Consider the following 57,671-nt stretch of genomic DNA (forward strand, 5'->3'; position numbering starts at 1 on the left):
CAAAATAAACAACAAAGCTCTGAAAGTAATAGTATTTATGATTTTACAAAACCAGAAACAGACCATATTCATTCGCTCCAAGATTTAATAGAGAAACTAAAAAGGTCTAGCGATTTTGTTAATTACCATACATCTGACGATGAAACGATGCCTTATTGGATTTCTTATTATCGTCCTTCACTTGATGGTGAGAAATTGCAAAAGTATTTAATGCCTATCCTTTTGGAACGACCTAATGCTTCACTAGAAGAGCTGAAAGAACATATTCCAATGAGCGGCATTACAATTACAAACGATTTACAAAAGATTGAGGACATGGTTTTAAAAGGTCATGCAATTATTCAATTAAATCAGCAAGATCAAAAGTGTATGCTCGCGAATATTGCGATTGATAATTATCGTGCACCAACTCCTCCATTAAATGAATCAACTGTTATCGGTCCTCAAGAGGGATTCGTAGAGGATGTTGATACAAATATTAATTTAGTTCGAAAACGCCTTCCCGTTTTAGATTTACAAACAAAAGAGATGATTATCGGCGAATTTTCAAAAACAAAAGTTGTCATGATGTATTTAGACAACCTCGCTGAAAAAGAGAATGTAGATTTTCTCGAGGAATCATTACGCGCTCTTGAGTATGATCAAATTAATGATAGTGCTTATATACAAGAATTAATGGGGGAAAAGTCGATTTTCCCTCTCTATATCAATACAGAACGCACTGATAGAGTTACAAAAGCACTTATTGATGGGAAAATTGCTATTTTTGTTGATGGTTCTCCAAGTGTTTTACTAACACCTGTATCATATTTCGATTTTTTCATTTCACCAGAAGACTATAACGTCTCTTGGTTATACGCTACATTTTCAAGAATTTTACGTCTAATCGCTGTTTTATTCTCAATTTGCGCGACACCATTATATGTTGCCACTTTAAACTATCACTATGAATTAATTCCTAGTGATTTATTAGAAACGTTAATTTTATCAAGGGCACAAGTACCGTTTCCACCTTTAATTGAAGCGCTATTCTTAGAACTTGCCATTGATTTATTAAGAGAAGCTGGTGCGAGATTACCGATGAAAGTTGGTCAAACACTTGGTATTGTAGGCGGTATCGTAATCGGACAAGCATCTGTACAAGCTGGTTTAACGAGTAATATTTTATTAATTATCGTTGCCTTATCAGCACTTGCATCCTTTATTACACCTATTTATAAAATGGGTAACGCGGTTCGGTTACTCCGTTTCCCATTTCTCATATTTGCAGAAATAGGAGGACTTCTCGGGATTTCTCTTGGATTCATCTTTTTATTTACCCATTTATTTAGACTTACTTCTTTACGTAAACCGTACGCGTTGTTTTATCCGACAAGACAACAATCTGTTAAAGACTCTTGGATTCGTTTTCCATTAACAATGATTGATACAAGAGATATACAAGCAAGGCCACAACATGTAAAAAAATCTGCAAAAGGGATTTCAACAAAACATAGATCCGATTTTGACGATTAAGAAATGAGGTGCATTGATGAGTAAAGTTCAAGAAAAATATCAAATATCTCCTATCTTTGTTTTCTTCTTAATTCACAGTGCACAGTTTGGTGCCGGAGTTCTCGGATTCGCTCGCATTATTGCAAAAGCCGCTGGATATGACGGCTGGATGGGAGTTCTAATTATAGGAGTTTGTGTCCATATTCTTATATGGATGATGTACTTTTTATTAAAAGAAACAAACGGAAACTTAGTTGATTTACATCGACAAACATTTGGAAAATGGCTAGGAAACGGCATTAGCCTCATCTTTATGGCTTATTTTTTCGCCGTCAGTATTTCAGTCATTCGAACATACGTTGAAATTATTCAAGTATGGATGTTTCCTACCGCTTCAACTTGGATGTTAACTCTCTTTTTATGCTTAGTTAGCTACTACATTATTTCTTCTGGATTTCGTGTCATTACTGGTATTTGCGTCATTTCAGTTGGCGGTACATTAGGATATTTATTTCTTAGCCTTTTCGTTTTGAAATACTCACATTGGGATAATCTACTACCTGTGTTCACACATTCTTTTTCAGATATTTTACAAGCTGCCCATCTTGCAGTTTATAGTATGACAGGGTTTGAGGTCTATCTCATGGTATATCCATTTGTAAAAAACCCTAAACAATCTCATAAATTTGCTCAATACGGGGCACTATTTTCAAACCTCTTATTTTTATTTAGTACCCTTTTAGCCTTTGTGTTTTTTAGTGAGAAGCAATTGTTAAAAACGATATGGTCACAACTTTCCATGACTCAAGTAATTCAATTACCATTCATAGAAAGGCTAGAATATATTGCGATTTCAGCTTATGCACTCGTTATTATTACGAGTTTTATCCTTCCGTTATGGGCAGCAACAAGGGGAATCCATGAAATATTTCGTGTAAAACAAAGAGGTGTACTACTTGCCTTATTGCTTATCACCCTCATTGTTTCACAATTGTTATCAAACAGACATGCTATTAATAACTTTATTAGCTATTCAGCGGAAGTTAGTTTTGGGCTTATCTATGTATACATCCCTATCCTATTTATTATTGTGTGGGTGAAAAGAAAATGGAAAAAATCAAAAGCAAATTAATACTTATTTCTTGTATAACACTCTTCAGTTTAACTGGATGTTTACAAAAAAATATTGTCGATGATGTACAGCTTATTCAAGGAACTGTTTTTGATGTAGCAAAAGATAATAAAGTAAAAGTGACGTTTGTTTGCCCTATTCAGCAAAAAGGAAATAAGGTTCAAATTTTTGAAGGAACAGCAAATGCGGTAAAACAAGTAAAAGCAAATACATCTTTAGAGTCTTCTCAACCATTTGCTAGCGGACAAATGCGGGTTGCTCTATTTACTACAAAACTTGCTAAAAAAGGAATGTCTACTTCATTTGACACATTAATTCGAGATGTAAATATAGGAAACGCTTTATATGTTTCTTTATTAGAGGGAAGTGGTACTGAACTTTTAAAAGGGAAATATACAACAGCATCCAACGTTGCAATCTATATAAAAAAATTGCTAGAACATAACATGGAAACCGGCCCTTTACCAAAGGATAACCTGCATTTAGGAGCATTCCGTTATTATCAAGAAGGCCAAGATTACTACATTCCGATTCTAAAAAAACATGCCGATAAAATAAAAATCATCGGAATTGGTCTTTTTAAAAAGGATAAATATGTCGGTAAAATCGCTGAAAAAGATATGTTCCTATTTAAAGGACTGTTAGAGAAACATAAATTAGATTCGCATGAATTTAAAGCTGATTCTGGTTACGTAGTGGTTAATAATATTCGCTCCGTTCCAACTTACGATATAAAAATTAAAAACGGGAAACCTTCTTTTTTCATTCACGTTCACCTTGATGCCCGTATTCAAGAATTATCGAAACAAATTAACTTAGAAAACGAAAAAAACACAAGCAATATTGAAAAATCCATCCAAAAACAATTGGATACACAAGGTAACAAACTAATTAAACAGTTTAAATCTTTAGGTGTCGACCCTCTTGGGCTAGGAGCAAAATATAAACAGCATTATCGTCCATTCAAATTAGAAGAGTGGCGACGGATGTACAAAGATGTACCAATAAACTTAAAATACACTATGAATATTACAAATTCTGGTGTAATTGAATGAGAAATGATTGAACTCCTCTCTCCAGCATGATACAACGGAGAGAGGAGTTTTTTATTACCAAATAGAGAGAGAAGATATTTACGGGGGAGCTTATGTCAAAAAAATTAATAAAGCCTATTTTAAATGGTATTTTATTTCTCAGCGTCTTTTTATTTGCTCATACATACTTAAAAAATGTTTCCTTCACACGTTATTTACTCGTCGTTATACCAATGCTACTCGTTGGTATGTTTGGCATCGATCTTATTCTATCCATGTTAATAAAAAAAGAAGAATAACTAGCGAACATCTTATTTCTATAAGATGTTCTTTTCATTTCATAATCACCTTATGTTACAATGAAATTCGGCACAAAACGAGAAAGGATGAAACAACATGACAAACGAAAAAGGTTTAGATAAAGGGTACGAACTTGTTGCGAAAATGCATGAAGTATTCGGGCATCCTGTGACAAATACCCCAACAAAATTAACAGATGAGCGCGCAAAAATTCGTGCTAGCTTTATGCAAGAAGAACTAGAAGAATTTCTAGAAGCAACAACTGTTGAAGACCAATATGATGCACTTATTGACCTTATTTACTTTGCATTCGGAACGTTTGCAGAAATGGGCGTACGTCCAGATAAAGGATTTGAAATTGTAAACAACGCTAACATGGCAAAACTATTCCCTGATGGGAAACCTCGCTTCCGTGAAGGCGACGGCAAAATTCTAAAACCTGAAGGATGGCAAGCACCAGAACCACAACTTCGTGCTGAAATCGAACGCCAACGTCAAGAAGTATTGGCAAACGCTAGTAAATAATACAAGAGGAACTGCTAGGAATATTCTTAGCAGTTTTTTTATACTCTTATTCACAAATCATGAACTTCATATTTTACTACTCCATATCACATTCCAAAATATAAATATATTTTCCCTCAAAATAAAAAATCCCCTTGCGCACAAGAGAATTTTTCATGTAATTCATTAATGTCCCACATGTCCAGCATGCCCCGCTGCTCCTGCTGTTGCAGCCGCCGCCCCAGCTGCTGTTCCGGCACCCATTCCACTAGCCCATGGCTGCTGTTGTTGCTGATATTGTTGTTGACCTTGATGGTGTTGCTGGCCTTGGTGGTGTTGCTGGCCTTGATGGTGTTGCTGACCTTGGTGGTGTTGCTGGCCTTGGTGGTGTTGCTGGCCTTGGTGATGGTGTTGACCTTGATGATGGTGTTGACCTTGGTGTGTTTGATACAAAACCGCCTGCGGATGAAGCTGGTGATGGCCGTGATGATGTACTTGTTGTTGGTGGTGATGACCTTGGTGATGATGACCGTGATGATGATGACCTTGGTGATGGTGACCGTGATGATGATGACCGTGATGATGGTGACCGTGATGATGATGACCGTGAACACCTTGAGGGAAACCGCCGACACCACCAGCTACAACACCGATTCCAGGTACAGGAAATCCTGTCTGTACGCCTCCAACGAAAGGTGGAAACATAGTCGGCATACCTACAGGAACGCCCCCTTGTGCGCCTCCTACTAATGTTGGAATTCCTGTTTGTGCTCCAGCTACTGATGTTGGGAATCCTGTTTGTACTCCCGCTACTGACGACGGAAATCCTGTTTGTACTCCAGCTACCGACGACGGAAATCCTCCAGCTGTTCCTCCCATCCAACTTGGCATTCCACCATACCCGTGATGTCCATCTCCTCCCATGAACATCATTTGTCCATAACTATCCGATCCACCTCCGAAGAAGCCATGTGGTGCATTATTGTCCATCCCTTTCATTCCTTTCACCTCTTCTTCTCAATTTAGCCTACCTTTTTTATCATATTTCTTATAGAAGAATAGGTGTTTGTCTTTGTGGGAATTTCACATCTTTTTCTTCATTCATAATAAAAAAGCTCAGAGCGTAAAGGCTCTGAGCTTTTCATTCATTAGTTTGCAACAACGTTAACAAGTTTTCCAGGAACTACAATTACTTTACGAACTGTTTTCCCTTCAATTTGGTCTTGAATTGCTTCAAGTGCAAGTTGTTCCATTTCTTCTTTTGATGCGTCTTTACTCATTGTTAGTTTTGCGCGAACTTTACCCATAACTTGAACAACGATTTCAACTTCATCTTCTACAAGTTTAGACTCATCAAATGTTGGCCAGCTTGCATATGTGATTGTTTCATTGTATCCAAGTTTGCTCCATAGTTCTTCCCCGATGTGAGGCGCTACTGGTGCAATCATTTTCACGAAACCTTCTACATATTCTTTCGGAAGTGTTTCAGCTTTGTATGCATCGTTGATGAATACCATCATTTGAGAAATCGCTGTGTTGAAGCGAAGCTCTGCATAGTCTTCTGTTACTTTCTTCACTGTTTGGTGGTACGCTTTTTCAAGCTCTTTATTTGGTGCATCAGTAATTTTCTCACTTAATTCACCGTTATCTTGAACGAATAGGCGCCATACGCGGTCTAGGAAACGACGAGCTCCGTCAAGACCATTTTCAGACCAAGCGATTGAAGCATCTAACGGTCCCATGAACATTTCGTATAGACGAAGTGTATCTGCACCGTGGCTTGCTACGATATCATCAGGGTTTACAACGTTACCTTTTGATTTACTCATTTTCTCGTTGTTTTCACCTAGAATCATACCTTGGTTGAATAATTGTTGGAACGGCTCTTTCGTTGGAACTACACCGATATCATATAATACTTTATGCCAGAAACGAGCGTATAGTAAGTGAAGTACAGCGTGTTCTGCACCACCGATATAAATATCAACTGGAAGCCATTGTTTTACTTTTTCAGGATCTACAAGTGCTTCGCTGTTATTTGGATCGATGTAACGTAGGTAGTACCAACAGCTACCAGCCCATTGTGGCATTGTGTTCGTTTCACGACGACCTTTTTTACCAGTTTCAGGATCTACAACATTTACCCACTCGTCAATGTTAGCTAGTGGTGATTCACCTGTACCTGAAGGACGGATGTTTTCTGTTTTCGGAAGAACTAGTGGTAATTCTTCTTCTTTCACAGCTGTCATTGTGCCATCTTCCCAATGGATTACTGGAATTGGCTCACCCCAGTAACGTTGACGGCTAAATAGCCAATCACGTAGACGGTACGTTACTTTTTGATTTCCTGCGCTCGTTACTTCAAGCCATTCAATCATTTTTACGATTGCTTCTTCTTTATTTAATCCATCAAGGAATGCTGAGTTTACGTGAGCACCATCACCTGTGTATGCTTCTTTCGTAATGTCTCCGCCTTTTACAACTTCCTTCATTGGAAGATTGAATGTTGATGCGAATTCATAGTCACGCTCATCGTGAGCTGGAACCGCCATTACAGCACCCGTTCCGTAAGTTGCAAGAACATAGTCAGCGATCCAAATTGGTAATTTCTCACCGTTTACCGGGTTAACTGCGTAAGCACCAGTAAATACACCAGTTTTCTCTTTTGCAAGTTCTGTACGCTCTAGGTCACTCTTCATTTTTACAGCGTTAATGTAAGCTTCTACAGCTTCTTTTTGTTCTGCTGTTGTAATGTCTGCAACAAGCGCATGCTCTGGAGCAAGTACACAGTAGCTTGCACCAAATAGTGTATCAGGGCGCGTTGTGAAAACTGTGAACTTCTCATCTGTACCGTCGATGTTGAAGTGTACTTCTGCACCTTCAGAACGACCGATCCAGTTACGTTGCATATCTTTTAAGCTTTCTGGCCAATCAAGCTCATCTAGATCTTCTAATAGACGATCTCCGTAAGCTGTAATTTTTAACATCCACTGTCTCATCGGACGACGCTCAACTGGATGTCCACCGCGCTCACTTTTACCGTCAATGATTTCTTCGTTTGCAAGTACTGTACCAAGTGCTGGGCACCAGTTTACAGGTACTTCATCAACGTAAGCTAAGCCTTTTTCAAATAGTTTTAGGAAGATCCATTGTGTCCACTTGTAGTAGTTTGGATCTGTTGTATTTACTTCACGGTCCCAATCGTAAGAGAAACCTAATGATTTAATTTGATTACGGAATGTATTAATATTGTGCTCTGTAAATTCTGCTGGGCTGTTCCCAGTATCCAGTGCGTATTGCTCTGCTGGAAGACCGAATGCATCCCATCCCATTGGATGAAGAACGTTATATCCTTGCATACGCTTCATACGAGATAAAATATCTGTCGCTGTATAACCTTCTGGATGTCCTACGTGTAAACCTGCACCTGATGGATATGGGAACATATCTAGTGCATAAAATTTTGGTTTTTCTGTCTCATCTGGCGTACGGAATGTTTTATTCTCTTCCCAATACCCTTGCCACTTTTTCTCAATTTCTTGATGATTAAAGCTCATGAGATACCCTCCTTGAAATTCTATTTATTTTCACCGCCCAAAATACAAAAAACCTCTCATCCCTGGAAAGGGACGAGAGGTTATAGATTCCCGCGGTACCACCCTAAATTAATGTAAAAAATACATTCGCTTAGATCCGTAACGTGGATTAACGGCAATTGCTACTACTAGTTTCACAACTGCAACTCAAAGGCGAGTTCATAACGAAACGTGGATTGACTTGCACCGACCGTCAACTCTCTAAACCAGCTTCTATTACTACTACTCCTTCTCACTGTTATTACAAATATGAGTTAATGGGAACTACCCTCCGCCTCGTATCTCTTAAGAGCTTACTTGAAGCAGGGCTTCTCGGTTAATCGTTACTCTTAATAACTAACGAATTCGTCTTAGGACAGCCGAGCTATCTCCCTTGTTCCAAAGGTTGTTTTATTTAAATATATTCTAAAACATGTTACATGTTCCGTCAAACTAAACTGCAATTTTTTCTTCAACTGTTTCTTCTACTTTAACTCGTTTATCATAAATGCTCGTTGCAATAAGCGCTACTACAAGCATTACCATGATTGCTATAAACAATACTTCCATATTGTATAAATCAACAATTGCTCCACCAACGACCGGGCCGAACATTTTCCCTACAGTCGCCGCGCTATTTACGACCCCTTGATAAAAACCTAACTTATCTTTTGGCGCAAGTATATTGGCAATGGTCGGAACTGCTGGCCAAACAAATAATTCACCAATCGTTAATGTTACCATTGCAACGAGGAACATCGTAAATTGCTGCGCTTGACTTAACACAACGAATGACGCCGCAAAAATAATGATTCCAATCATAATTTGTTGTTTTAAAGAACGCTTCATCCAGCGAATGAGCATACTAACTAATGGCTGCGCACAAACAATCATCGCTCCATTTATCGTCCATAATAAACTATAGTGACGAAGGCTAATATTTAACTCCTGCATATGTGTCGCAATCGCCCCTTGCCACTGTACATATGTAACCCAGCATAAAGCATATGCTACACACACAATAAGAAGTGCTTTGAATCCTGGTGTAAGTGACCAGCCTTTTTCCGTTTCAGCTTCTTTTTGCGCTCCTGGCTCTTTTTTGTCTTCCATACCACGGAATCCAATAAAAGCAATCAAGAAGAAAACAAAGTATAAAATAAAGTTCGCTAAGAAAATATAATCAAAACGATACGATGCAACTAATCCACCACACGCTGTTCCGATCGCAATACCAACGTTTTGTCCAACATACATCGCATTAAATGCTCGTCTTCCGCCCTCTGGCCAAACCGTACCAACCATCGCATACATCGATGGGAAGACCATTCCAGAACCGAATCCGATTAACGCTAGCCACACAACGTATAAAGGCCAACCATGGAAGAACACGAGACCTAAAATTGATACGAGTGTAATAACAATCCCTACTAAAGTTGATTTATAACCGCCCCATTTATCAAATAAAACACCGCCGAGCAAGTTTCCGATTACACCAGTAAGCGAGTTGATCATTAATACCATTCCGGCCACAGATAAAGATTTTCCTAGGTGATCATGCAAATAAATTGTATTAAAAGGCCATAAAAAAGAAGCACCCGTGACATTAATAATCATCCCAGCTACTAATAGCCATACTTTCCTTGGCATAGTCTCCCCTCCTATTCTATTTTTTTCGTTCATCTATAACAGTAAAATTGTAGTCGTTTTTAAATGGGAAGGCAACTGATTAATAGTTGATGAAATTCAGATAATAGATGTTGGTAAATGAAATTACATTGATTGCCGCTTGAAATATATCAGCGATTTTTGAAATATATCGACCGCAACTCAAAATATATCAGCGATTATTAAAATATATCGACTTACCGACAAAAAACGACATCAGTAACAATATATAAATAAATAGAGAATTCTCCGCGTGATACGGCCAAGGAAGGAAATAACTTCTCCGCTTTCAATAAATCTTAAATCGATAAGCCCTAAATCTGGGGCATGGGGCCCTACTAGCATACCGAGTATAATGAGAAACGGAATAAATTTGTCTCGCTTCAGAATCGCGAAGAGAAATGCTTGAAATACTCTCATCATGATCCGCGTCAAAATGATACATTTCTCTTCTTCCATCATCATGAATAACGATAACCATTTTTTCATTACCTTTTGTAATTACTTCAAACTTACAACCAATGCCCGGAAGTTCACTTTCTCTAATATTCATATTTTCCGCCTCCTAAAGTTTTTAGTTACGGCTTTTATAAATCTACATCAATCTCTGTTTTAAACTCTTCATCTTTTGAGATCCCCAAATACTTCAACGTCTCTGAAGGTGTCGCGTGATGAAAATGTTTTTGCAATAACGCAATCGCTACACCTCTTTTGTACGCGTGAAATCCAAATGTTTTTCTCATTGAGTTCGTTCCAATTTTTCCAGGGATTCCAACAGCTTCCGCAGCACTGTGAATCACACGATACGCTTGTTGGCGCGTAATTGCATTTGTCGTTTTATTAGATTGAAATACGTAGTTTTCTCTTTTCATATCAAAAGATTGTACATACTCTATAAGCGCTTCTTTTACTTTTGCATTTAAGTAAATATCTTGTTTAAACTTTTCATCTTTCACAGGAAGAGAATAAAACTCTTTAACAGTTCCATCTTCATGTAATACATCTTCAAATTTCATGCTCAGCAGTTCTGTAATTTTTAATCCCGTATTAATCCCAATAACGAATAAAAGATAATCTCGCTGCGAATGCTCTTTCAAATATTTTTTCATAGCCTCAATTTGGCTTATATCTTTTAACGCCTCTACAACTTCCATGCACGTATTCTCCTCATCTTATGAACGGTAATTTTCTCATCATGTTGTCCATTTTACCTTATCACGTTACTGAATTTCCATGTATTCTCCATTATTTTCACGCGGTATGCCTATTGATTATAATCATTTTCAATGCGGAAACTTACTTCTATACAAATATGGGTAAAAATAATAAAAACCGAGCAGTTTCGCTCGGCTTTTAAATTAATCTTCTTTCGGAAGAACAATTCCCTTATACAATTGAACTGTAATGAAGTAATAAATCGAGTAAATGATTACGAAAATAACAATCGGTAACCAAATACGGAAGTACGGATCGATTAAAATAAACCCGAAAATATTCATACCAACTAATACGTGAGCAATACCCACAATCCCCGGGAATAAGAATACTAAGAATAACTCTTTATAAATAGATTTTGTTAATAATTCACGGCGTACACCAATTTTACGAAGCATTTGATAACGTGTAATATCTTTTGATGCACCAGAAAGAATTTTAAACATAAGACAGCTTGCCATCATCGCTAAGAAAGCAATTCCAAGGAAGAAGCCCATAAACACTGTTCCGCTCGCAACGCCGTATAACATGTCGTAAGTTTGATATTTACTATCTAATCTTTCAGCTTTTACATTTTTATATTTAACTAGCTGCAACTCGTCAAGTTTTTTCCATTCTTTTGTGTGCGCTTCAAAATCATCTGTTTTTCCAGTAAATACGATTCCTTCTTTACCATTTACAGTATCATATAGTTTTTGATCTACAATTTTAATTGCATGATCTTCATATACGTAGAATGGCTGGATTGTTCGGAAAGCCTCATCCCATTCTTCTGGAAGTGCTTTAGCGTTCGCATCTTTTTCATTCATTTCTCGAGAAACTGCACCTACTGGCAGATCCGCTGAAACTTTCTTTGTATTCACTAAATCCTTCATCGACTTCATATTTGACATATCTTTTATTAAAGGACGATTTTTCTCTAAATCCTCTTTTACATAGTAAACGTATTTATCATCGACTTTGTAACGATATTCATTTTTTTCTTTAAATGTAATACCATCTAAAATTTTCTTTTCTTCAGCTGTAAGATTATGAACTACTGAATCATATGTTACTAAACCGTCAGCCATTTTTATAACGTTATTTTTAAATGCCATACCACCTGAAATTGCACCCGCTCCAAGAGCAACTAACATCGCTACTGTCGCAAGCACCTTTGTTAGGCTATTAATACGGAAGTTTAATTGTGCAAATGTAAAGGCATTAAGCCCTTTTTCGCTTCGTTTTTTATTACTTTTTAACTTTTTAATAAAGACTGGAAGAAGTGATCCAAATAGCATATAAGTACCAGCTGTTGTTGTAATTAATGCAATAAGGATTCCCATTTCTCTTAGTTTTTCCATGTAAACCATTGATGCATAGCCAATTCCTAATAAAATAACAGCAAGGAAAGCAACTACACCTGTCATTTTTCCTTTTACTGTAACACGCTCTGTTTGTGCATCTGCATGTACAAGTTGCAGTACAGAAATGCGAGATAATTTAATACTATTCATAATTGCTGATAGTACAAATAGTGCAAAGAAGAAGATGCAAGTAACAGTCATAGACGGAAGATAAAATGCTTTATAGCCTTCTCCAGCAAATTCAAGTTGCTTCATTAATAACTGTCCGATACCTTCTGCAAGTCCTACACCAACTGCAAGTCCAATCACAAGAGATGCAGCACCTAATACAATTGTCTCAATAAACATAAGTAATGTAACTTTATGCTTTTTTGCTCCTAACATCATATACATACCAAACTCTTTTTGACGAAGAGATAATAAGAAAGAGTTCGCATATAAAATATAGAAGAACGTTATGATAGCTAATAAAAATGAACCTGCTTGGAATACAAATCCAATTGATTGAATAACTGAGTTAGATTCGATAAACGCTTTATTCAGCGCTAACGTTTGAAACATATAAAAAATTGAGATAGACATGACAAGACCGACAAGTAAGACGATATAATCTTTCAGCTTACTTTTTAGTCCTGACATGGAAAGTTTGAATAACATATCCTAGACCTCCTTTCTTACGCTTTTTGTGTACCTAAATCTGCAAGTACGTCTAAAATTTCTTTATAAAATTCTTCACGTGTACCACCGCGGTGAATTTCTTTATATAGCTCACCATCTTGAATGAATAAAATACGCTGACAGTAACTTGCACTGTACGGATCATGCGTGACCATCATAATAGACACACCTTGATCTTTGTTTAAGTTTGTCATCGCATCAAGTAAACTCGTTGCATTTTTAGAATCAAGAGCTCCTGTTGGCTCGTCTCCTAAAATAATTGCTGGCTCATGCACTAACGCACGCGCTGCTGCTGAACGCTGTTTCTGTCCACCAGATACTTCAGATGGATATTTTTGAAGAATTGCCGAAATGCCTAACATATCTGCTACTTTTTCTACTTTCGGTCCAATATTTCGTGACGAAACACCTTGAAGAGATAGTGGAAGTGCAATGTTTTCGTAAATAGATAAGTTCTCTAATAAGTTAAAGTCTTGGAAGATGAATCCTAACTTTTGTGAGCGGAAATCTGAAAGCTCACCTTGCTTCATTTTTGTAATATCCGTACCCGCAATCTCAACAACGCCGCCTGTCGCTTTATCAAGCGTTGAAATTACATTTAATAGTGTCGTTTTACCAGAACCAGATGGTCCCATAATTCCAACAAACTCACCCTCTTGAATTGAGAATGATACACCTTTTAACGCATGTGATTGATTCTCACCTTTTTTACCGTACACTTTTTGAACGTTTTTTACGTCTACAACTGGTTTCGTCATATATATCCTCCTACGCTTGTTTTTCCATTACCTATTTTGCGCCTTTTGGAGATGAACTGCTATTTGTTAACATTACATTTACCTTACAGTTTTGTAATGTCAAAAGGATGAGTGTGTAATGTTCATTGGTAAATGAAATTTTTATCGGCGATTTTTCAAATATATCGACCACAACTCCAAATATATCGGCGATTTTCAAATTATATCGACCACAACTCCAAATATATCGGCGATTCGACAAGGAATATCGATTTGCCGACAAAGAATGACAATAAAAATAGGCTGCTCCACAAAAGGAACAGCCCACTTCTCTCTTTATTTCTTTAAAGGTGTTACCGTCCAATACGTAATAACACGCCAAATCCATTCTAGTGGACCCATTTTAAAGATTTTCATCCAAATTACGCTAAAAATAATTTGGATTACATAAATTGCAATACATACGTATAACGTCTGCATGTAAGTTAAATTCCCTGCAAAATTAAATACACTTCCTGCGATTAATATCATTACAGTTTGTCCGATATAATTTGTTAACGCCATACGACCGTAATATTTCAGTGGCGCTAATACTGTTTGAACTGGTTTTAATTGAAGTAATAAAATTAATGCTCCAACATAGAAAGCTGAAATGATTGGTCCAACTGTAACGCCAATTTTTAAAAACTGACTTGCGGCATCCATTGTCCCATCCTCATTCATAAGTATCATGTTCACAAATGGATTAGCAGGAACGTGCCCATATTGATACCATACAGCTATGACACTTAAAACAAACATAATACCTGTAAAAATAGCGACTTGCTTTATTTTCGCTGAAAGATTTTCAAACACTTTATACTGTCCTGCAGCAAGCCCTAATAAAATTAGACCTAGCGGTAAAAATTCTTTAGCTCCCATTACACTGAAAGTAATTGTCAAAATAAGCCCTAGTACTAGGTTCACTTCTTTTTTCGCTTTATAAAACGGTAAAACGATCAATCCGCAAATTGCATATAACGCTAATGCCTCTCCAGGTTGAAACATTTGATGGATATAGCCAAAAATAAATAATGCCACTATGCGGCGTAAAAATAAAACATACCCATTTTTACCCTTTGCAATCGCTCTAGAGATAAAGATATAAAATCCTACTCCAAATAAGAATGAGAAGATTGAGAAGAAACGACCTTCTACAAATAAGTATAAAAACCTTTGATAGCTAGCATCCACTGTATTAGGATCTGGAATTTTAATGTTAAGTAGTGCAAGAATATTTACTAAAATAATCCCCAGTAATGCGAAGCCACGAATGTAATCTAACTCATCAATTCGTTTGTTTGTAATAGTGTTCCCCATAAAGCAACTCCTTGTCTAAAATTTAATCCTTCCCTACTCTATCGGAGAAAGCGGCTCACAACTATCGACAAACCTTACAGGAATCTTACATTATTGTAATATAACAAAATAAAACCAGGTCATATTGCGACCTGGTCTACTCTGATTGCTTCGATCTTTGAGGTTGTCCCTTTTTACTGTTACGCTGTTTCACTTGAACAACTGGATCAAGCTCATTCGAAAACTCAGCGTTATGTCCGTTTTGCGTTTTTTGCTCTGGGTTATTTTGATCTGAACGTTTCGCCATTACATTCACTCCTTATTAGTGCGGTGTAATAATCATTTGATGTTGCAATTGGCGAATTGCCATACGTGCTCTATTTAACTGCTCACGTTGCTCATCATTTGCATGTTGTTGCATTGTTTGTAAATCGTTATATGCTTGTTCTAATTGTAACTGCGCATCTGAATACTCCATCGTATTGTAATGCTCTTGTCTCATGCCAAGATTTAATTGTTCTTTCGCATATTCCACCGCTTGTTCCGCTTGTGTAATATACGATTCAAGTGATTGACGCTCTGCCATAATTGTCCCTCCTTGCTTCAATTCCCCTTTAGTGTGTCCCTTCCATCTGAACCTTATGAGTATGTTATAATGTATTTTGTTTCATTTTGACTCGGCTTAGGAGGGAAAATAATGAAGGTTCAAAACCCTTTTCCATATACAAACGACAATAAACGTTATCACACATGGAATTACCATTTACGAAATGAATTTGGTGAAAAAATCTTTAAAGTTTCATTAGATGCTGGCTTCGATTGTCCGAACCGTGACGGTACAGTTGCTTATGGCGGTTGTACATTTTGCAGTGCCGCTGGATCTGGTGACTTCGCTGGCAATCGCCGCGATGATGTTATAACGCAATATCATGAAATGAAAGAAAAAATGCGCTCAAAGTGGAAAGACGGGAAATGTATCGCTTATTTCCAAGCTTACACAAATACACACGCACCACTTGAAGTGCTAAAAGAAAAATTCGAACCGCTTCTAGCAGAAAAAGACGTTGTCGGTCTTTCTATCGCAACTCGTCCAGATTGCTTACCGGACGATGTCATTGAATATTTAGCGGACTTAAATAAACGCACGTACCTTTGGGTTGAACTCGGATTACAAACTGTTCATGAACGAACTGCAAACCTGATTAACCGCGCTCACGATTATCCGTCTTATGTGGAAGGTGTAAATAAATTACGTAAGCACGGTATTCGAGTTTGCTCTCATATTATTAACGGTCTTCCACTTGAAGATTACGACATGATGATGGAAACAGCTCGTGAAGTAGCGAAGCTTGACGTACAAGGAATTAAAATTCATTTACTTCATTTATTAAAAGGAACGCCAATGGTGAAGCAATATGAAAAAGGACAACTCGAGTTCCTTTCTCTTGAGGATTACGTAAGTCTCGTTGTTGACCAACTTGAAATTATTCCAGAAGACGTAATTGTGCACCGCATCACAGGTGACGGTCCACCTGATTTAATGATCGGTCCAATGTGGAGCTTAAATAAATGGGAAGTATTAAATTCCATCGATGCAGAATTTGTACGCCGCGGAAGCTGGCAAGGAAAATATGCAAATGAGGAGAAACAAAAATGAAATTAGAACGTGTATTACCGTTTGCTCGCTCACTGTTGCAAACGGCAGTAAAAGAAGGCGATTACGCTGTAGATGCAACACTTGGAAATGGTCATGACACTTGCTTCCTAGCTGAAATCGTTGGAGATAACGGAAAAGTATTTGGATTTGATATTCAAAAAGAGGCGATTGAAAGCTCTACTGTCCGCCTAAAAGAAAAAGAACTTTTCGAACGTACTGTTTTAGTTCACGATAGTCACGACACGCTTTTATCTGTACTACCAGAAGATGCAAAAGGAAAAGTAACAGGCGCCATTTTCAACTTAGGTTACCTTCCTGGCGGAGACAAACATATCGTTACAAAACCGAACTCAACAATCTCAGCGATTGAACAATTATTAGAAGTAATGGCACCTGAAGGTATCATCGTCCTTGTTATTTACCACGGACACCCAGAAGGCCAAGTAGAACGCGACGCTGTTCTCAAATTTGCAGAAGAGCTAGACCAAAAACAAGCTCATGTACTACGATACGGCTTCATTAACCAGCAAAATAACCCACCATTTATCGTGGCGATTGAGAAGCGATAATATATCGACGATTCAACACAACATATTGACTTATCGACAAAGCATAACAAACAGACGTGCAATCATTGCACGTCTGTTTGTTATTCTCCTATATAATGGATGTATACAATATTAAAGGAGATGAAACAATGATCGGAATACTAGCAGGAATGGGGCCAAAATCAACTGGACCATTCGTTGATACAGTTGTAGCAAAATGCCAAACAATATACGGAGCAAAGCATGATATGGACTTTCCTCATATGATGATTTATTCTTGCCCAACACCGTTTTATATGGATCACCCTATTGATCACGAAGCGATGAAAAAAGCGATTATTGAAGGAGCACAAAAACTTGAAAGTACTGGCGTTAACTTTATCGCTATGCCGTGTAATACGGCACATCTTTATTTTGAAGAATTACAGCATTCTCTTTCCATTCCTATTTTGAATATAGTCGATGAAACGTTACAAACAATTCCTGAAAATATAAAAAGAGTCGCTCTTCTCGCAACAGAAGCAACTGTTCAAGCAGGGATTTACCAAGATGGCATTGCAAAGCGTAATATAGAATACATTCATCATGAAAAATGGCAAGAAATGATTAATCAAATTATTACTTGGATTAAATCTGGAGAGATTGAAGAAGCCCGCAAATTATGGAGTACGCTCGTTTTACAATTGAGAGATGAAGTAGATACTGCTATTATCGCATGTACCGATTTGAATGTGGTAGCGAGTGAGGATTTTGTTGATTCTGCTCAATGTCTTGCTGAAGCGGTTGTTAGAATGTATGTATCAAATACAAAGAGGTCTTCATAAGCATAAAATTTTTAACTTTCTTCACAATTCTTTCAAAATATCCACACTTAATCTCGCTATATTAAATGAGTAATCTATTCATATAGGGAAGGTTAGGGGAACTGAAAGTATGAAACAAAATCGTTCGCTTCATTACATTTTTTGGCGTTGGCATTTTTATGCTGGGCTCTTTATTACGCCGCTTCTTATTACGTTGTCACTGAGCGGAATTGGGTATTTATTTCGGGAAGAGGTTGAAGATTTCATCTATAAAGATTTATATTTTGGGAAGAGCGCCCAAACAGAATCTATTTCGATGGCTGATTCGCTTTTATTAACAGAGAAAAAATATCCACATTACAGTGTGGCGAAAATTAGTGAATTTAATGGGGATTATAATACACGACTTACCATTGCAAATGAATATACTGGACAACAAAAATATGTGTATTTAGATAGCAATAATCAAATTGTCGGAGATCAAAACGCAAGTGAAACATTTGCTAATATAATGCGGGAATTACATAGTTCCCTTTTAGTTGGTGGTACTGTCGTCAACTATATTGTAGAACTTGCAGCGTGCTGGACAATCTTTTTAATTGTGACTGGGTTGTATATGAGTATACGCCAATTCAAAAACACACCATCATCCAATAAGCGAGAAAAAGCAAAACGACGTCATTCTATTATCGGTATTATATTTACAATTCCTCTCGTTCTGCTAGTCGCATCTGGATTGCCATGGTCAGGATTTATGGGAAACCAAATTTATAAAATCGCATCGTCAAATGAATCAATCGGATATCCAAAATTGTATATGGCACCACCTGAATCAAAGGTAAAAGAATTACCGTGGGCAACAAGAAAGGAAGCTCCTCCTGAATCGAATTCAAATGAGCCAAAAGCACTTTCTGTCGATGAATTACAAAAAGGAATTGAAATAAAGAAGCCTTATGTTATCTCTCTACCAACTGATCCGAAAGGTGTATTCACTGTTTCAAAATCGAGCGGTTCTGGTATTACAGGTATGCATGTCGCACCGAATGAAGAAATAACAGCTTACTTTGATCAGTATAGCGGAGAACTCATTTCCAAAACGGACTATCGTGATTATGGATTATTTGCACAATGGTTCACTTACGGTATCCCGCTTCATGAAGGGCATTTATTCGGATGGCCAAATAAAATAGTATGCTTACTAACGACATTATCTTTATTACTTCTCATTTATTACGGAATAAAAATGTGGTTAGCAAGAAAGCCGAAAGGAAAATTAGCAGCACCTCCAAAGCAAAGAGATAAGAAAAGCGTACTCGTTTTCTTTATCATGATGGTTATACTAGGCGCTGTCATGCCTTTATTTGGACTGTCTATTTTAGTTATTTTCGCGATTGAACTTCTTATATATGTATTTTCAAAAATACGATCTTAATAAAAAAGCATTTGTACTACCGTGTACAAATGCTTTTTATTTACTATTTTCTTTTTTTCTACCACTTATTAAAAAGACAATATCTACGGTAATAATCAATGCAATGATAACTTGAGCTACATAATCCATCGTTGTAGGACCGCCGGCTTTATTCATCATCATATACATTCCAGTTACAAATGAAATGGAAAGTAGCACGAGTAATGTTACTTCAATATGGTCATATAGCTTTTGAAACAATCGCTTCATTTCCGCCACTACCTTTACCATATTATAACAAAAACCACTCTATAAGAGTGGTTTTCTTCATCACTGCGCCATTTTCTTTCGGTACATCTTCCCGTTCCAGTAGAAGAATCGTGAAGTGAGACCTCCGTATTTTACGATTCGCCGTGCCATTTTGTGCATATTCTTTTGTGCTGATACTTTTTGATCTGATAAATAAATGCCAAGTAATCCTCGGCTTATGAGACGATGAAACTTCGCATGAGGCAAATCACCAATGCTCTTCTCTGCTTCTTCTACAAAATGTTTCATGCGATCTAATATAGCTTGCTCGTTTTCATAATAACTACAGAAATTCAAATCCCCGCCGGCGCGGTCTTCTTCTTGATCGATGAAATAATCAAGTAAAATGTGAAGTCCTTGTACGTAAGGGAAATATCCTTGTCTAATTTTCGCAATATCTTCATCATGTAATTCATCATGGAATGCATATGCTACAAGACAGAAGATTCCAAGCGTAGAACCGGCACATGCTGAAAATTCAAACCAACTCATCTCAGGTAAGTTTTCTTTATGTGCTTCAAACCATGTTTGTAAGCGTGGTTCCCTTTCTTCTAACTTCACGTGTTTATGAATTTGCAAATCACAGTAATAACAAGCAAGTTCATGAAGAACAGGAGCGATTTTGTCATAATGCTTCGTTTTCTTTAAAACATCTTGGCACGTTTCAACAAGTTCATCTAAATAACCACCATCATCTTGATCATCACGGTAACGATAATAATTACCGCCACCTTCTACTTCAGGTGATAATGCCATTAACATCGATTCATGCAGCGCGGCAAAATCATTTGGGTCAAGTGATGTACTGCGATCACATAAATTATCTAAATAGTCGCTAATCGTTTGATACGCTACGATAAAACGAATACATTCCTCTCGGTGCTCATTCGCTAACAAGGCTAAAATGCCACCGCCCTCGCAATGAAACGTTTTATGCTCAATACTTGCGATTGCCTGACTATGAAGCTCATCATTCGGAATATGGTAGGCACGCTCTTTCCACATCGCTAGCTCATGGTGTACAACCGGAAACACATCACGGTATACTTTCGCCATGAGCGTTATGGGATTACTCGGTACGTTCACTTCTTCCTTCATCTCCTCTATTCAATGTACAAATAATTTACTTATTTGTTTCTATTATGTTATGGATACGTATTTCAGTAAATGCCTGAATATAATTCAAAATTTCATCACGCTCATATTCATTTAATAACTCATGATAACAATTCGGCCATTCTTTATATGCCTTATCACTTATTTTAACATTATCAAACCAGGTGCGGACACGTGTTTTATCTACAAGTTTATCCTCACATGCTTGCATTAGCAAGAGTGGAACATCTGGAAAATCGCCTATTTTTTTATGAGCAATTTCAATAGACTTAATTAATTCACTATACCAACGTACTGACACTTTGCGCAAGAACAACGAATCATTCTCCATCGCATCTCTCACTTCATGATTGCGTGTTGACATTTCCACCGTAAGATTCGTTGCAAATTGCAATTTTGGAGCAACGATGTTTAATATTTTTGACGCAGCTCGAAGCGGAGTAGCAGGTGAAGCTAATACACCTAAACATGGCGAACTTAAAACAATACCATCTATATCCTCTCTCTTCGTTTCTTGCATCATACGAATAACGATAAGGCCACCCATACTATGACCGAATAGAAAAATGGGTAATCGATACTTTCTTGCTTCTTTCACCCATACTTTAACTTCCTCTATATATTCATCAAATGAAGCAATATGTCCTCTATTTCTTGAGGTCGTTCCATGTGACGGAAGGTCCCCCATCACGACATGATAGCCGATATGATTCCACATTTCCGCGACTGCTTCGTAACGTCCGTGATACTCCATAGCGCCGTGCACAATAACGAATACAGCTTTCGCTTCCTCTGCTTCATAATTCCACATACGGACCTCCTCCATTTCACTCTTTTTCATAATTTGATACACTTAAACTAGTCTCTAGGAAAGGAAGGCTTTACATGATATATCCTTACAAAGAAAAAAATCCGAAAATTTCGAGTAGTGCTTTTATCGCTGACTACGTAACCATTACAGGTGATGTGACAATTGGTGAGGAAGCAAGTATTTGGTTTAATACAGTCATCCGAGGTGATGTATCACCAACAATCATCGGAGACCGGGTAAATGTACAAGACCAATGTACACTTCATCAAAGCCCACAGTATCCTCTTATTTTAGAAGATAACGTTACAGTTGGGCATCAAGTTATTTTACATAGCTGTCATATTAAAAAAGATGCTTTAATTGGAATGGGCTCTATTATATTAGATGGTGCTGAAATTGGCGAAGGAGCCTTTATCGGTGCTGGGAGCCTCGTTTCACAAGGAAAGAAAATCCCGCCAAACACATTAGCTTTCGGTCGTCCAGCGAAAGTCGTTCGTGAATTAACAGAAGAAGACCGTAAAGACATGGAGCGTATTCGCACACAATATGTTGAAAAAGGTCAATATTATAAATCACTGCAAAAATGATTTTATCGCTGCCATAATACTGGCAGCTTTTTTTATAAAATCTAACTTTTTCTTTACAAAACATTATTACTCCCTCAACAAAATCTTATTAAAATAAAAGCTAATATCTCCATATATATGTAAACGAGGGAGGAGAATTTTCATGAAGGCCAGTGGACTGTATAAAATAGAATGTTACATTTTCAAAGGAATTAACCGATACTTTGATCAAAAAACGTTAAATATCTTTTTCAGCAATATTACTCACATCGGTGGTGCTACTTTCTCCATTTCGCTTACACTTTTCTTTTTAATTTTCACAAAAGGAACTTTGCACCAAGCTGCAATTGCAACTGCTATTTCGTTAGCAATTAGCCATGTCCCTGTGCAAATATTAAAAAGATGGTATCCACGAAAACGTCCTTATTTAACAATTCAAGATGCGAAATATCCAGTCCATCCATTGAAAGATCACTCTTTCCCGTCTGGTCATACAACGGCTGTTTTCTCGGTCTTCATTCCTTTTATTTGCTATAATCCAAGCTTACTTGTTTTTCTATTACCGCTAGCACTATGCATCGGTATTTCTCGTATTTATTTAGGACTTCATTATCCGTCAGATGTATTCGTCGGTATGTGCCTCGGCACTTGCTCTGGCATTGTCTCTTATTATCAATTCATCCCACTTTTCACATAAAGGAGCGATATGATGAGAGTCGCCATATTTACCGATACTTTTACACCACAAGTGAACGGGGTTGCGAAAACGTTAGAGCGGTTAACACGATATTTTCAGAAAGAAAATATCGCCTACTCTGTTTTCGCCCCTCAGCATACGGCTGAAGATAATTTCGTAGCGAATGTGAACAAAATGAGAAGTATCCCGTTAACAATATTATATCCAGAATGTCGCTTTTCTTTTCCTACTCCGCGCATTAAGCGGGAACTTCTTGCCTTTAAACCTGATATGATTCACATTGCCACACCTTTCAACATGGGACTTTGTGGGTTATATTACGCAAAAAAGTTGAACATCCCGGTTGTCGGTTCTTATCATACTGATTTTGACGCCTATTTACGCTATTACAAAATCGAATTTCTCTCCAATATGCTTTGGAACTATTTAAAATGGTTTCATAGTCATATGCAAAAAAATTTCGTTCCATCCTCTGAAACATTACATCAATTAAAAAATAAAGGCTTTCAGGCTCTCTCTATATGGGGACGCGGGGTAGATTGCACAATCTTTCATCCATCTTACAATACAGACCTATTCCGAAAAAAATATAATATTACAGCGAAGTACGTTCTTTCCTACGTTGGAAGAATTGCTCCTGAAAAAGATATCGACACTCTTCAAACACTTATTCAAACGACAAACAAAGAACGTGACGATATTCATTGGCTCATCGCTGGAGATGGTCCTCTAGCACCAAATTTACGTGAAGCTGTTCCGCAAACAAATGTAACCTTTACTGGCTATTTACAAGGTGAGGATTTAGCTGAATCCTATGCTTCTTCTGATCTAATGGTATTTCCATCATCTACTGAGACCTTTGGAAATGTTGTACTTGAATCCCTTGCATGTGGCACACCTGTCATTGGTGCAAATAGTGGCGGGGTTAAAAATATTATTAAAGATGGAAAAACGGGAGTTCTATGTGAACCTAAAAATGAAGACTCATTTTTATCATCTATTTATAACTTGTTAAATAATGAAGAAACACGTAAACAAATGAGCCAAGATGCTCAATCCTATGCCGCTACACAAAGCTGGGATGAAATTTTCAATGATTTACTCATGCATTATGATGATGCGATTCAAAGTCGAAAAACGGAAATGCTAGCTTAAACTCAGCTTATGTATCATCAATTCACAATATAAAAAGAGGCCACCTTTCGAAGTGTGACCTCTTTTTACATTGCGTTTTTATTTAGCGGTTCATTTGGTACATAAATATAATAAATAAAATTTGAACTTATTTTTCTTTACCTTTTGTTTGGTTCGCATTAAACGTCCAGTTCAATTTCAATGTATCTCCTTGGAATACGTTTTGATCTTCTCCATTATCTTCAAATATGAATTTCACATAGAAACTGTCATCCTTGCCCGGAGCAAGTCCGTTTCCTTCCCAGTTTACGACACCTTTTTCTACAAGATCAGGAAAGCTGCCATCAGCAGTGGCCTTTTTCAATTCAGACAAAGTAGTTTCCCATACAGGAACTGTATTTTTGTCTATGTTCCATAAAAACTCTACTTTGACATGATCACCGAAATCAGCATTTCCATTATCACCTTTTGCATCTATTACAGTGTAATCAGTAAGAAGATGAACGTCCTTAATTTTCAAAGTACCGCTGTTGATTAAGTGGAAATCACGTTCTATTTGATCACCTGGTTTGATTTTGTCAACATCGATGATAACTTGTGGATCAATGCTCAAATCTAACGTACCAGCCGCAAACGTGTTTTCTGATACTTCTTTATCACTAAAGTACGCAAACGTTCCGCCTCCGATTAAAGATAAACCAAGAGCTGCAGATACAACACCCATACCAATTTTTTTCTTAAGACTCATTTTAATAATCCCCCTATTTTTATAATATTTAAACCACTCAAAAGCTGATAAGCCCATATGAAGTAAAAACGAATTATTTCCTTATTTGATGCCTTTTAGATAGCCACTAAGTTCTTAATAAAGAACTTAGTGTTTTATTTAAGAGCGACTATCGATATTTGCAGAAGATGAAATTCCCCCCTCTTTTATCAACAACCACTCCTAGGTCACCCTATTTTATTTCTTCGGTTCTAGACCGATCTGACGTAAGAAATCTGCCAGGCCTTTTTTACCGATTGTTTCTTTTGGTTTAACTACTTCTGGGACGCCGACTTCTTTTTGCAAGAAGTTTTTCTCAATGAAGCGGACATCTGTCTCATCTACGACACCGTCTTGGTTGATGTCTTGTGGCAAGATAGATGCATCCTTCTTGCCGTATGCTTCAACTACACTTTGCATATCGCGAATGTCAATCAATCTATCACCATTCACGTCCCCTGCACGACCTTTTAGGGAAGCAAAGTTAAAGTTTTGCCCACGCTGTTCACCGTTTACAAAATATCCAGGAATAAAATTCCTCATTGCTTTAAAATGTCCCGGAACCTCGGCAACAACTGTGAATACTTCATCAGAAGCCGGGAGACCCACTATACGGTATTCTCCTTTTTTATCAATGGTTCCCTTATATTTTTTACCGCTTGGAGACAGCGCATATACTTGGGCACCAATTTTTGTATAGTCTCCCTTTTTCAAATAACCGCCTTCTGTCAAAAAGGCTTCCGGTCCAATATAGCCTGACACACTTGAATGCTTCGTAATGATATTAACATTTTCCGTGTTGTAAAAAGGAATAGCAGTAGCTGCTGTTTGTCCCGCTTTCATATAAGACGCTTTCTTTACATCCATAAAGATATCGCCGAAATACCATTCATCATGTTCTACTTTGAACGTGACATCAAGGAAAGGCATATCTCCGTCCATACCGCTGAATGCATTTCCTTTCATAGATGCGCCAACATTCACCGTGCTAAAGTAATCTCCTTCCGTCACTACAGGCTCTTGCAGTGATACTTCCAAGCCCTTTTCCTTTGCATACTCGTTTGCCGCATTGTTCAGCTTCACATTTTCAAACTTGAACAAATCTTTGGTGAACTCTACCTGGAATTCCCCAGATACAAGCTGCTTTACATTATTCAAGCTCAGTGTCATTGTTACAGGATCGCCGACTTTTACATCTTTCTTATCGTAACTAGAAGTCGTATACTCTGTACCTTCTTTCATGAAGATATAGTTTTGTCTACCAACTGCCGTTGCGATATCAAACGTAGTCAACTTCAAACTTAAAGGTTTTGTTGCAATGTCGCTTTCCTCAATACCGAATTTCACATCTCCGTTTGCTTGTATCGGGAAGAATCCACCTATAAATCCAGACTCTAAATAGTAAGCCATTGTATTGGAAGATTGATCATAGTTTAAGCCTTTCGATTGTAATACATCTATTGTGGAATCTTTAGCTGTTCCATGGAGCCATACCGCTTTTTGTCCATCCTCTACTGTAAACATGGAGTCGTTAATCTCGATTATACCTGGTTTTTTATCCATGTTTACTTCTGGTGCTGTATTATCCACGATCATCGGTTTGCCTACCACATATGATTTTCCTTCCTCATCATGCCCGATCATTTCAATTGTATAGTCTCCTTCTGGAAGTTTTACAGGGACATCTCCGATTGGCTTGGAAGGATCATTTGTAAATGGATAGACATAGCTATTGAATACTATTCCAGCATAATCTATATCTGTCATCATATTGCTGGCGTCTATCGTTCCAGTCAATCCTACAGCTTTCCCCGATTTGCTGTCTTTGACAACGATATCGATTGTTTCCATTGGGCTATTCAACTTCATGAGTCCAAAGATGAATGGCCTCATGTATTGCCAGAAAGGCGTATTATTTGTTACTGATGGTCGTTCCGTTTCCATATAGGCAAATCCCTTTTCCGTCACCATGACGGCGAACGGAATTTGATACGTTTCGGCCGGATTGTTCGCATTCGTTACATGAATATATCCTTCGTATCTGCCTGCCGCGGCGCTAGAAGGAACCGTGATTTTCGGCTGTAGCTCCTGTGATTTTCCACTTGCTACTGTAAGAGATGCCGGCACCTCAACTTGTACACCGTTCTTCACCGCATCTTGAATACCTGTACGTTCGCCGTGATACTCTACTTCTACTTTAAATGATTTTTCTTCTTTGCCGTTGTTTTGGACATTTACTTTTTTGCTCGCTTCAATCGGTTTATCCCCTTGCCTAACATATCTGCCAAACACGATAGAACCTGTTTGTTCATCAATTTCGACAACATTTCCATTCTCGACATTTTGTGTTTTGTCTAATACTTTAATGGATGTGTCCGTATGAACGGCTTCATACGCATCAATGCGCCCAGCACCCGCCTCGTATACGGAATAGTCCCCATTCAAATCATCAGATGTATTCATAAGAGCCGCTTTTACATCAAATGGTGTATATTCCGGATGCTCCTGCAGGATCAATGCTACTGTACCCGCTACGTGAGGAGTAGCCATAGAAGTACCAGACAAGCGTACATATGCATTGCTGTAATTTACGCCGTCCTGTGGATCATTAATATATTCCGGTGCAGTAGAGAAGACCGACACACCCGGAGCGACTACATCTGGCTTAATATCGTAGTTTCCTTCTACCGGTCCACGTGAACTAAAATCAGCTAAGTGATCGCCTTCCGTTTTTGTATTGCTCAGCGTTTCGAATTTGAAAGATACTTCACCTAGTCCTTTTAACCGTTCGCCATCCGCTTTTGACAGGCGGAAAGATGGAAGAAGACCTACCCCCTCACCTAAGTAGGCAGATATTTGTCCGTCTACATTGTTATACACGATAGCAGCCTTCGCTCCGGCTTTTTTGGCGTTTTTGATTTTTTCATCAAACGTTATTTCCCCGCGCTGAATCAACGCAATTTTTCCATTGAGGTCTTTTCCAGTAAAATCTGCTTCTTTACCAAGTCCTGCAAATACAACCGGTAAGGATTGTCCTTCGAAATCTTCTAACTTATCAGGAAAATCTTTACCTAATAGCTGCATACCTTCAAACTTTTCATTCGCAGCACTCCCGCTGAATGTAGGAATAGACATGGCAGCATCACTTGCTCCTACTGAAATACCAAGAGCCGCCGTTCCAGGGGAACCAAGTGTTTTTTCGTTTGGCCCGGCGTTACCTGCAGCAACAACTGTTACCACACCTGAAAGCATGGCGTTATTTACTGCGACAGAAGTAGCGTATAGCGGATTGTTCGTCTGCGCACCTAGCGACATGTTGATAACGTCCATACCATCTGCAATCGCTTTATCGATTCCAGCAAGAATTCCTTCTGTAGATCCTGCTCCCCAAGGGCCTAGTACTCTGTAAGCATATAAATCTACTTCAGGTGCTACACCTTTCACAGCATAATCCGCGTTATTTTTCTTTTGAGCTGCAATCGTCCCCGCTACATGTGTACCATGATTTGTGTAATACGTATAGCCAGGATATTCTGGCTTACCAGCTTTTATCCAATCCTCGTATGTTGTTTCCATCGGATCTGCATCGTTATCAACAAAATCATATCCGCCTTTATAGGCACCTTTTAAGTCAGGATGATTGTAGTCAACACCTGTATCAAGAACGCCGACTTTAACCCCTTTACCCATAATATTTTCTGCATGAAGCTTGTCCACACCAATTTGCGGGATGCTGTCTGCCATTTTCGGATTGATTGTTTCCTTCGTTTCTACCGGCGGTTCCACTTTTACCTCGTAATCTTTATAAACACGTTTTACGACTCCAGATTGGATCAGCTCTTGCACTGCAACACCAGGTAGAGTCATCGCTACACCGTTGATTGCATTCTTATATTCGCGTGTGATTTCCACTTTTTGCGTATCATAAGTGCCAGCGTCCTTCTTCGATTTTAAAGATTCGACATGTTGCTTAAACACTTTATGTTCTTCATCCACTTTTGCTTGCGCAGTAGTAGCAGCGATTTTCTTTCCTTTCGCCGCTTGTTTCATCACTTCAATTTTCGCTGGAGCTTGATTAAATTCCACGATAACTTTGACTAGTTCAGGACTACTAGCATCAATATCAGGAGAAATTGTAAAGTTAGGGTTTACATCTAATTGCTCTAAAGCCTTTCTTTGATCTGCCGACAGGTTCGTCAAGATTTTCTCCACATTATCAACTGGATTCAGTTCAACCGGACTTTCTGCCAATACGTTATATGGAATACCTTGTGACAATAGCATGCCTACAGCTAACGTTCCTATAAGAAGCTTCCCTTTTTTTCTTCTCTTCATAGCTCATCCTCTTTTCCTCATATAATTGTTTTACAAACAATCTGTGAAGCTAGTAACTAAGATGCCATTCTGAAAATCAAACAAAAGAAGTAATCTTTAAAGCTATTGATCTCACTTTTTGTAAAGATATAGCGGATAAAATCTATCATTAGATTAAGTGAGGAATCATTAGTGGGGAATGAAGAAAGGCCCCACTAATGGAAGTTTCACTGCATTACTTTGATTTTGGCGCCAAACCGATCTGACGTAAGAAATCTGCCAGTCCTTTTTTACCAATTGTTTCTTTCGGTTTAACTACTTCTGGGACACCGACTTCTTTTTGCAAGAAGTTTTTCTCAATGAAGCGGACATCTGTCTCGTCTACGACACCGTCTTGGTTGAGATCTTGTGGCAAGATAGATGCATCTTTCTTGCCGTATGCTTCAACTACACTTTGCATATCGCGAATGTCAATCAATCTATCACCATTCACGTCCCCTGCAAGATTTTTAGCACGTACTCCAACATATTGCCCGCGCACCTCACCGTTTACAGGATATCCAGGAATGAATTTCTTCATCGCTTTCAGATGTCCCGGAACATCGAAAACAACTGTGTGTACTTCAGTAGAAGCTGGGATACCATTAATCGTATATACCCCTTTACTATCAATCGTTCCTTTATATTTTTTGCCGCTTGGAGACATCGCATATACTTGGGCACCGATTTTTGTATAATCACCTTTTGACAAACTACCGTCATTTTTCAAAAATGCTTCCGGTCCGATATAACCATACGCTCTCGAATGCGTTGGAATGACGTTAAAGCTTTCCGTACCGAAATAAGGAATGGTCGTAGCTACTGTTTGTCCCGCTTTCATATAAGACGCCTGTTTTACATTCAACTGGTAATCACTCACAACAATATCGTAATATTCATTTACTACTTTGAACGTGACATCAAGGAAAGGCAGATCTCCATCCATACCACTAAATGCATTCCCTTCCATAGATGCGCCAACTTTCACCTTATTATTGTAAGTTCCTTCTGTCACCACAGGTTCTTGCAGCGATACTTCCAAGCCTTTTTCCTTCGCGTACTCGTTTGCCGCATTGTTCAGTTTCACATTCTCAAACTTGAACAAATCTTTGCTGAATTCGACTTGGAATTCTCCAGATACAAGCTGCTTTACATTATTGAGGCTCAGTGTCATCGTAACTGTATCGTCAACTTTTACATCCTTCTTATCGTAACTAGAAGTCGTATATTCCGTACCTTCTTTCGCAAAAACATATTTTTGTGTATCAACTGCCGTTGCAATATCAAACGTAGTCAACTTCAATTGTAACGGTTTTGTTGCAATATCACTTTCTTCAATTCCGAATTTTACATCTCCATTCGGTTGAATCGGAAAATACCCATCATCTATGAACATAGGGTTTACAGCGTAAGCCATGCTGTTGGAAGACTGATCATAGTTTAAACCTTTCGATTTCAATACATCTACTGTGGAATCTTTAGCTGTTCCATGCAGCCATACCGCTTTTTGTCCATCCTCTACTGTAAACATGGAATCATTAACCTCAATTACACCCGGTTTTTTATCCATGTTCACTTCTGGTGCTGTATTGTCCACAATAAGCGGATTGTCTACAACATATGATTTCCCTTCCTCATCATACCCAATCGTTTCCAGTATATAATCGCCTGCTGGAAGCTTCACAGGAAGATCGCTAATCGGCTTGGAAGGATCATTTGTAAATGGATAGACAGTACCGCCGAATGCTCCCATAAGATAAGTTTCTACGTCTGTCAGTAATTTACTAGTATTCGCTGTTCCTACAAAACCTACAGCTTTCCCTGTTTTACTATCCTTAACAAGCACATCGATTGTTTGCATTGAGCTATTCATCTTCATTATTCCGTGAACCACAGGAGGGGCTAAATATAGCCAGAAAGGTGTATTATTTGTTACGGCTGGTGAAGTCGTTTTTAAATATTCAAATCCCTTTTCCGTCACCATGACAGCGAACGGGATTTGATATGTTTCAGCCGGATTGTTCGCATTCGTTACATGAATATATCCTTCATATCTGCCTTTCGCTGCGCTAGCAGGAATCGTAATTTTCGGCTGTAGTTCCTGTGACTGTCCGCTTGCCACTGTAAGAGACGCCGGCACCTCAACTTGTATACCGTTCTTTACTGCATCTTGAATGCCTGTACGCTCACCGTGATACTCCACTTCTACTTTAAAGGATTTTTCGTCTTTACTATTGTTCTGGACAACTACCTTTTTGCTTGCTTCAATTGGTTTATCATCTTGCTTAACATGTCTGCCAAACACGATGGAACCTGTTTGTTCGTCAATATCGACAACCTTGCCGTTCTCGACATTTTGTGTTTTGTCTAATACTTTAATGGATGTGTCCGTATGGACGGCTTGATACGCATCGATGCGCCCAGCACCCACTTCATATACGGAATTCTTGCCATTCAAATCATCAGATGTATTCATAAGAGCCGCTTTTACATCGAAAGGAGTGTATTCTGGATGCTGCTGCAGTATCAATGCTACTGTACCCGCTACGTGAGGAGTAGCCATAGAAGTACCAGACAAGCGTACATATGCATTGCCGTAATTTATGCCGTCCTGCGGATCGTTAATGTATTCCGGTGCAGTAGAGAAAACAGACACACCCGGAGCGACTACATCTGGCTTAATGTCATAATTTCCGTTTACCGGTCCGCGTGAGCTGAAATCAGCTAAGTGATCACCTTCCGTTTTTGTATTGCTCAATGTTTCGAATTTGAAAGATACTTCACCTAGTGCCTTTAACCGTTCACCATCTGCTTTTGACAGGCGGAAGGATGGAATAAGACCTACTCCTTCACCTAAGTAGGCAGATATTTGTCCGTCAGCATTGTTATACACGATAACCGCTTTTGCTCCAGCTTTTTTAGCATTTTTAATTTTTTCATCAAACGTAATTTCCCCGCGCTGAATCAGCGCAATTTTTCCGTTTAAATCTTTACCTGTAAAATCAGCTTCTTTACCAAGTCCTGCAAATACAATCGGGAAGGATTGTCCCCCAAGATCTTCTAACTTATCAGGAAAATCTTTACCTAATAGCTGCATATTTTCAAATTTTTCATTAGATGCACTCCCGCTGAATGTAGGAATAGACATGGCAGCATCACTTGCCCCTACTGAAATACCAAGAGCCGCCGTTCCAGGAGAACCGAGTGTTTTTTCGTTTGGTCCAGCGTTACCTGCGGCAACAACTGTCACCACACCTGAAAGCATGGCGTTATTTACTGCGACAGAAGTAGCATATAGCGGATCATTTTTCTGCGCACCTAGTGACATGTTGATGACATCCATACCATCCGCAATTGCTTTATCCATCCCAGCAAGGATTCCCGCTGTATTTCCTCCGCCCCATGGTCCTAGTACTCTGTAAGCATATAAATCTACATCAGGTGCCACACCTTTTACAGCGTAATCTGCATTGTTTTTCTTTTGAGCTGCAATCGTTCCTGCTACATGTGTACCATGGTTTGTATAGTACACTAAGCCTGGATATTGTGGCTTACCAGCTTTTATCCAATCCTCGTACGTCGTTTCCATCGGATCTGCATCGTTATCTACAAAATCATATCCGCCTTTATAAGCACCTTTTAAATCTGGATGATTATAGTCAACACCTGTATCAAGAACGCCGACTTTAATCCCTTTACCTGTAATGTTTTCTGCATGGAGCTTGTCCACACCAATTTGCGGAATACTGTCTGCCATTTTCGGATCAATTGTTCCTTTCGTTTCTACCGGAGGTTCCACCTTTACCTCATAGTCTTTAAAAACACGGTTTACTACTCCAGATTGGACCAACTCCTGCACAGCCACACCAGGTAAAGTCATCGCTACACCGTTGATTGCATTTTTATATTCGCGTGTGATTTCCATTTTTTTCGTATCGTAAGTGCCAACATCTTTCTTCGATTTTAAAGATTCGACATGTTGTTTGAACACTTTATGCTCTTCATCCACTTTTGCTTGCGCAGTAGTAGCAGCGATTTTCTTCCCTTTCGCCGCTTGTTTCATCACTTCAATTTTCGCCGGAGCTTGATTGAATTCCACGATAACGTTAACTAATTTAGAACTATTCGTATCAATATCAGGTGAAATCGTAAAGTTAGGATTTGCATCCAATTGCTCTAAAGCCTTTCTTTGTTCTGCCGATAAGCCCTTCAGGACTTTCTCCACATTATCAACTGGCTTCAGTTCAGCCGGACTTTCTGCCAATACGTTATACGGAATACCTTGTGACAATAGCATACCTACAGCTAACGTTCCTATAAGAAGCTTCCCTTTTTTTCTTCTCTTCATAGCTCATCCTCTTTTCTTCATATAATTGTTTTACAAACAATCCGTGAAACTAGTAAACTAAGATGCCATTCTGAAAATCAAACAAAAGAAGTAACCTTTAAAGCTATTGATCTTACTTTGTATAAAAATATAGTAGATAAAATCTATCATTAGATTAAGTGAGAAATCATTAGTGAGGGATGAAGAAAATCCCCCACTAATAGAAGTTTCACTCTATTACTTTGATTTCGGTTCTAAACCAATCTGACGCAGGAAGTCTGCCAGACTTTTTTTACCGATTGTTTCTTTCGGCTTAACCACTTCTGGAACATCGACTTCTTTTTGCAAGAAGTTTTTCTCAATGAAGCGGACATCTGTCTCATCTACGACACCGTCTTGATTGAGATCTTGCGGCAAGATGGATGCATCCTTTTTACCGTATACATCAACTACACTTTGCATATCTCGAATATCAATCAATCTGTCACCATTCACATCTCCTGCAAGACCTTTAGTGCCTAATCTGAAATATTGCCCGCGCACCTCACCGTTTACAGAATATCCAGGAATAAATTTATTCATCGCTTTCAGATGTCCCGGAACATCGACAACAACTGTGTGTGCTTCAGTAGAAGCTGGGATACCATTAATCGTATATGCCCCTTTACTATCAATTGTTCCCTTATATTTTTTACCTTTTGGGGACAGCACATATACTTCGGCACCTATTTTTGTATAATCTCCTGATTTCAAAGAACCGCTTGCTGTCAAGAATGCTTCTGGCTTGATAGGACCCAGCACTCTCGAATGCGTTGGAATGATGTTAAAGCTCTCCGTATTTAAATAAGAAATGGCAGTAGCAGCTGTTTGTCCCGCTTTCATATAAGACGCCTGTGGTACATTAAATTTGGTAGCATTATTGTAATATGCATCACTTACTAATTTGAGCGTTACATCAAGGAAAGGCATATCACCGTCCATACCGTTAAATGCATTCCCTTTCATAGATGCGCCGACTTTCACCGTATTGGTGTTAGTTCCTTCTTTCACCACAGGTTCTTGCAGCGATACTTCCAAGCCATTTTCTTTCGCGTACTCATTTACCGCATTGTTCAATTTCACATTCTCAAACTTATATAAATCGTTCATGAATTCGACCTGGAATTCCCCAGATACAAATTGCTTCACATTATTGAGACTAAGTGTCATCGTAACTGTATCGCCGACTCTTACGTCTTTCTTATCATAACTAGAAGTCGTATATTCCGTACCTTCTTTTACGAAGACATAGCTTTGCTTATTAAATGTCGTTGCAATATCAAACGTATTCAAAGTCAAATTTAGAGGTTTTTTTGCAATATCATTTGCCTCAATACCGAATTTCACATCTCCATTTGCTTGGATTGGGAAGCTTCCACCTACCATTCCAGAGTTTGCATAGTACTCCATGGTGTTGGATGATTGATCAACGTTCAAGCCTTTGGACTTCAATAGATCCACTGTCGCATCCTTAGCCGTTCCATGCACCCATACTGCTTTCTTTCCATCTTCTTCCGTAAACATGGAGTCATTCACTTCAATCACACCCGGTTTTTTATCCATGTTCACTTCCGGTGCTGTATTGTCCAAAATAAGCGGATTATGTGCAACATATGATTTTCCTTCCTCATCGTGCCCAATCGTTTCCAGTATATAATCGCCTGCTGGAAGCTTCACAGGAATATCACTAATCGGCTTGGAAGGATCATTTGTAAATGGATAGACAATGCCATTGAATGCTCCTACAAGAAAGGTTTCTTTGTCCGTTTGCAACTTACTAGTGTTCGCTGTTCCTACAAAACCTACAGCTTTCCCTGTCTTACTGTCCTTAACAAGCACATCGATTGTTTGCATAGGACTATTCAACTTCATTATCCCGTGGACCGTAGTGTTTAAAAGATCCCAGAAAGGTGTATTATTCGTTACGGATGGTGTACTCGTTTTTATATATTCAAATCCCTTTTCCGTCACCATGACAGCGAATGGAATTTGATATGTTTCAGCCTGATTGTTCGCATTCGTTACATGAATATATCCTTCATATCTGCCTTTCGCTGCACTAGAAGGAATCGTAATTTTTGGCTGCAGCTCCTGCGATTGTCCGCTTGCCACTGTAAGAGATGCAGGCACCTCAACTTGTATTCCATTCTTCACTGCATCTTGAATGCCTGTACGTTCACCGTGATACTCCACTTCTACTTTAAAGGATTTTTCTTCTTTACCGTTGTTTTGGACATTTACTTTTTTGCTTGCTTCAATTGGTTTATCATCTTGCTTAAAATGTCTGCCAAACATAATAGAACCTGTTTGTTCGTCAATTTCAACAACATTTCCGTTCTCAATATTTTTTGTTTTGTCCAATACTTTGATAGATGTATCCGTATGAACAGCTTGATACGCATCAATGCGCCCCGCACCTACTTCGTATACGGAGTTCTGGCCATTCAAATCATCCGATGTATTCATAAGAGCCGCTTTTACATCGAAAGGTGTGTATTCTGGATGCTCCTGCAAAATCAATGCAGCTGTACCCGCTACGTGAGGAGACGCCATAGAAGTACCAGACAAGCGTACATATGCATTGCCGTAATTTATGCCGTCCTGCGGATCATTGATGTATTCCGGTGCAGTAGAGAAAACCGACACACCCGGAGCGACTACATCCGGCTTAATGTCATAATTTCCGTTTACTGGTCCACGTGAGCTGAAATCAGCTAAGTGATCACCTTCCGTTTTTGTATTGCTCAGCGTTTCGAATTTGAAAGATACTTCACCTAGTCCTTTTAACCGTTCTCCATCCGCTTTTGACAGACGGAAAGATGGAATAAGACCTACTCCTTCACCTAAGTAGGCAGATATTTGTCCGTCTACATTGTTATATACGATAACCGCTTTTGCTCCAGCATTTTTTGCATTTTTAATTTTTTCATCAAACGTAATTTCTCCGCGCTGAATTAACGCAATTTTTCCGTTAAGATCTTTCCCCGTAAAATCAGCTGGTTTACCAAGTCCCGCAAATACAATTGGTAACGATTGTCCCTCTAAATCTTCTAACTTATCAGGAAAATCTTTACCTAATAGCTGCATATTTTCAAACTTTTCGTTAGATACACTCCCGCTGAATGTAGGAATAGACATGGCAGCATCACTTGCCCCTACTGAAATACCAAGAGCTGCCGTTCCCGGGGAACCTAGTGTTTTTTCGTTTGGCCCGGCGTTACCTGCAGCAACAACTGTCACCACACCTGAAAGCATGGCGTTATTTACTGCAACAGAAGTGGCATATAACGGATCGTTCGTCTGCGCACCTAGCGACATGTTGATGACATCCATACCATCTGCAATTGCTTTATCGATTCCAGCAAGGATTCCCGCAGAATTCCCTCCGCCCCAAGGGCCTAATACTCTGTAAGAATATAGGTCAACTTCAGGTGCTACACCTTTTACAGCGTAATCTGCATTGTTTTTCTTTTGAGCTGCAATTGTCCCCGCTACATGTGTACCATGGTTTGTATAGTACACTAAGCCTGGATATTGTGGCTTACCAGCTTTTATCCAATCCTCGTACGTCGTTTCCATCGGATCTGCATCGTTATCTACAAAATCATACCCACCTTTATAAGCATCTTTTAAGTCAGGATGATTGTAGTCCACACCTGTATCAAGAACGCCAACTTTAATTCCTTTACCCATAATATTTTCTGCATGAAGCTTGTCCACGCCAATTTGTGGAATGCTGTCCGCCATTTTCGGATCAACCGTTTCTTTCGTTTCTACCGGAGGTTCCACTTTTACCTCGTAATCTTTAAAGACGCGTTTTACGACTCCAGATTCGATCAACTCTTGCACTGCCACACCCGGTAACGTCATCGCTACGCCGTTAATCGCATTTTTATATTCACGTGTGATTTCCACTTTTTTCATATCGTACGTGCTAGCATCCTTCTTCGATTTTAAAGATTCGATATGTTGCTTAAACACTTTATGTTCTTCATCCACTTTTGCCTGCGCAGTAGTAGCAGCTATTTTCTTCCCTTTCGCCGCTTGTTTCATCACTTCAATTTTTGCTGGAGCCTGATTGAACTCCACGATAACGTTAACTAATTCAGAACTATTAGAGTCAATATCAGGTGAAATCGTAAAATTAGGACTTACATCTAACTGTTCCAACGCCTTTCTTTGTTCTGAAGACAGATTCATTAGTACCTGTTCCGCATTATCAACTGGCTTCAGTTCAACCGCGCTTTCTGCCAATACATTATACGGAACACCTTGTGACAATAGCATACCAGCAACTAACGTTCCTGTAAGAACCCTCCCAAATTTCCCTCTCTTCATACAAGTTCCCCCATCTAAATTTATTTATATCTGTAGTTATTGCATAACATAAATTTCCGAAGCTATTAGGCTACAAATCTACTTTCTTATCTTATAAAATTAAAACTTTTCTGAAAATTATCAAAAAGTAATATTTTTTTAGTTATTAGTTCTATACCGTATAGTACAAAAGAACTACCCCGTACTTTATTATTTTGAGTAAAATAATAAAGTGCAGGGTAGTTCTTTTAAATGATTTTTATTTAAGAAAATGGAACAAGCTGATTTCGCACAGCATATATGACTGCTTGTGAACGGCTTTTTACATTCAGTTTTCTGAAAATCTTATTAATATGGATTTTAACTGTCTTATCACTGATATATAGAGCTTCAGCAATTTCCTTATTACTAAGACCTTTAACCAATTCAAACAGTATTTCTTTTTCACGCTCTGTTAGTTCATTTTCATTTGATTCTGATTTCGTTTGCTGATGATATGTAATCAACTTTTTAGTCATACGCGGATGAATCACAGAATCTCCTTGTAATACCATTCGGATTGCCGCCACTACCTGCTCGGATGATGAATCCTTCAGTAAATAACCGTCTGCACCTGCCCGAAGAGCAGCCATCAAATATTCATCATGTTCATACATAGTCAATACGAGAACACGGCAGCTCGGATACTGATCTTTCACGAGTGATGTAGCCTCGATACCATTTTTCCCCGGTAAATTAATATCCATTAAGATACAATCGGGCCTACACTCTTCCACTTTTTTTACTACTTCATCCCCGGAAACAGCTTCTCCAACTACTCGCATATCAGATTCGAGTTCCAATATACTTCGAATTCCATCACGCAAAACAGTATGATCATCCACTACTAATATTCGAATCATGGTAATCCTCCCCCATTTCTGAATCTGGAATTAACAATGTGATTTCTGTCCCTTTTCCTGCTGAACTATCTATTTGAAGGACAGCCCCTAGCTGTTCAGCCTGTTCATTCATATGTAATATACCATAGTGCGGCTCATGCTTTGCTTTAATCATCGATTCAAAAAGAGAAAAACCAATTCCGTTATCCTTTACCTTTAAAAGTACATGTTCCCGTTGATAGCTTAATAGAATGTCAACTTTATCTGCCCTTGCATGCTTTATAATGTTCTGCAAGCTTTCCTGCAAAGTATCGAAGATAACTCTTTCTTTCGTAAAACTAAGTTTTCGAGAACGGCCTCTTTCATGATATGTAATGGCTAGACCATATTCTTGTTTTAAGGATTGAACTTTATTTATAATTGCTTGTTTTAGTCCTAATCTTTGTGTTGGATATGGCTTTAAAGCATAAATAGAATAACGAACTTCACTTAAACTCTTCCGTAATTTTTTTATGCTTGTATCTACCACTTGCTGCATGTCTTTTGGTCGATCTGCATATTTTTTCTGAGCTGACTCCATCTGAAATATCACTCCGGCCAATGCTTGTGCGATTCCATCGTGGATTTCACGAGCAATTCGATTTCTTTCTTCTAAAATCGTTCTTTTTTCCTGTTCAGAAATGAGTGTCCGTGTTTTAAGCAAGCTGCCTAATTGATTGGCAAACGTAGCTAAAGTTTGTACATCTTCAGTAATAAAACTCGCACTTCTGCTTTTCCCTGCCACAAACATTCCAACTAATTCATGATTTACCTTAAGAGGTAAATACACAAGAGAGCGCATCGTATTTTCAAACACTTCATCTCCCGGAGCCATACCTGTTTTCCAATCAGTAACAACAACAGTTTCTGATATCTCTTCAAACTCCTTATGTAGGTCAGAATAATTAGAAATATCACGATGTACTTTTCCATCCTTTAATAAAAGTGTCCAGTTCTCTTCATCTTTCGCCCATAAAACATATGCCTGTATTCCTAGAAATCCTTTCAGTGATTGTTTCATCTGCTGTAAGTTGCCGGCAGATAGTCCACGACTTAATTCCGTCGTAATGGAAAAAAGCTTATATAATCTTTCTTTTTCCACCCGTATTTGTCTAACGAAAGAGCTAATGATACAGATTGCCACAAGCGGGAAAAAGAAGAACAGAACCATAATTTCATCCATCACTCCGCGATATCGGTAATCTAACATATGTATAAGTGAAGAATAAAACAAACAAAAACTCAAACTCAAGAGTACTAACATATTCTTATTACGCCACTCTTCTAGCGGATAGGGCTGAGGAAGCAGTATGATTAAAAGATCGTAAAATAAACTGTTAAAAAGGCACAGAAATGCGCTGAATAAAAACAAAATTATGAATTTTTCATACAAAACCGAAAGATTCATTCCAGAAATAAACAATGAGAAACATCCACTGGAAAACCATTCTGCCAATACGATACTAAGAGCAAGTTGCGCACAATTAAATACCGTCCTTTGCATAGGTAATCGGCGAAACAATTGGATACATAACATCACACCCACACACGAAACAACAGTTATATGCATTCCAAACTGCCAATTCATTGTATAAATAAGCGTAAGACTGAGTGTGATCCCCCCTCTCCAAATGCGGATAGGAAAATACTCAGTAATTCCCATAAACATAATTAACAACAAAAGTAGTATAAAATGGGAAGGCATTTCACTTAAAAATAAGGAAATGACAACAGCAATTAAACCAAGAAAAGAGATAGAATAAATATAAAAACTAGCTACTTTCTCTCTCATAGAAGTAAAATCTATCTTTTTCAAAACGATCCCTCCCTCAAAAAATTTATTACCATCATTATCTAATAAAAAACCGGCACTGGCAAAATGAGAATGTTCCCATTAGCCAATCACCGGTTGTGCACTGTCCCTTAGAAGGGGTGACACAATATTAGTATAAAACAGGACTCTCCATTCAGCTACCCATCAAATGTTATATTTGTAAATATATTCTATGTCTATCGTATAGAACTAAAGATGTATATGAAACAATTTCATAACAAAAAACTCCCTTCAACTAGACAGAGGGAGTTTCTTACACAATTATAAAACTTCGTTCACTAAATGATACATAAGGTGAAATATCATTTTATTTCTATATTCATTATAACGAAAAGATACATAACTAAACAGACTTGTAATAAAAAACCATAAAAATTAATATATGGTTATACAGTAATTTTTACTGTACGATGATTTTAAGAAATTCCCCTTAAAATCAACTTACTCACATACCTTTATACAGTAATTGTTCCCCAATTTCTGTATATCAAAAAACCTTTCATTCATTTGAAAGGTTTTTTTGAGCCTGTACATACTCTTCTTTCGTATTCACATTCATAAACCAATCTGCATTCGCTTGTACATCTTCTCCAGCAACATATTTCACATTACATTGTGATAAAAGCTGCCCCATACTTCTTTTCTCTTCTTGAAGTAAAGTGTAAATCTTCTCTTTCACACGGTTATGATACGCTGCAAGTAAAGGCTGTTTTCTTCCATTAATAATAGGTACAACCGCATCATACTCATCACTCGTTTGCTTTAATAAAATAAGAAACCACTCTTTTGAAACATTTGGCGCATCGCAAGGCATAATCACGTACCAATCTGCTTCGATATATTCCATTCCTGATACAATTCCAGCAAGTGGGCCGTTTCCTTTATAATGCGGAATATCTTCTATAACAGGAACTTGTACGAATTGCTCTACTCGCTCTTTTATATCGGAGTGACTAATGACTACAACTTCTTGCATCGCAGTTATCATCATTTTTAAAATATGCTCAATAAAAGTACTCCCTTGCCAGCTCGCCAACGCTTTCGGTTCACCGAATCTGCTCGACATACCACCCGCTAATACAATTCCAGCAAACTTACTCATTGGCGATGCAACTCAAATGTAATATGACCTAATTCCGGTAAAATTAACTTATTCATCGCAAGACGAACTGCTCCGCTAGACCCTGGCATTGAAAAGACAACTTTGCGCCCAATTGTACCGCCGATTGCTCTACTTAACATTGCGCTGCTTCCGATATCTTCTAAATAACTAATCATGCGGAACAACTCACCAAATCCGACAATTTCTTTATCTAATAGCACTGATACTGCTTCAATCGTTACATCACGTTTCGTAATACCAGTTCCGCCATTCGTTAATACAACATCAACGTCTTCCCTATGATAACCAGCTAACACAGCTTGCTGAATACTCTCTTTATCATCTTTTACAATTTCATAAACAGTAACGATATGCCCCGCCTCTTTTAACAGTTCATGTAATAGCTGGCCGCTCTTATCTGTCTCTTCCGTACGTGTATCGGAAATCGTCACGATCTTGCAGCGCACTTCTTTTGGCGCTTGTTTTTTATGTTCATTGACACTCATTTTTCATCTTCCCTTTCACTTTCTTGTAAAATTATGTATGAAGCAAATAATTCAACATGATACAATATAAGTATATTTATCCATATAAAGGAGTTTTTCGTGTTTTATAACATAAAACGATATGTACCTATTATACCATTCCTAATTATATTATCCCTTTTTCAATGCATCGCTTACGGGTTTGATATTATTTTTTTAAAATTGTATGTACTGATGCCTGATGGTGGTATTCGTTACTATTTGACTAGTACAGCCATTCCACTTGCCCTTGCCTATATAGTGGATTTTATTTTTAAGCGTTCTATTTCTAAATACGGAGGTCTAGCTATTATGGAACTTTATAAAAAATTAACAACAACATTCATCCTCTTATTCGTCGCTTCCATTACTGTTGGCTTTTCTCTAAAAGGAGCAATTCCATACGCTACATTAGTGAGCATTATATTTGCAACGTTATTTTTACTAAGCAGTGCATTTTGCGCGGGTAAAGCACGTCAAATGAAAGGTTGATTACATATGTTCCAGAAGAAACCGATCCTTTGTAAATCATGCGAAAAAGAAATACAAACGCATGAAAAAGCATGGATTTATATGCCATTTCCGACAAGCGGACTGACAAATATGAAAAAGTATATTGAGCTAGAAGGAAAAACATATTGTAATTCATGTATCCAAATAATAAGTAAAACAAAATAAAAAAAGCTTTGCGCTCACCGCGCAAAGCTTTTTTTCATATATTATAGACCAGCTTGCTCTTTTAAAGCTGCAGCTTTGTCTGTACGTTCCCATGAAAGATCTACATCAGTACGTCCGAAGTGGCCGTAAGCTGCTGTTTGTTTGTAAATTGGGCGACGTAAGTCTAGCATTTTAATAATACCAGCTGGGCGAAGATCGAAGTTGTTACGAACTAGTTCTACTAGTACATCTTCAGATACTTTACCAGTGCCAAATGTATCAACTGAAATTGATACCGGTTGTGCTACGCCAATTGCGTATGCAAGTTGTACTTCTGCTTTTTCAGCAAGACCAGCTGCTACGATGTTTTTCGCAACATAACGAGCTGCATATGCTGCTGAACGGTCAACTTTCGTTGCATCTTTACCAGAGAATGCACCGCCACCGTGGCGAGCGTATCCACCGTAAGTATCAACGATGATTTTACGTCCTGTTAAACCAGCATCACCTTGTGGTCCACCAATTACGAAGCGGCCAGTTGGATTAATGAAGAATTTCGTTTCTCCATCCATTAATTCTGCTGGAACTACAGCTTTAATTACGTGCTCTTTTAAGTCACGATCGATTTCTTCCCATGTAACATCTGGGTGATGCTGTGTAGAAATTACAATTGTATCCACACGTACAGGTTTACCATTTTCATCATACTCAACTGTAACTTGCGTTTTTCCATCCGGACGTAAGTATGATAATGTGTCATCTTTACGTACTTCAGTTAAACGGCGAGCTAATTTGTGAGCAAGCGAGATTGGAAGTGGCATTAATTCTTGTGTTTCATTACATGCGAAACCAAACATTAAACCTTGGTCTCCTGCACCAATTGCCTCAATCTCAGCGTCAGTCATTAGACCTTCGCGTGCTTCTAGCGCTTGGTCAACACCCATAGCGATGTCAGCAGATTGCTCATCGATAGATGTTAAAACTGCACAAGTTTCTGCATCGAATCCGTATTTTGCGCGTGTGTAACCAATGCCTTGAATTGTTTCACGAACGATTTTCGGAATGTCTACATAAGTAGAAGTCGTAATTTCCCCCGCTACCAATACTAAACCAGTTGTTACAGTTGTTTCACAAGCCACACGTGCATTTGCGTCTTTTGATAAGATCGCATCTAAAATTGAATCAGAAATTTGGTCACAAATTTTATCTGGATGTCCTTCAGTTACAGACTCAGATGTGAACAGATGACGTTTTTTTGTCATGTGGTAAACCTCCCTACAGTAATTGTATATATTGTACGGAACTCATCCTTAATTTGCCACAAACTGCGACATACATTTATTCTCCCACACAAGCATACAGAAAAACCTTTCCCACTTTACATAGAGGAAAGGTTTAATTTGCTACTTGCATACTGCTTTTTGCCCTTCGCTCTTATCGTTCGAGACCTGTAGCCTCGCACAGGTTTTAGCACCTATTCACCTGTATTTACCAATACAGATGAGGTTGCTGGGCTTCATCGGGCCTGTCCCTCCGCCAGCTCGGGATAAGAGAGTATCCGTCCCAACCTATACTAAAGAAATGATATTCATTTGTCAATTAATATTCACATTTTCCCGAAAGTTTTTCTCAATACGTATAGAATGAAATATTAATAAGGAAATCATACATTCACACAAACAAAAATAAATAAATAGTATACATTATTTATATAATTGTGTTATACTCTTGGTGGGGATTACGAGAAATATTTCATTAGATGAAAATGAAAATGAAAAGGATGGTATATAAATATGAGTACTGTGAATGTCCAAATTGGTTTACATGAATTATTGAACGGAAGCAATGCACAGATTCAATTAAGTGTTCCGCAATTAGTGGAAAAAGTATTAATGCGAAATGAAGGGAAATTAACTTCTACTGGTGCAGTTTCTGCTTCAACAGGAAAATACACAGGACGTTCTCCTAAAGATAAATTTATTGTGAAAGAAGCATCGGTTGCTGACAAAATTGCTTGGGGAGCAGTAAACCAACCGATTTCTGAAGAACATTTTAATAAATTATATACAAAAGTATTAGAATACTTAAAAGAAAAAGAAGAGTTATTCGTCTTCAAAGGATTTGCTGGCGCTGACCGTAACTATCGCCTACCAATTCAAGTTGTTAACGAATACGCATGGCATAATTTGTTCGTACACCAATTATTTATTCGTCCAACTGAAGAAGAATTAACAACTCACGAGTCAGAATTTACAATCGTTTCTGCACCGAACTTCAAAGCAGATCCAGCAATTGACGGCACAAATTCTGAAGCGTTCATTATGGTTTCATTCGAAAAACGTATCGTACTGATCGGTGGCACAGAGTACGCTGGAGAAATGAAAAAATCAATCTTCTCTATTATGAACTTCTTACTACCTGAACAAGATATTCTTTCTATGCATTGCTCTGCAAACGTAGGCGAAGAAGGCGACGTAGCACTATTCTTCGGTTTATCTGGAACAGGTAAAACAACATTATCTGCTGATCCAAACCGTAAATTAATCGGTGATGATGAGCATGGCTGGTCTGATAACGGCGTATTCAATATTGAAGGCGGTTGCTATGCGAAATGTGTAAACCTTTCTCATGAGAAAGAACCACAAATCTTCGATGCAATCAAATTCGGTTCAGTTTTAGAAAACGTTGTCATTAATGACCAAACACGTGTCGCTGACTATAACGATACTACTTTAACAGAAAATACACGTGCTGCATACCCTATGCATGCGATTGACAATATCGTACTGCCAAGTGTTGCTGGACATCCGAATACAATTATTTTCTTAACTGCTGATGCATCTGGCGTATTGCCTCCAATCAGTAAGTTATCAAAAGAACAAGCTATGTACCATTTCTTAAGTGGTTACACTAGTAAATTAGCGGGAACAGAGCGCGGCGTTACATCTCCGCAAGCTACATTCTCAACTTGCTTCGGTTCACCATTCTTACCACTTGATGCATCTCGCTATGCTGAAATGCTTGGTGAAAAAATCGAGAAACACGATGCGAAAGTATTCTTAGTAAACACTGGCTGGACTGGTGGCGAATACGGCGTTGGTAAGCGTATGAACTTAGGTTACACTCGTGCAATGATTCAAGCAGCACTAAGCGGTGAACTTGCAAAAGCTGAAACAGCAAAACACGACATCTTCGGTCTTGAAGTTCCACTTCACGTACCAGGTGTACCTGACGAAGTGTTAATGCCTGAACAAACATGGGCTGATAAAGATGCTTACAAAGTAAAAGCACTTGAACTTGCAAATGAATTCAAAGAGAACTTCAAAAAGTTCGAAAGCGTTTCTGAAGACATTATTAACTTAGGCGGTCCAATCGCTTAATTACAAATTTTCTGTTGAAATAACCCTTTACTCATATGAATAAGTGCTGTGTAACCGTAAAGTTTCGCGTACTCACCGACAAAACCCAATGCGGCTTAACGGTTACACACACTTACATAAAAAAGAAGCTTACGTGAAAACGTAAGCTTCTTTCTTTATATGTTTCATAAAAGGCTCTGACTGCTTTCATCCACCGCTAGATCCTCTATTCCAACTTAAACCAACTTTCAATTTATACACTTAGATTTTCACACATGCAAAACATAGCTTCGAACATATAAATTATATTTCTACTCACTACATCCTTCTGGTTTTACTCCGCATAGGGCTAAAATAGGCTCTGACCGCTTCTATCCCTCGCTGGATCCTCTATTCCAACTTAAACCAACTTTCAGTTCATATACTCAGATTTTCACACATGCAAAACATGGCTTCAAACATATAAATTATATTTCTACTCACTACATCCTTCTGGTTTTACTCCGCATGGGGCTAAAATAGGCTCTGACCGCTTCTATCCCTCGCTGGATCCTCTATTCCATCTAAAAAAGCTTTTTAGCTTTTTAGCTTTTTCTTCATCTTTTCGTTAATTCTTTCTCATCTTTCATGCTATAGTAGCCTAAATTAATAACGATTAAGAAATAACCGCCCATAATCCCTACTGCAAATGCCCACATAACCATATGATGCTCAATTTCGTACATAATAATAGCACCCAAAATGGCAGCGGCAAAACGATTAAACATACCGAGCGTCGGTGCTTTCGTCTTCTTTACAATGCTATCTCCAAGCTTCTCAATCCGTCTTCCTAAAAGCCAAACACAATACATACTTACAACAAGTCCAATTCCAGCACCTAAAAAATGCGCTGAAAATGGTGTTAACATCCATCCTAGCAACAAAATACCTAATAAATAATACGATTGAATTTTAAACGACCTTAATGACATACTAATCATGCTGTACTCCTCTTCATTAGTTTTTATCTATCCAACAACAGATTCCTTTCCAGTTCATACTACTGAAATCCATTTCACTCAAATTAAAAACAACATAAACACAATGTTTATGTTGTTTGAATGTTTTTAGAAAATAATATTATACAAGATTTCAAACGTCATATTCTCATAATTTGTGACGTTTTTCCAAACATTTTTCGTCCATTTATGAAAAAAGTGATATCAATCTATGAACATACGGATATGATGTAATGAGTACACAAATAAAGGGGGCGTCTAATGATTTATTTTTTAATGGCTCTCATCCATCTCATTGTCCCTGCACTTATTGGACTTTCATTGTATTGGTACACGAAAAATCATAGTATTTTCTATGCTGTCCTCGGTGTTCTTCTTCCAGGTATTATTCTTATTACACTCTTCCGTATTCCGTTTTTAAACTTAATTCCACTTATTACTGCGATCTTATTTCTCATCTTCTTACCAAAAATAAAAAAATAGGAAAGCAGATCACAGGTGATCTGTTTTCCTATTTTGATATAGGCTCCCCCGCAGTAGAATGCACTTTTACTTTCTCTGATTTCACAAACCATAAACCGAAAAAAATAATCATCCCGCCGATTATTTGTTGTAACGATACATATTCCTTTGCCCATACAGCTGCAAATAAAACCGCTACAAGCGGTGTAATATACATATATACCATCGTATGTGATGCTCCAATTTTTTGGATACCAACATACCACATCACTAAGCCGAATACTGTTACAAAGAAAATAGAATATAGTAAGGCAAATAGTGTCATTCCGTGTGTAATGTGAAATGGCATAACAAATATATGTGGACCACTTAACAATAAAAGCGGAATCGCTCCAACTAATGCCGACCATGCTGTAACACGTAGTGCGGAATACTTTTTAATTAATGGCCCTGCTAAAACAGGATAAAGTCCCCAACAGATCGATGTAATAAGTCCAATTCCATTTCCGTAAAAAGAACTAGCAAGTGAATGCCCCGCTACTAAAACTAATGCAGCACCAGTAAAGGCAATGATAGAACCGATGAACTTTCGAGAAGAAAACTTTTCTTGTTTCAAGAAAATCGCAAATACAGTTGTGAAAATTGGTGAAATAGAAATGAGTAAAGAGGCATTTGTAGCGGATGTATATTGGACAGTTTCCATAAATAGCGTTTGATACAGTACAATCCCTACAACGCTAACAATGATTAATCTTGGTATATCTTTTCGCTCCATGTAAAGCGACTTTTCAATAAAGAATGTAAGTAATAACAGTAGTGGTGCCGCAGCCATCATTCGAAGTGCGGTAAACTCAATTGCGGTAAATTCTAAAAGTCCGTATTTTGCAATCGTATAGTTAATACCCCAAATAATAACGACACTTAAAATTAACAACTCAATTCCCCATCTTCTCATGCGTATCCCCTCCGCAAATAAAATTATACAGAAAATTCAATCATATGTACATTTCATTATGTGAAAAAAATCCTCGTAATTGTATGGAGGCCCTTGCTTTGGCACATGAAATTATATCGACTTATCAACAAAAAAAGGTGGTTCCAAAACACATTTTGGAACCACCTTTCCTTTCCTACACTCGAACATGTAACTTCATATTTGGATTATAAAACTGGCTCGGGCTTTTCAACTGAAAAGTTCCTCCACCTTCATGCCAATCGACCGTTAACTTATCATCCATAAATACAAGCTTTGTACGATCTGCGATAAAGCTAAGTAGGCTTGATTCAATATCTACATCACGCTCATCTTTTTCTGCTACAGCTACTAAATCGATAATTCCGCTCATAACACAACCGCAACCTTCATTATCGTAAAATAACTTTATATATTTCGCTTCGTTCGGAATCGTGTCCATAATCTTTTTATATGCTGCTTCTGTTACAGTAACGTACATATGTTAATGTTCATCCTCTCTCGTATCATTCATATATTGTACCACTATTTTTCTTGAATTTTATATACAGAAAATTAAGACTAATGATACAATAACAATGGTAAAGGAGGCATCACAATGCCATCATTAAAAATGATAGAACAATCACTCAATCATTTATTCCAAATCGAAAAATACGGAAAAGACACTGCCTTTAGTCGATTTATCCCGGCTGTATATGATCCTATCAAATTTCCATGGCAACAATTTTTTGAAGAAAATTTTGTAGAGCTATTTAACGGTCTTATGATACGAGGAGCTGAAAATGTAAATAAAGTATTTTTGGCTGTCTTCCCTACCGATGACGTTCTTGAAGCATTCATTTCACAATCTGCGCCCGGTGATTTACTCTTTATGCACCATCCAATTGTAATGGAGTGCGGTGATCCGCTTGGAAAATCAGGTCGTGGTTTTGTTCCCATTCCAGAAAAATATTTGCAGGCGATAAAAGAAAAACACCTTTCTATATATACATGTCACGGTCCAATGGATTTTCATCAAACGTATGGAACGAGCATTTCAATTGCGAAAGCATTAAATGCTCATGTAGTTGACGGCTTTGCATATGGAGGACCAGAACACGAACCAGTTGGCCTTATTTGCGAAATAGATGAAACATCAACAGAAGCACTCCAAAAGCGTCTAAAAAATCTCTTTCATATTCCTTACACAGACTTCGAAGGTAAACAACATGATTCCATCCAAAAAATTGCAATTATCGCTGGATGTGGCGATGTCGTCTCTTTAATGAAAGAAGCAGAAGAAAAAGGTGCGGAAGCATATATCACAGGAGAAATCCATTGCCATATCGACAATGATTACGGTAAACATAAATACTCGCTCATTATGGATTACGTAAAAGAAACGAATATGTCACTCATCGGTGTGTCACACTCTGCCTCTGAATATTTAGTGAAAAAGACATTGATATATGATTGGTTTAAAGAGCATTTTGATATGGATGTTATTTTCGTTCCGCAGGAGAAATGGTGGTTATAAACTCTTATATAAAGTAAATCTTTAATCAAAGATGTTCTGTCTATACTAATCAAAATTTTATTGACCTCAAATAGGGAGATAAAAAGGGAAATCACTCTCAAACAAGTAATTTCCCTTTTAAAATTTCACCATTATATCGGCAACATAATGTTAACCGTCGTTCCAACCCCAACTTCACTTTCAAAACTCATCTTACCGTTGTGGTCTTTAATAATTTTTTCTGTGACCACTAATCCTAGGCCTGTTCCCGTTTCTTTCGTTGTATAAAAAGCTTCATTTAACTTCGGAAGTTTATCTTTGGGAATACCGCAACCTTCATCTTTCACTTGAACAATGATCCCATCTTCTACGGTAACTTTAATCGTAATCGTTCCGCCAATTGACATGGATTCAATCGCATTTTTAATTAAATTAAAAAATACTTGTTTTAATCGTTTTTCATCGCATGTGATTGACGGTATGTCTTTACTGTAAATACCTTGTATGTGTACCCCTTGTTCTAAAGCGGGTTTGCCCATCACTTGAATAACGTAAGAGATAATTTCTTGTATATTATGAGTTTCTGATTCTATCGAGTTAGATTTCTCAAGCCCACTAAGTTCTGTAGCAATTGTATGAATTCGATCTACCTCTTGTTTCATAATATCACTATAAATCTTATCTTCTGGATATTTGTTCGCTTGCTTATTCACAAGTTTTTTCAAATTTGCTAGAGGTCTTCTAATTTTATAACCAATAACTGTCGCCATTTTCCCAACAGTTGCTAATTTTTCTGTTTGTTTTATTTCTTTATCCATCATCTCAAGCGTACGAACGTAAGACTGTAGTCTCAAAAATATAATCCAACATATAATAGCAAGTACGCTACATAATGCCATTGGGATTAACACGAGAGGAGATTGAATAATGATCCCTATAAGAACGTACTTCCCAACAAGTACCCCTGCAACTAACCAGAAATATCTTTTACTCATAAAGATTGGTGCAAAGAAAATAAAAAATCCTTCTACTATATTTCCACCATCAAACTCAGCATCGCTACCATAGTAAATCATAATATTATGGATAAAATCTAACAGATTATATCCAATTAGAATCATATACTTTACCACAAATGGATTCTTCCATTTCATAAAATATATTCCGGTGCAAAATAAGATTACCATCAAAACATAAAGCCATAAACCTAAACCATCTTCAAATTCTCCTACCCCTTCTTGTTCTGCTCCTATTAAGGGTACGATAAATTCATAGGCAAGATCATACACAAAAAATATAATAAAAAATAAGCTTAAAAATGATTTGAGCGCCTTTATCTCTTCATTTTCAAATATATAGTCTTTATTCATATGGTAACTCCTAGCTTTTCCTCTACCTGTATTTCATTATTTCCATACTTTTTTGGGAGAAAAATGTCTATTCTCGTTCCAATATTTCTTTCACTTGAAATACGTAATTCACCAAAGTGCTCGGTAACAATTCGCTTGGCCACCGTCAGCCCCAGGCCGATTTTATCGTGTTTTGTTGTATAGAAAGCCTCTGTAACACGAGTTATATATTCTTCCTTAATTCCATAGCCATTATCGATTATACTGATCATTACATAATCTTGATTTTTATTTTCTATTCGTAAATCTAATATTCCGCCTTGCTCCATTGCCTCCAGAGCATTTTTTATAATATACATAACTACGCCTTTTATTTTTCGTTCATCACATTCAACTTCTATCTTTTTTTCTTCTACATTAGAAATAAGTTGAACATTTGACTCACACATTTTTTCGCGAAAAGTTGTTGCTGCTTGTAATACAATCTCTCCTACATCATGTTGCTTATAAACAGAAGGTTTGTATGTAGCAACTTCCATCAATTCACTAATCATATTATTCATATTTTCTATTTCAAGAATCATTCGTTTATAAATTGGATCTTCCTCATGCTTCTCTCGCTGTAATTGTGTAAATCCTTTTAATGAAGCGAGTGGGTTTTTAATTTCATGTCCAACTGTCGCAGCCATTTTTCCGATCACTGCTAGTTTTTGTGATTCACCAGCAATCTTAATGCTTTCCTGTACAGCTGAAAGATATTGCAAAAATCGATTTAAAATGATGTATGCTGCTATTAATACAAGTGTGTACATAATAATAAACATAAACGCTTTTACTTCCTCTAATACAAATAAATAAATCAAATATTTCCCTATAATAGCCGCCAGTAAGCACACAAAATATTTTTTATTTAAAAATATAGGTACAAAGAAAATGAGAATAATTTCTATTACATTCGTCCCATCAAATGCCACCTTATTATAAATCATATACAAAAGTATATTAGCGATTTCTATCCCTATGTATACGAGGATCCCAGCGTATTTAATAAGATTTGCTTTCTCTTTTTTTATTAAGTATATATTCACGCACAGTATTGCTACTCCGCATATAGCTTGCCACATTTCTCGATGCCAATTTTCCATTGGGGCTTTATTTTCTAATAGGATTGCATAAAGAACTTGGTATACAACAACAATGACAGATAGCACCCATAAAAAGATTTTTGCATTCCTTTCTTCTTCTTTATATGATAGAAAACTTTCTCTCACTTCAACACCCCTTCAAAATAATATCTCGAAGAATACCATTTATTATAATAAATGATTTTCATAGACAAACAAAGATAAATCGAACATTTGAGGAAAATCATCCCAAAATAGCAATATCTTCAGGCTATATGTACGCATAAAAACTTTAAACAATAATACGTATATTATGGGAGGTGTTTTATATGGACGGCAAAGAAAATAAGAAGACCGAACAGCTCGAATCCTTTACACGTAATAATGAAGGAAAGGAAATGACAACAAATACAGGTGTTAAAATTTCAAATGATGAAAACTCTTTAACCGTCGGCGATCGTGGCCCTACCCTTCTAGAAGATTTCCTTATGCGAGAAAAGCTTTCTCATTTTGATCGTGAACGAATTCCTGAGAGAGTCGTTCATGCACGAGGATACGGCGCACATGGTGTTTTCGAGCTATATGAATCTTTAGAAGAACTAACAATGGCAAACTTTCTACAAGACCCTTCAAAAAAAACGCCGCTTTTCGTTCGTTTCTCTGAAGTAGCCGGATCAAAAGGTGCAAATGAAACGAATCGCGATGTAAGAGGGTTCGCTGTTAAATTTTATACAGAAGAAGGCAATTTTGATTTAGTTGGTAATAACATCCCGATATTTTTCATTCAAGATGGCATTAAATTTCCCGATCTTATCCACGCTCTTAAACCCGAGCCACATAATGAGATTCCACAAGGACAAACAGCTCACGATACGTTTTGGGATTTTATCGCCAATAATCAAGAATCAGCTGCGATGATGATGTGGATTATGTCCGACCGTACGATTCCACGAAGTTTCCGAATGATGCAAGGGTTCGGTGTTCATACATTCCGCTTAGTGAATAAAAATGGAAAGTCCCGTTTTGTAAAATTTCACTGGAAACCGAGGCTCGGTTTCCATTCATTAATTTGGGATGAAGCTCAAAAATTAGGCGGTGCTGATCCAGATTATCATCGCCGTGATTTGTGGGAAAATATTAATGCTGGAAACTATCCTGAATATGAACTTGGCATTCAAATTTTAGAAGAAGAGGATGAATTTAAATATGATTTCGACATATTAGATGCAACGAAAATTTGGCCCGAAGAAGATTTTCCAGTTAAAATCATCGGAAAAATGACGTTAAATCGTAACGTCGATAATGTATTCGCCGAAACAGAACAAGTTGCACTACATCCCGGAAGTATCGTCCGCGGTATTGATTTTACCAATGATCCTCTCTTACAAGGTAGACTCTTTTCTTACACTGATACACAATTAGCACGCGTTGGTACAAATTATCAAGAGTTACCGATTAATCGTCCGGTATGTCCTTTTCATAATAACCAAAGAGATGGCGCTTCTAAATATATAATCGATAAAGGAAAAGTTGCTTACCATAATAACTCCTTAGCAAATAATTCTCCTTACACTGTGCCTGGGACAAAAGGCGGTTTCGTTACATATCCTTCTACTGTATCTGGGCATAAAACGAGAGAAACAGCCGCTAGTTTCAAAGACCATTTCTCTCAAGCTCGTTTATTTTGGAATAGTATGAGTCACGTCGAAAAAGTTCATATTATGCAAGCCTTCTCCTTTGAATTAGGAAAAGTTAAAAGTAAATCTGTCCGCCAACAAGTCGTAAATATGATCGGTCATATTAGTACAGAATTAGCCACATTAGTAGCCGAAGCAGTCGGAGCAAAAGTCCCAAATGTTCAAGAGTCCAACGTTACAACGGTCTCTCCAGCACTTAGCATGGCAAATACGACATTTAGTCCGAATACATTACGAGTAGGTATCATCGTTGCAAACGGATATGATGGCCAAAATGCACAATATATAATAAATCAATTGAAGCAAGTTGGCCTTCAACCAGTCATTATTTCTGAAAAACTAGGCACAGTGCAAGGAACACAAAATGTACAGTGGGAAGTAAATGATACTTTCCTAACCGGATCTCCACTTCTTTACGACGGTCTCCTTCTTATTGGTGGCAAGATGGATGATCATTTTCTTAATAAAGCAAGTTCATTTGTCGTAGAATCATATAACCACTTTAAACCAATTGGTGCTTTTCAAAATGGTTCTACTATTATTCAATCTTTACGTATTGAAGGAAAGCCTGGTGTCTTAACAGAATCAGCCCCTACACAACTTGCGAATGAATTTATTAAAGCGATGACAAAACAACGCTTTTGGGATAGAGCATTTTAATACACATAAGGGGGATACTACATGTTTGTTACGGTCGAGAAAGATGTGCATATTTTTGTGCAAGACGTTAATCCCGGTCCTGGTAGTAAAACTGTTTTTTTCGTCCATGGCTGGCCTTTAAATCATCAAATGTATCAATATCAACTCAATGTTTTACCACAGCATGGCTTTCGCTGCATCGCCATGGATATACGTGGAAATGGTCAATCTGATAAACCGTGGACTGGTTACACATATGATCGCTTAGCCGATGATATCGCGATTGTTCTAGAAGCACTCCAAGTAGAAAACGCTACGTTAGTCGGTTTTTCAGTCGGTGGTGCTCTTTCTATTCGCTACATGTCCCGCTATAATGGTCGCCGCATTTCTAAGCTCGCTTTAATTGATGCGGTCTCTCCTTCATTCGTTAAAAATCAAGAATCCCCTTACGGTGTATCAAAAGAACAAGCAGATGCGCTCATTAATCAAATGTATGCAAATTTACCAAAGTTTTTAAGTGACGTATCTTTATCATTTTTTAATAGAAACTTAGGGGCTGCTACGTTAGAATGGTTTTCTTATCTCGGTATGCAGTCCGCTTCCTATGCTCTCATCAAAATTTTGCAAGCAGCTGCAAACGAAGACGTAACGAAAGATTTAAGCAAAATTAAAGTTCCGACAAAAATATTTCACGGCGTTCACGATCAACTTATCCCGTATAAAAGTGCTGAGCTTACGCAAAAGCGGATTAAAAATGCACAACTACATGCTCTGACAAATAGTGGCCACGGCTCCCCAATCGATCAAGCAGATGAATTAAATACGGAACTTATAAAATTTTTAAATTCATAGTCCCGCTGCAGTAAAAAAAGAATTTGCCCTTACAGCAAATTCTTTTTTCTTAACTACCTTTTTCTATCGATTTAGACGATACCGGAATGAACAAAGCTTTATCTATTTCTTTCTTTTCCTTTCCTTGTTCATATGGCTCATTCTTTGTCTTTTTATCTATAGAATATAAGCCTCTACCTTGCTCTTTCTTTATTCCTTTAATCATTAGATGTAAAACGAATATAGAAACAGTAAAGAATAGTAGTGGCGCAATGACAATCCATGGTGCCGCTAAAAATTCATTTTTGTATAGACCAATTAACCCAGCCCATTCATTCGTAAGTGAGTATGGTTTCCTCGTATCATAATCTATACCTCGTCCCCCTATTAAAATCCCAAAAAACGCTAGATGAATTAATAACGTAAATAATTGAACAAACTGTTGTAAAAAAAGAACGACAAGAATTTCTTTTAAATACAACCATATATGCTTTCTAATAATCCGGAACCTTGAAGCACCTAATATTTTCGAAGTAGTAACAAACTCATTTTTCATAAATAAATTGATTTCTTGATTCACATAAAGAATAACAGCTGGCAGTAGCGCAAAACAAAGAACAGTAAACTGCTTTATAATGATATCTATATTAAATCCAGTTAATTCACTGTGCAACATGATTGGAAACATCCACAAAATCGCCCATAGCACTGTCGGGATAAAGAAATACACTTTACATATTTTTTGAAATAAATTTTGTACGATAGATGGTGTATGAGCTAATGCTACACCTAATATCGTACCGAGAAACACTTGTACAACACATATGCCAAATACGAATAAAATAGTAAACTTCGCCCCTACTAATAATTGAAAAAACAAATTAAAACCGTTACGATCTGTACCGAGCGGTGGTATTGTAAGTGGACTAAACGGAGCGGCCCCAACAACATTCCCACTCTCATCTCTCATCCAGATTGTCTTACCCGTATATAAATCCTTACCAAACCACGTAATAAGATAACTAATTACAACAATCCCTACAAAGTACAGGACACCAAACAAAAAACGTTTGGAGCGAAAGTTTCTATATATCATGAGAAGCCCCTCCTGTAATACGATTTACTCGGTAATGTATAATGGCAAATAGAATATAGAATGGAACAAATAATAAAAGAATCCACCATGCCATCGTTAAAGGGTTTAAAGTGCCTGCCCTTACTAAGAAAGACATATATCCCGTAATATTAAAAGCTCCCTCTACCATTAAAAGGCTTGAAATCATGAATAAAAAAAGTGGCTGTAAGTGATTTAACAGGTGGTACATAATATTACGTAATAAATGCACATACAGTATATATTGATTACTAAACCCTTTCGCACGAGCAAATTCCACATAAGGCTTATTCTTCTCTTCCATTAAAAATAAAACGATAATACGGAAAAAATGCAGAGTTGGGACGATAGTCATACAAAGAATAGGTAAGAAATAGGCACGTTCATCATTAAACGCATAAATAGTAACGAGGCGATATCCTGTCTGTTTATACAACCATACAACGAATAATTGCAAACTAAAAAATAATAATAAATCTGGAACTGATTCTACTAAAATTAAACAACTCTCAATCCCCTTTTTAACTTTAGAGGAAACTAATAAGTATACGAATGAAAGGCTAATTGAAAACATAATTGTTAAACAAGTAGCAATTAAAAGAATGGTCATAGAATACGTATAAGGTTCAATAATTCGTTCAAAAAAAGGAATTGACTGCATAGTGTTTGTATCAATATGTGCAATATCCTTTGGCGAAGCTAATCTCTCTAAATATGT

The 57,671-nt window shown here is 37.7% G+C and carries 47 protein-coding genes, 2 pseudogenes, 1 riboswitch and 1 other annotated feature (1 of these 51 running past the window's edge); of the genes and pseudogenes, 19 read left to right on the forward strand and 30 right to left on the reverse strand.

Going from position 1 to position 57,671, the window contains the following annotated elements:
* The 5 genes from COE49_RS01060 to COE49_RS01080 all read left to right on the forward strand — a co-directional run.
* Window positions 1–1,515 (forward strand): spore germination protein (locus COE49_RS01060; protein ID WP_098357691.1); only part of this gene is annotated, 1,515 nt, incomplete at its 5' end.
* A gap of 16 nt (window positions 1,516–1,531) precedes the next feature.
* The gene (locus tag COE49_RS01065) at window positions 1,532–2,626 is read left to right on the forward strand and encodes a spore germination protein (protein ID WP_088232282.1); all 1,095 of its coding nucleotides are present in this window, start codon (window positions 1,532–1,534) and stop codon (window positions 2,624–2,626) included.
* Window positions 2,602–3,681: a Ger(x)C family spore germination protein gene (locus COE49_RS01070; RefSeq protein WP_098945654.1), complete on the forward strand. Its 1,080-nt coding sequence runs from the start codon at window positions 2,602–2,604 to the stop codon at window positions 3,679–3,681. Before COE49_RS01065 ends, COE49_RS01070 begins: the two co-directional genes overlap by 25 nt.
* Window positions 3,682–3,773: 92 nt before the next feature.
* Window positions 3,774–3,959, forward strand: coding sequence for a hypothetical protein (locus COE49_RS01075; protein WP_098252749.1), 186 nt, complete (start codon window positions 3,774–3,776; stop codon window positions 3,957–3,959).
* A gap of 97 nt (window positions 3,960–4,056) precedes the next feature.
* Window positions 4,057–4,485: a pyrophosphohydrolase domain-containing protein gene (locus tag COE49_RS01080; RefSeq protein WP_088232285.1), complete on the forward strand. Its 429-nt coding sequence runs from the start codon at window positions 4,057–4,059 to the stop codon at window positions 4,483–4,485.
* Between the two features lie 165 nt (window positions 4,486–4,650).
* Here the strand turns inward: COE49_RS01080 and COE49_RS01085 are convergent, their stop codons facing one another.
* From COE49_RS01085 to COE49_RS01140, 11 genes and pseudogenes are all read right to left on the reverse strand, one after another.
* Window positions 4,651–5,463 (reverse strand): VrrB protein, encoded by an 813-nt coding sequence (locus COE49_RS01085; RefSeq protein WP_098945655.1) that lies wholly within the window; start codon window positions 5,461–5,463, stop codon window positions 4,651–4,653.
* Between the two features lie 149 nt (window positions 5,464–5,612).
* Window positions 5,613–8,021, reverse strand: coding sequence for a leucine--tRNA ligase (gene leuS, locus COE49_RS01090; RefSeq protein WP_098945656.1), 2,409 nt, complete (start codon window positions 8,019–8,021; stop codon window positions 5,613–5,615).
* Window positions 8,022–8,086: 65 nt separating this feature from the next.
* Window positions 8,087–8,305, reverse strand: a binding site (T-box leader).
* Window positions 8,306–8,492: 187 nt separating this feature from the next.
* Window positions 8,493–9,686, reverse strand: a complete 1,194-nt coding sequence (locus tag COE49_RS01095; protein ID WP_098945657.1) for an MDR family MFS transporter — start codon at window positions 9,684–9,686, stop codon at window positions 8,493–8,495.
* Window positions 9,687–9,929: 243 nt separating this feature from the next.
* Window positions 9,930–10,127: pseudogene (locus tag COE49_RS01100) on the reverse strand (cation/H(+) antiporter); the annotation flags it as partial.
* A pseudogene (locus COE49_RS27885) lies at window positions 10,066–10,257 on the reverse strand (cation:proton antiporter regulatory subunit); the annotation flags it as partial. The pseudogenes COE49_RS01100 and COE49_RS27885, both read right to left, overlap by 62 nt.
* Before the next feature lie 34 nt (window positions 10,258–10,291).
* Complete coding sequence (locus tag COE49_RS01110; RefSeq protein ID WP_088232288.1) at window positions 10,292–10,858, reverse strand: tyrosine-type recombinase/integrase; 567 nt, start codon at window positions 10,856–10,858, stop codon at window positions 10,292–10,294.
* A gap of 204 nt (window positions 10,859–11,062) precedes the next feature.
* Complete coding sequence (locus tag COE49_RS01115; protein WP_088232289.1) at window positions 11,063–12,922, reverse strand: FtsX-like permease family protein; 1,860 nt, start codon at window positions 12,920–12,922, stop codon at window positions 11,063–11,065.
* A gap of 17 nt (window positions 12,923–12,939) precedes the next feature.
* Window positions 12,940–13,701: an ABC transporter ATP-binding protein gene (locus tag COE49_RS01120; RefSeq protein ID WP_000165846.1), complete on the reverse strand. Its 762-nt coding sequence runs from the start codon at window positions 13,699–13,701 to the stop codon at window positions 12,940–12,942.
* 315 nt (window positions 13,702–14,016) lie between these two features.
* Window positions 14,017–15,039, reverse strand: a complete 1,023-nt coding sequence (locus tag COE49_RS01130; protein ID WP_088232291.1) for a DUF418 domain-containing protein — start codon at window positions 15,037–15,039, stop codon at window positions 14,017–14,019.
* Window positions 15,040–15,175: 136 nt separating this feature from the next.
* Window positions 15,176–15,325, reverse strand: a complete 150-nt coding sequence (locus tag COE49_RS01135) for a hypothetical protein (RefSeq protein ID WP_001129345.1) — start codon at window positions 15,323–15,325, stop codon at window positions 15,176–15,178.
* A 15-nt stretch (window positions 15,326–15,340) separates the two neighbouring features.
* Window positions 15,341–15,604, reverse strand: coding sequence for a YtzC family protein (locus COE49_RS01140; protein WP_000840873.1), 264 nt, complete (start codon window positions 15,602–15,604; stop codon window positions 15,341–15,343).
* A 111-nt stretch (window positions 15,605–15,715) separates the two neighbouring features.
* Between COE49_RS01140 and mnmL the strand changes: the two genes are divergently transcribed.
* From mnmL to COE49_RS01160, 4 genes are all read left to right on the forward strand, one after another.
* Window positions 15,716–16,675 carry a tRNA modification radical SAM protein MnmL/YtqA gene (gene mnmL / locus COE49_RS01145; protein WP_098252752.1) on the forward strand — a complete coding sequence of 320 codons (960 nt, stop codon included), beginning with the start codon at window positions 15,716–15,718 and terminating at the stop codon, window positions 16,673–16,675.
* Window positions 16,672–17,244 (forward strand): tRNA 5-(aminomethyl)-2-thiouridylate-methyltransferase MnmM, encoded by a 573-nt coding sequence (gene mnmM, locus COE49_RS01150; protein ID WP_088232293.1) that lies wholly within the window; start codon window positions 16,672–16,674, stop codon window positions 17,242–17,244. The genes mnmL and mnmM overlap by 4 nt, the downstream gene beginning before the upstream one ends.
* Before the next feature lie 128 nt (window positions 17,245–17,372).
* On the forward strand, window positions 17,373–18,047 hold the full coding sequence (locus COE49_RS01155) for an aspartate/glutamate racemase family protein (RefSeq protein WP_098945658.1): 675 nt from the start codon (window positions 17,373–17,375) through the stop codon (window positions 18,045–18,047).
* Between the two features lie 109 nt (window positions 18,048–18,156).
* Window positions 18,157–19,458, forward strand: a complete 1,302-nt coding sequence (locus tag COE49_RS01160) for a PepSY-associated TM helix domain-containing protein (RefSeq protein WP_098356926.1) — start codon at window positions 18,157–18,159, stop codon at window positions 19,456–19,458.
* A 36-nt stretch (window positions 19,459–19,494) separates the two neighbouring features.
* Here COE49_RS01160 and COE49_RS01165 read toward each other — a convergent pair whose 3' ends face one another.
* Genes COE49_RS01165 through COE49_RS01175 form a run of 3 tightly spaced genes read right to left on the reverse strand, consistent with a single transcriptional unit; the run spans window position 19,495 to window position 21,673 of the window.
* A complete protein-coding gene (locus COE49_RS01165; protein WP_140417464.1) occupies window positions 19,495–19,728 on the reverse strand; it encodes a hypothetical protein in 234 nt (77 codons plus the stop codon).
* A gap of 39 nt (window positions 19,729–19,767) precedes the next feature.
* On the reverse strand, window positions 19,768–20,832 hold the full coding sequence (locus COE49_RS01170; protein ID WP_140417465.1) for a tetraprenyl-beta-curcumene synthase family protein: 1,065 nt from the start codon (window positions 20,830–20,832) through the stop codon (window positions 19,768–19,770).
* 37 nt (window positions 20,833–20,869) lie between these two features.
* Window positions 20,870–21,673, reverse strand: a complete 804-nt coding sequence (locus COE49_RS01175) for an alpha/beta hydrolase (RefSeq protein WP_088232298.1) — start codon at window positions 21,671–21,673, stop codon at window positions 20,870–20,872.
* A 74-nt stretch (window positions 21,674–21,747) separates the two neighbouring features.
* Here COE49_RS01175 and COE49_RS01180 point away from each other — a divergent pair, with 74 nt between their 5' ends.
* From COE49_RS01180 to COE49_RS01190, 3 genes are all read left to right on the forward strand, one after another.
* Window positions 21,748–22,260: a gamma carbonic anhydrase gene (locus COE49_RS01180; protein WP_098945659.1), complete on the forward strand. Its 513-nt coding sequence runs from the start codon at window positions 21,748–21,750 to the stop codon at window positions 22,258–22,260.
* Between the two features lie 142 nt (window positions 22,261–22,402).
* A complete protein-coding gene (locus tag COE49_RS01185) occupies window positions 22,403–22,936 on the forward strand; it encodes a phosphatase PAP2 family protein (RefSeq protein WP_098945660.1) in 534 nt (177 codons plus the stop codon).
* A gap of 12 nt (window positions 22,937–22,948) precedes the next feature.
* Window positions 22,949–24,091 carry a glycosyltransferase family 4 protein gene (locus COE49_RS01190; RefSeq protein ID WP_098252756.1) on the forward strand — a complete coding sequence of 381 codons (1,143 nt, stop codon included), beginning with the start codon at window positions 22,949–22,951 and terminating at the stop codon, window positions 24,089–24,091.
* Between the two features lie 127 nt (window positions 24,092–24,218).
* On the opposite strand, the gene COE49_RS01195 is transcribed toward COE49_RS01190, so the two are convergent.
* The 8 genes from COE49_RS01195 to COE49_RS01230 all read right to left on the reverse strand — a co-directional run bounded on the left by COE49_RS01195 (window position 24,219) and on the right by COE49_RS01230 (window position 42,234).
* On the reverse strand, window positions 24,219–24,818 hold the full coding sequence (locus tag COE49_RS01195; RefSeq protein WP_088232302.1) for a TasA family protein: 600 nt from the start codon (window positions 24,816–24,818) through the stop codon (window positions 24,219–24,221).
* Between the two features lie 216 nt (window positions 24,819–25,034).
* Complete coding sequence (locus tag COE49_RS01200) at window positions 25,035–29,171, reverse strand: S8 family serine peptidase (RefSeq protein WP_098945661.1); 4,137 nt, start codon at window positions 29,169–29,171, stop codon at window positions 25,035–25,037.
* Window positions 29,172–29,385: 214 nt separating this feature from the next.
* The gene (locus COE49_RS01205; RefSeq protein ID WP_098252758.1) at window positions 29,386–33,537 is read right to left on the reverse strand and encodes a S8 family serine peptidase; all 4,152 of its coding nucleotides are present in this window, start codon (window positions 33,535–33,537) and stop codon (window positions 29,386–29,388) included.
* A 216-nt stretch (window positions 33,538–33,753) separates the two neighbouring features.
* Complete coding sequence (locus COE49_RS01210) at window positions 33,754–37,893, reverse strand: S8 family serine peptidase (protein WP_098252759.1); 4,140 nt, start codon at window positions 37,891–37,893, stop codon at window positions 33,754–33,756.
* Window positions 37,894–38,135: 242 nt separating this feature from the next.
* Window positions 38,136–38,774 carry a response regulator gene (locus COE49_RS01215; RefSeq protein WP_088232306.1) on the reverse strand — a complete coding sequence of 213 codons (639 nt, stop codon included), beginning with the start codon at window positions 38,772–38,774 and terminating at the stop codon, window positions 38,136–38,138.
* A complete protein-coding gene (locus COE49_RS01220; RefSeq protein ID WP_088232307.1) occupies window positions 38,749–40,608 on the reverse strand; it encodes a GAF domain-containing sensor histidine kinase in 1,860 nt (619 codons plus the stop codon). The genes COE49_RS01215 and COE49_RS01220 overlap by 26 nt, the downstream gene beginning before the upstream one ends.
* A 517-nt stretch (window positions 40,609–41,125) precedes the next feature.
* Window positions 41,126–41,728: a molybdenum cofactor guanylyltransferase gene (locus COE49_RS01225; RefSeq protein WP_098883036.1), complete on the reverse strand. Its 603-nt coding sequence runs from the start codon at window positions 41,726–41,728 to the stop codon at window positions 41,126–41,128.
* The gene (locus COE49_RS01230) at window positions 41,725–42,234 is read right to left on the reverse strand and encodes a MogA/MoaB family molybdenum cofactor biosynthesis protein (RefSeq protein ID WP_098945662.1); all 510 of its coding nucleotides are present in this window, start codon (window positions 42,232–42,234) and stop codon (window positions 41,725–41,727) included. The genes COE49_RS01225 and COE49_RS01230 overlap by 4 nt, the downstream gene beginning before the upstream one ends.
* A 330-nt stretch (window positions 42,235–42,564) precedes the next feature.
* On the opposite strand from COE49_RS01230, the gene COE49_RS01240 reads away from it, so the two are divergent.
* Window positions 42,565–42,744, forward strand: coding sequence for a hypothetical protein (locus tag COE49_RS01240; protein WP_000424805.1), 180 nt, complete (start codon window positions 42,565–42,567; stop codon window positions 42,742–42,744).
* A gap of 6 nt (window positions 42,745–42,750) precedes the next feature.
* The gene (locus COE49_RS01245; protein ID WP_088232310.1) at window positions 42,751–42,930 is read left to right on the forward strand and encodes a hypothetical protein; all 180 of its coding nucleotides are present in this window, start codon (window positions 42,751–42,753) and stop codon (window positions 42,928–42,930) included.
* A gap of 41 nt (window positions 42,931–42,971) precedes the next feature.
* On the opposite strand, the gene metK is transcribed toward COE49_RS01245, so the two are convergent.
* Window positions 42,972–44,171 (reverse strand): methionine adenosyltransferase, encoded by a 1,200-nt coding sequence (gene metK / locus COE49_RS01250; protein ID WP_088232311.1) that lies wholly within the window; start codon window positions 44,169–44,171, stop codon window positions 42,972–42,974.
* Between the two features lie 169 nt (window positions 44,172–44,340).
* A riboswitch (SAM riboswitch) is annotated at window positions 44,341–44,462 on the reverse strand.
* Window positions 44,463–44,702: 240 nt separating this feature from the next.
* On the opposite strand from metK, the gene pckA reads away from it, so the two are divergent.
* Complete coding sequence (gene pckA, locus COE49_RS01260; protein ID WP_088232312.1) at window positions 44,703–46,289, forward strand: phosphoenolpyruvate carboxykinase (ATP); 1,587 nt, start codon at window positions 44,703–44,705, stop codon at window positions 46,287–46,289.
* A 575-nt stretch (window positions 46,290–46,864) separates the two neighbouring features.
* On the opposite strand, the gene COE49_RS01265 is transcribed toward pckA, so the two are convergent.
* Window positions 46,865–47,248, reverse strand: a complete 384-nt coding sequence (locus tag COE49_RS01265) for an ATP synthase subunit I (RefSeq protein ID WP_098252761.1) — start codon at window positions 47,246–47,248, stop codon at window positions 46,865–46,867.
* Window positions 47,249–47,527: 279 nt separating this feature from the next.
* Here COE49_RS01265 and COE49_RS01270 point away from each other — a divergent pair, with 279 nt between their 5' ends.
* A complete protein-coding gene (locus tag COE49_RS01270) occupies window positions 47,528–47,749 on the forward strand; it encodes a hypothetical protein (protein WP_000639047.1) in 222 nt (73 codons plus the stop codon).
* 28 nt (window positions 47,750–47,777) lie between these two features.
* Here COE49_RS01270 and COE49_RS01275 read toward each other — a convergent pair whose 3' ends face one another.
* Together COE49_RS01275 and COE49_RS01280 are read right to left on the reverse strand one after the other, a co-directional pair.
* Window positions 47,778–48,683, reverse strand: coding sequence for a DMT family transporter (locus tag COE49_RS01275; protein WP_088232314.1), 906 nt, complete (start codon window positions 48,681–48,683; stop codon window positions 47,778–47,780).
* A 175-nt stretch (window positions 48,684–48,858) separates the two neighbouring features.
* Complete coding sequence (locus tag COE49_RS01280; protein ID WP_088232315.1) at window positions 48,859–49,182, reverse strand: iron-sulfur cluster biosynthesis family protein; 324 nt, start codon at window positions 49,180–49,182, stop codon at window positions 48,859–48,861.
* 117 nt (window positions 49,183–49,299) lie between these two features.
* Between COE49_RS01280 and COE49_RS01285 the strand changes: the two genes are divergently transcribed.
* Complete coding sequence (locus COE49_RS01285; protein WP_098945663.1) at window positions 49,300–50,220, forward strand: Nif3-like dinuclear metal center hexameric protein; 921 nt, start codon at window positions 49,300–49,302, stop codon at window positions 50,218–50,220.
* A gap of 131 nt (window positions 50,221–50,351) precedes the next feature.
* On the opposite strand, the gene COE49_RS01290 is transcribed toward COE49_RS01285, so the two are convergent.
* Complete coding sequence (locus COE49_RS01290; protein ID WP_088232319.1) at window positions 50,352–51,569, reverse strand: ATP-binding protein; 1,218 nt, start codon at window positions 51,567–51,569, stop codon at window positions 50,352–50,354.
* On the reverse strand, window positions 51,566–52,819 hold the full coding sequence (locus COE49_RS01295) for a sensor histidine kinase (RefSeq protein ID WP_088232320.1): 1,254 nt from the start codon (window positions 52,817–52,819) through the stop codon (window positions 51,566–51,568). The genes COE49_RS01290 and COE49_RS01295 overlap by 4 nt, the downstream gene beginning before the upstream one ends.
* 182 nt (window positions 52,820–53,001) lie before the next feature.
* Here COE49_RS01295 and COE49_RS01300 point away from each other — a divergent pair, with 182 nt between their 5' ends.
* Together COE49_RS01300 and COE49_RS01305 are read left to right on the forward strand one after the other, a co-directional pair.
* Complete coding sequence (locus COE49_RS01300) at window positions 53,002–55,029, forward strand: catalase (RefSeq protein WP_098945664.1); 2,028 nt, start codon at window positions 53,002–53,004, stop codon at window positions 55,027–55,029.
* A gap of 21 nt (window positions 55,030–55,050) precedes the next feature.
* Window positions 55,051–55,860, forward strand: a complete 810-nt coding sequence (locus tag COE49_RS01305; protein WP_088232322.1) for an alpha/beta fold hydrolase — start codon at window positions 55,051–55,053, stop codon at window positions 55,858–55,860.
* Window positions 55,861–55,909: 49 nt separating this feature from the next.
* Here COE49_RS01305 and COE49_RS01310 read toward each other — a convergent pair whose 3' ends face one another.
* Both COE49_RS01310 and COE49_RS01315 read right to left on the reverse strand, forming a co-directional pair.
* Window positions 55,910–56,935: an ABC transporter permease subunit gene (locus tag COE49_RS01310; protein WP_088232323.1), complete on the reverse strand. Its 1,026-nt coding sequence runs from the start codon at window positions 56,933–56,935 to the stop codon at window positions 55,910–55,912.
* Window positions 56,925–57,671, reverse strand: the 3' portion of a protein-coding gene (locus COE49_RS01315) for an ABC transporter permease subunit (protein WP_088232324.1). It continues 114 nt past the right edge of the window; 747 of the gene's 861 nt are visible here — the last part of the coding sequence; its start codon lies off the right edge, out of view — the gene reads right to left on this strand; the stop codon is at window positions 56,925–56,927. The genes COE49_RS01310 and COE49_RS01315 overlap by 11 nt, the downstream gene beginning before the upstream one ends.

Source organism: Bacillus sp. AFS029637 (genome assembly GCF_002584985.1).
GTDB lineage: Bacteria > Bacillota > Bacilli > Bacillales > Bacillaceae_G > Bacillus_A.

What these genes read in the sequence shown, in the direction of transcription:
- COE49_RS01065 (WP_088232282.1), top strand. Translation starts at nt 1,532, where the DNA reads ATGAGTAAAGTTCAAGAAAAATATCAAATATCTCCTATCTTTGTTTTC.
- COE49_RS01070 (WP_098945654.1), top strand. Translation starts at nt 2,602, where the DNA reads ATGGAAAAAATCAAAAGCAAATTAATACTTATTTCTTGTATAACACTC.
- COE49_RS01075 (WP_098252749.1), top strand. Translation starts at nt 3,774, where the DNA reads ATGTCAAAAAAATTAATAAAGCCTATTTTAAATGGTATTTTATTTCTC.
- COE49_RS01080 (WP_088232285.1), top strand. Translation starts at nt 4,057, where the DNA reads ATGACAAACGAAAAAGGTTTAGATAAAGGGTACGAACTTGTTGCGAAA.
- COE49_RS01085 (WP_098945655.1), bottom strand. Translation starts at nt 5,463, where the DNA reads ATGAAAGGGATGGACAATAATGCACCACATGGCTTCTTCGGAGGTGGA.
- leuS (WP_098945656.1), bottom strand. Translation starts at nt 8,021, where the DNA reads ATGAGCTTTAATCATCAAGAAATTGAGAAAAAGTGGCAAGGGTATTGG.
- COE49_RS01095 (WP_098945657.1), bottom strand. Translation starts at nt 9,686, where the DNA reads ATGCCAAGGAAAGTATGGCTATTAGTAGCTGGGATGATTATTAATGTC.
- COE49_RS01110 (WP_088232288.1), bottom strand. Translation starts at nt 10,858, where the DNA reads ATGGAAGTTGTAGAGGCGTTAAAAGATATAAGCCAAATTGAGGCTATG.
- COE49_RS01115 (WP_088232289.1), bottom strand. Translation starts at nt 12,922, where the DNA reads ATGTTATTCAAACTTTCCATGTCAGGACTAAAAAGTAAGCTGAAAGAT.
- COE49_RS01120 (WP_000165846.1), bottom strand. Translation starts at nt 13,701, where the DNA reads ATGACGAAACCAGTTGTAGACGTAAAAAACGTTCAAAAAGTGTACGGT.
- COE49_RS01130 (WP_088232291.1), bottom strand. Translation starts at nt 15,039, where the DNA reads ATGGGGAACACTATTACAAACAAACGAATTGATGAGTTAGATTACATT.
- COE49_RS01135 (WP_001129345.1), bottom strand. Translation starts at nt 15,325, where the DNA reads ATGGCGAAACGTTCAGATCAAAATAACCCAGAGCAAAAAACGCAAAAC.
- COE49_RS01140 (WP_000840873.1), bottom strand. Translation starts at nt 15,604, where the DNA reads ATGGCAGAGCGTCAATCACTTGAATCGTATATTACACAAGCGGAACAA.
- mnmL (WP_098252752.1), top strand. Translation starts at nt 15,716, where the DNA reads ATGAAGGTTCAAAACCCTTTTCCATATACAAACGACAATAAACGTTAT.
- mnmM (WP_088232293.1), top strand. Translation starts at nt 16,672, where the DNA reads ATGAAATTAGAACGTGTATTACCGTTTGCTCGCTCACTGTTGCAAACG.
- COE49_RS01155 (WP_098945658.1), top strand. Translation starts at nt 17,373, where the DNA reads ATGATCGGAATACTAGCAGGAATGGGGCCAAAATCAACTGGACCATTC.
- COE49_RS01160 (WP_098356926.1), top strand. Translation starts at nt 18,157, where the DNA reads ATGAAACAAAATCGTTCGCTTCATTACATTTTTTGGCGTTGGCATTTT.
- COE49_RS01165 (WP_140417464.1), bottom strand. Translation starts at nt 19,728, where the DNA reads ATGGTAAAGGTAGTGGCGGAAATGAAGCGATTGTTTCAAAAGCTATAT.
- COE49_RS01175 (WP_088232298.1), bottom strand. Translation starts at nt 21,673, where the DNA reads ATGTGGAATTATGAAGCAGAGGAAGCGAAAGCTGTATTCGTTATTGTG.
- COE49_RS01180 (WP_098945659.1), top strand. Translation starts at nt 21,748, where the DNA reads ATGATATATCCTTACAAAGAAAAAAATCCGAAAATTTCGAGTAGTGCT.
- COE49_RS01185 (WP_098945660.1), top strand. Translation starts at nt 22,403, where the DNA reads ATGAAGGCCAGTGGACTGTATAAAATAGAATGTTACATTTTCAAAGGA.
- COE49_RS01190 (WP_098252756.1), top strand. Translation starts at nt 22,949, where the DNA reads ATGAGAGTCGCCATATTTACCGATACTTTTACACCACAAGTGAACGGG.
- COE49_RS01195 (WP_088232302.1), bottom strand. Translation starts at nt 24,818, where the DNA reads ATGAGTCTTAAGAAAAAAATTGGTATGGGTGTTGTATCTGCAGCTCTT.
- COE49_RS01200 (WP_098945661.1), bottom strand. Translation starts at nt 29,171, where the DNA reads ATGAAGAGAAGAAAAAAAGGGAAGCTTCTTATAGGAACGTTAGCTGTA.
- COE49_RS01205 (WP_098252758.1), bottom strand. Translation starts at nt 33,537, where the DNA reads ATGAAGAGAAGAAAAAAAGGGAAGCTTCTTATAGGAACGTTAGCTGTA.
- COE49_RS01210 (WP_098252759.1), bottom strand. Translation starts at nt 37,893, where the DNA reads ATGAAGAGAGGGAAATTTGGGAGGGTTCTTACAGGAACGTTAGTTGCT.
- COE49_RS01215 (WP_088232306.1), bottom strand. Translation starts at nt 38,774, where the DNA reads ATGATTCGAATATTAGTAGTGGATGATCATACTGTTTTGCGTGATGGA.
- COE49_RS01225 (WP_098883036.1), bottom strand. Translation starts at nt 41,728, where the DNA reads ATGAGTAAGTTTGCTGGAATTGTATTAGCGGGTGGTATGTCGAGCAGA.
- COE49_RS01230 (WP_098945662.1), bottom strand. Translation starts at nt 42,234, where the DNA reads ATGAGTGTCAATGAACATAAAAAACAAGCGCCAAAAGAAGTGCGCTGC.
- COE49_RS01240 (WP_000424805.1), top strand. Translation starts at nt 42,565, where the DNA reads ATGGAACTTTATAAAAAATTAACAACAACATTCATCCTCTTATTCGTC.
- COE49_RS01245 (WP_088232310.1), top strand. Translation starts at nt 42,751, where the DNA reads ATGTTCCAGAAGAAACCGATCCTTTGTAAATCATGCGAAAAAGAAATA.
- metK (WP_088232311.1), bottom strand. Translation starts at nt 44,171, where the DNA reads ATGACAAAAAAACGTCATCTGTTCACATCTGAGTCTGTAACTGAAGGA.
- pckA (WP_088232312.1), top strand. Translation starts at nt 44,703, where the DNA reads ATGAGTACTGTGAATGTCCAAATTGGTTTACATGAATTATTGAACGGA.
- COE49_RS01265 (WP_098252761.1), bottom strand. Translation starts at nt 47,248, where the DNA reads ATGATTAGTATGTCATTAAGGTCGTTTAAAATTCAATCGTATTATTTA.
- COE49_RS01270 (WP_000639047.1), top strand. Translation starts at nt 47,528, where the DNA reads ATGATTTATTTTTTAATGGCTCTCATCCATCTCATTGTCCCTGCACTT.
- COE49_RS01275 (WP_088232314.1), bottom strand. Translation starts at nt 48,683, where the DNA reads ATGAGAAGATGGGGAATTGAGTTGTTAATTTTAAGTGTCGTTATTATT.
- COE49_RS01280 (WP_088232315.1), bottom strand. Translation starts at nt 49,182, where the DNA reads ATGTACGTTACTGTAACAGAAGCAGCATATAAAAAGATTATGGACACG.
- COE49_RS01285 (WP_098945663.1), top strand. Translation starts at nt 49,300, where the DNA reads ATGCCATCATTAAAAATGATAGAACAATCACTCAATCATTTATTCCAA.
- COE49_RS01290 (WP_088232319.1), bottom strand. Translation starts at nt 51,569, where the DNA reads ATGAATAAAGACTATATATTTGAAAATGAAGAGATAAAGGCGCTCAAA.
- COE49_RS01300 (WP_098945664.1), top strand. Translation starts at nt 53,002, where the DNA reads ATGGACGGCAAAGAAAATAAGAAGACCGAACAGCTCGAATCCTTTACA.
- COE49_RS01305 (WP_088232322.1), top strand. Translation starts at nt 55,051, where the DNA reads ATGTTTGTTACGGTCGAGAAAGATGTGCATATTTTTGTGCAAGACGTT.
- COE49_RS01310 (WP_088232323.1), bottom strand. Translation starts at nt 56,935, where the DNA reads ATGATATATAGAAACTTTCGCTCCAAACGTTTTTTGTTTGGTGTCCTG.